This window comes from Bifidobacterium choladohabitans, assembly GCF_016102005.1.
Lineage (GTDB): Bacteria > Actinomycetota > Actinomycetes > Actinomycetales > Bifidobacteriaceae > Bombiscardovia > Bombiscardovia choladohabitans.
In genome coordinates this window covers 173,015-230,685 of the sequence record NZ_JACFPL010000003.1, presented here as the reverse complement: position 1 = coordinate 230,685, position 57,671 = coordinate 173,015, and the positions used below count along the sequence as shown (strand labels likewise).

The 57,671-nt window shown below is 58.3% G+C and carries 48 protein-coding genes and 2 tRNA genes (2 of these 50 running past the window's edge); 11 read left to right on the top strand and 39 right to left on the bottom strand.

What is annotated here, in order from left to right:
• From H3S97_RS06995 to leuC, 10 genes are all read right to left on the bottom strand, one after another.
• Positions 1–2,326, bottom strand: partial view of a DUF4268 domain-containing protein gene (locus tag H3S97_RS06995; RefSeq protein ID WP_198220095.1) — the 5' portion only. Its footprint begins 203 nt before the window's first position; 2,326 of the gene's 2,529 nt are visible here — the first part of the coding sequence; it begins with the start codon at positions 2,324–2,326; the stop codon falls past the left edge of the window.
• Positions 2,327–2,395: 69 nt separating this feature from the next.
• On the bottom strand, positions 2,396–3,544 hold the full coding sequence (locus H3S97_RS06990) for a D-alanine--D-alanine ligase family protein (RefSeq protein ID WP_198220094.1): 1,149 nt from the start codon (positions 3,542–3,544) through the stop codon (positions 2,396–2,398).
• A gap of 310 nt (positions 3,545–3,854) precedes the next feature.
• Complete coding sequence (locus tag H3S97_RS06985; protein WP_198220093.1) at positions 3,855–4,853, bottom strand: NAD(P)H-dependent glycerol-3-phosphate dehydrogenase; 999 nt, start codon at positions 4,851–4,853, stop codon at positions 3,855–3,857.
• Positions 4,854–4,969: 116 nt separating this feature from the next.
• Entirely contained in the window at positions 4,970–5,863 is an 894-nt protein-coding gene (locus tag H3S97_RS06980) for a lysophospholipid acyltransferase family protein (protein ID WP_198183674.1), read from the bottom strand.
• A gap of 14 nt (positions 5,864–5,877) precedes the next feature.
• Positions 5,878–7,209, bottom strand: a complete 1,332-nt coding sequence (gene murA, locus H3S97_RS06975) for a UDP-N-acetylglucosamine 1-carboxyvinyltransferase (RefSeq protein ID WP_029677689.1) — start codon at positions 7,207–7,209, stop codon at positions 5,878–5,880.
• A gap of 139 nt (positions 7,210–7,348) precedes the next feature.
• Entirely contained in the window at positions 7,349–8,401 is a 1,053-nt protein-coding gene (locus tag H3S97_RS06970; RefSeq protein WP_198220092.1) for a CPBP family intramembrane glutamic endopeptidase, read from the bottom strand.
• A 103-nt stretch (positions 8,402–8,504) separates the two neighbouring features.
• On the bottom strand, positions 8,505–11,135 hold the full coding sequence (locus H3S97_RS06965) for a CPBP family glutamic-type intramembrane protease (RefSeq protein ID WP_198220091.1): 2,631 nt from the start codon (positions 11,133–11,135) through the stop codon (positions 8,505–8,507).
• Between the two features lie 167 nt (positions 11,136–11,302).
• A complete protein-coding gene (locus tag H3S97_RS06960; RefSeq protein WP_198220090.1) occupies positions 11,303–12,262 on the bottom strand; it encodes a CPBP family intramembrane glutamic endopeptidase in 960 nt (319 codons plus the stop codon).
• 114 nt (positions 12,263–12,376) lie between these two features.
• Complete coding sequence (gene leuD / locus H3S97_RS06955) at positions 12,377–13,063, bottom strand: 3-isopropylmalate dehydratase small subunit (RefSeq protein WP_198220089.1); 687 nt, start codon at positions 13,061–13,063, stop codon at positions 12,377–12,379.
• A 52-nt stretch (positions 13,064–13,115) separates the two neighbouring features.
• Positions 13,116–14,519, bottom strand: coding sequence for a 3-isopropylmalate dehydratase large subunit (gene leuC, locus H3S97_RS06950; protein WP_198220088.1), 1,404 nt, complete (start codon positions 14,517–14,519; stop codon positions 13,116–13,118).
• A gap of 151 nt (positions 14,520–14,670) precedes the next feature.
• On the opposite strand from leuC, the gene H3S97_RS06945 reads away from it, so the two are divergent.
• Positions 14,671–15,459 (top strand): IclR family transcriptional regulator, encoded by a 789-nt coding sequence (locus tag H3S97_RS06945; protein ID WP_269748688.1) that lies wholly within the window; start codon positions 14,671–14,673, stop codon positions 15,457–15,459.
• A 10-nt stretch (positions 15,460–15,469) separates the two neighbouring features.
• Here H3S97_RS06945 and H3S97_RS06940 read toward each other — a convergent pair whose 3' ends face one another.
• Positions 15,470–16,939 (bottom strand): metallophosphoesterase family protein, encoded by a 1,470-nt coding sequence (locus H3S97_RS06940; RefSeq protein ID WP_198178675.1) that lies wholly within the window; start codon positions 16,937–16,939, stop codon positions 15,470–15,472.
• Positions 16,940–17,168: 229 nt separating this feature from the next.
• Between H3S97_RS06940 and H3S97_RS06935 the strand changes: the two genes are divergently transcribed.
• Entirely contained in the window at positions 17,169–18,128 is a 960-nt protein-coding gene (locus H3S97_RS06935) for a polyprenyl synthetase family protein (protein WP_198187556.1), read from the top strand.
• Positions 18,129–18,375: 247 nt separating this feature from the next.
• Here the strand turns inward: H3S97_RS06935 and H3S97_RS06930 are convergent, their stop codons facing one another.
• The 12 genes from H3S97_RS06930 to H3S97_RS06875 all read right to left on the bottom strand — a co-directional run bounded on the left by H3S97_RS06930 (position 18,376) and on the right by H3S97_RS06875 (position 33,246).
• On the bottom strand, positions 18,376–19,869 hold the full coding sequence (locus tag H3S97_RS06930; protein ID WP_198183659.1) for a cytochrome ubiquinol oxidase subunit I: 1,494 nt from the start codon (positions 19,867–19,869) through the stop codon (positions 18,376–18,378).
• A gap of 261 nt (positions 19,870–20,130) precedes the next feature.
• Positions 20,131–21,990 carry a thiol reductant ABC exporter subunit CydC gene (gene cydC, locus H3S97_RS06925; RefSeq protein WP_198220087.1) on the bottom strand — a complete coding sequence of 620 codons (1,860 nt, stop codon included), beginning with the start codon at positions 21,988–21,990 and terminating at the stop codon, positions 20,131–20,133.
• A 25-nt stretch (positions 21,991–22,015) separates the two neighbouring features.
• Positions 22,016–23,980, bottom strand: coding sequence for an ABC transporter ATP-binding protein/permease (locus H3S97_RS06920; protein WP_232340513.1), 1,965 nt, complete (start codon positions 23,978–23,980; stop codon positions 22,016–22,018).
• A gap of 61 nt (positions 23,981–24,041) precedes the next feature.
• Positions 24,042–25,094 carry a cytochrome d ubiquinol oxidase subunit II gene (cydB, locus tag H3S97_RS06915; RefSeq protein ID WP_198176868.1) on the bottom strand — a complete coding sequence of 351 codons (1,053 nt, stop codon included), beginning with the start codon at positions 25,092–25,094 and terminating at the stop codon, positions 24,042–24,044.
• Positions 25,091–25,321, bottom strand: coding sequence for a hypothetical protein (locus tag H3S97_RS06910; RefSeq protein WP_198220086.1), 231 nt, complete (start codon positions 25,319–25,321; stop codon positions 25,091–25,093). Before H3S97_RS06910 ends, cydB begins: the two co-directional genes overlap by 4 nt.
• Positions 25,322–25,375: 54 nt before the next feature.
• Positions 25,376–26,551, bottom strand: a complete 1,176-nt coding sequence (locus H3S97_RS06905) for an NAD(P)/FAD-dependent oxidoreductase (RefSeq protein ID WP_198187559.1) — start codon at positions 26,549–26,551, stop codon at positions 25,376–25,378.
• 315 nt (positions 26,552–26,866) lie between these two features.
• Positions 26,867–26,938: transfer RNA gene (locus tag H3S97_RS06900), tRNA-Gln, on the bottom strand.
• Positions 26,939–26,979: 41 nt separating this feature from the next.
• Positions 26,980–27,052: transfer RNA gene (locus H3S97_RS06895), tRNA-Glu, on the bottom strand.
• A 68-nt stretch (positions 27,053–27,120) separates the two neighbouring features.
• Positions 27,121–28,647, bottom strand: coding sequence for a glutamate--tRNA ligase (gene gltX, locus H3S97_RS06890; protein ID WP_198220085.1), 1,527 nt, complete (start codon positions 28,645–28,647; stop codon positions 27,121–27,123).
• Positions 28,648–28,703: 56 nt separating this feature from the next.
• Positions 28,704–29,426, bottom strand: coding sequence for an anaerobic ribonucleoside-triphosphate reductase activating protein (nrdG, locus tag H3S97_RS06885; RefSeq protein WP_198220084.1), 723 nt, complete (start codon positions 29,424–29,426; stop codon positions 28,704–28,706).
• A gap of 69 nt (positions 29,427–29,495) precedes the next feature.
• Entirely contained in the window at positions 29,496–31,892 is a 2,397-nt protein-coding gene (gene nrdD, locus H3S97_RS06880; protein WP_232356353.1) for an anaerobic ribonucleoside-triphosphate reductase, read from the bottom strand.
• A gap of 349 nt (positions 31,893–32,241) precedes the next feature.
• Entirely contained in the window at positions 32,242–33,246 is a 1,005-nt protein-coding gene (locus tag H3S97_RS06875; RefSeq protein WP_198220082.1) for a LacI family DNA-binding transcriptional regulator, read from the bottom strand.
• A gap of 401 nt (positions 33,247–33,647) precedes the next feature.
• Here H3S97_RS06875 and H3S97_RS06870 point away from each other — a divergent pair, with 401 nt between their 5' ends.
• The 3 genes from H3S97_RS06870 (at position 33,648) to H3S97_RS06860 (ending at position 36,682) form a co-directional block, all read left to right on the top strand.
• Positions 33,648–34,664 (top strand): ABC transporter substrate-binding protein, encoded by a 1,017-nt coding sequence (locus H3S97_RS06870; protein WP_232356352.1) that lies wholly within the window; start codon positions 33,648–33,650, stop codon positions 34,662–34,664.
• The gene (locus H3S97_RS06865) at positions 34,661–35,449 is read left to right on the top strand and encodes an ABC transporter permease (protein ID WP_198220080.1); all 789 of its coding nucleotides are present in this window, start codon (positions 34,661–34,663) and stop codon (positions 35,447–35,449) included. Before H3S97_RS06870 ends, H3S97_RS06865 begins: the two co-directional genes overlap by 4 nt.
• A gap of 180 nt (positions 35,450–35,629) precedes the next feature.
• Positions 35,630–36,682, top strand: a complete 1,053-nt coding sequence (locus tag H3S97_RS06860; protein WP_198220079.1) for a DUF805 domain-containing protein — start codon at positions 35,630–35,632, stop codon at positions 36,680–36,682.
• A gap of 51 nt (positions 36,683–36,733) precedes the next feature.
• On the opposite strand, the gene H3S97_RS06855 is transcribed toward H3S97_RS06860, so the two are convergent.
• A complete protein-coding gene (locus tag H3S97_RS06855; RefSeq protein WP_232356351.1) occupies positions 36,734–37,594 on the bottom strand; it encodes a hypothetical protein in 861 nt (286 codons plus the stop codon).
• An 81-nt stretch (positions 37,595–37,675) separates the two neighbouring features.
• Positions 37,676–38,332: a histidine phosphatase family protein gene (locus tag H3S97_RS06850; RefSeq protein ID WP_198220077.1), complete on the bottom strand. Its 657-nt coding sequence runs from the start codon at positions 38,330–38,332 to the stop codon at positions 37,676–37,678.
• A 213-nt stretch (positions 38,333–38,545) separates the two neighbouring features.
• Here H3S97_RS06850 and H3S97_RS06845 point away from each other — a divergent pair, with 213 nt between their 5' ends.
• From H3S97_RS06845 to H3S97_RS06835, 3 genes are all read left to right on the top strand, one after another.
• Positions 38,546–39,883 carry an MFS transporter gene (locus H3S97_RS06845; protein ID WP_198220076.1) on the top strand — a complete coding sequence of 446 codons (1,338 nt, stop codon included), beginning with the start codon at positions 38,546–38,548 and terminating at the stop codon, positions 39,881–39,883.
• A gap of 78 nt (positions 39,884–39,961) precedes the next feature.
• Positions 39,962–40,468 carry a GtrA family protein gene (locus H3S97_RS06840; protein WP_198220123.1) on the top strand — a complete coding sequence of 169 codons (507 nt, stop codon included), beginning with the start codon at positions 39,962–39,964 and terminating at the stop codon, positions 40,466–40,468.
• 108 nt (positions 40,469–40,576) lie between these two features.
• Positions 40,577–40,924 carry a phenylpyruvate tautomerase MIF-related protein gene (locus H3S97_RS06835; protein ID WP_045934997.1) on the top strand — a complete coding sequence of 116 codons (348 nt, stop codon included), beginning with the start codon at positions 40,577–40,579 and terminating at the stop codon, positions 40,922–40,924.
• Positions 40,925–41,042: 118 nt separating this feature from the next.
• Here the strand turns inward: H3S97_RS06835 and rplI are convergent, their stop codons facing one another.
• The 10 genes from rplI to H3S97_RS06785 all read right to left on the bottom strand — a co-directional run bounded on the left by rplI (position 41,043) and on the right by H3S97_RS06785 (position 49,175).
• Positions 41,043–41,492, bottom strand: coding sequence for a 50S ribosomal protein L9 (gene rplI / locus H3S97_RS06830; RefSeq protein ID WP_045934996.1), 450 nt, complete (start codon positions 41,490–41,492; stop codon positions 41,043–41,045).
• 14 nt (positions 41,493–41,506) lie between these two features.
• Positions 41,507–41,755: a 30S ribosomal protein S18 gene (rpsR, locus tag H3S97_RS06825; RefSeq protein ID WP_015021310.1), complete on the bottom strand. Its 249-nt coding sequence runs from the start codon at positions 41,753–41,755 to the stop codon at positions 41,507–41,509.
• A 36-nt stretch (positions 41,756–41,791) separates the two neighbouring features.
• Positions 41,792–42,409, bottom strand: coding sequence for a single-stranded DNA-binding protein (locus H3S97_RS06820; protein WP_029677658.1), 618 nt, complete (start codon positions 42,407–42,409; stop codon positions 41,792–41,794).
• Between the two features lie 88 nt (positions 42,410–42,497).
• Complete coding sequence (gene rpsF, locus H3S97_RS06815; protein WP_015021308.1) at positions 42,498–42,794, bottom strand: 30S ribosomal protein S6; 297 nt, start codon at positions 42,792–42,794, stop codon at positions 42,498–42,500.
• A 139-nt stretch (positions 42,795–42,933) separates the two neighbouring features.
• The gene (gene rfbB, locus H3S97_RS06810; RefSeq protein WP_198220122.1) at positions 42,934–43,965 is read right to left on the bottom strand and encodes a dTDP-glucose 4,6-dehydratase; all 1,032 of its coding nucleotides are present in this window, start codon (positions 43,963–43,965) and stop codon (positions 42,934–42,936) included.
• A 25-nt stretch (positions 43,966–43,990) separates the two neighbouring features.
• Positions 43,991–45,031, bottom strand: a complete 1,041-nt coding sequence (locus H3S97_RS06805; protein ID WP_198220075.1) for a LicD family protein — start codon at positions 45,029–45,031, stop codon at positions 43,991–43,993.
• Between the two features lie 100 nt (positions 45,032–45,131).
• Complete coding sequence (locus H3S97_RS06800; RefSeq protein WP_198220074.1) at positions 45,132–46,262, bottom strand: NAD-dependent epimerase/dehydratase family protein; 1,131 nt, start codon at positions 46,260–46,262, stop codon at positions 45,132–45,134.
• Positions 46,262–47,020 carry an IspD/TarI family cytidylyltransferase gene (locus tag H3S97_RS06795; RefSeq protein WP_198220073.1) on the bottom strand — a complete coding sequence of 253 codons (759 nt, stop codon included), beginning with the start codon at positions 47,018–47,020 and terminating at the stop codon, positions 46,262–46,264. The genes H3S97_RS06800 and H3S97_RS06795 overlap by 1 nt, the downstream gene beginning before the upstream one ends.
• 38 nt (positions 47,021–47,058) lie before the next feature.
• Positions 47,059–48,336: an ABC transporter ATP-binding protein gene (locus H3S97_RS06790; protein WP_198183632.1), complete on the bottom strand. Its 1,278-nt coding sequence runs from the start codon at positions 48,334–48,336 to the stop codon at positions 47,059–47,061.
• Positions 48,336–49,175: an ABC transporter permease gene (locus H3S97_RS06785; protein WP_045934991.1), complete on the bottom strand. Its 840-nt coding sequence runs from the start codon at positions 49,173–49,175 to the stop codon at positions 48,336–48,338. The genes H3S97_RS06790 and H3S97_RS06785 overlap by 1 nt, the downstream gene beginning before the upstream one ends.
• Positions 49,176–49,332: 157 nt before the next feature.
• Here H3S97_RS06785 and H3S97_RS06780 point away from each other — a divergent pair, with 157 nt between their 5' ends.
• Positions 49,333–49,926: an acyltransferase family protein gene (locus H3S97_RS06780; protein ID WP_198183630.1), complete on the top strand. Its 594-nt coding sequence runs from the start codon at positions 49,333–49,335 to the stop codon at positions 49,924–49,926.
• Between the two features lie 537 nt (positions 49,927–50,463).
• Here the strand turns inward: H3S97_RS06780 and H3S97_RS06775 are convergent.
• From H3S97_RS06775 to H3S97_RS06765, 3 genes are read right to left on the bottom strand one after another with little or no spacing between them, the layout of a single operon-like run.
• Complete coding sequence (locus H3S97_RS06775) at positions 50,464–52,506, bottom strand: DUF6020 family protein (RefSeq protein WP_198183627.1); 2,043 nt, start codon at positions 52,504–52,506, stop codon at positions 50,464–50,466.
• 18 nt (positions 52,507–52,524) lie between these two features.
• Positions 52,525–53,469, bottom strand: a complete 945-nt coding sequence (locus H3S97_RS06770; protein ID WP_198183625.1) for a glycosyltransferase family 2 protein — start codon at positions 53,467–53,469, stop codon at positions 52,525–52,527.
• Positions 53,457–55,154, bottom strand: a complete 1,698-nt coding sequence (locus H3S97_RS06765) for a glycosyltransferase (RefSeq protein WP_198183623.1) — start codon at positions 55,152–55,154, stop codon at positions 53,457–53,459. The genes H3S97_RS06770 and H3S97_RS06765 overlap by 13 nt, the downstream gene beginning before the upstream one ends.
• Positions 55,155–55,272: 118 nt before the next feature.
• On the opposite strand from H3S97_RS06765, the gene H3S97_RS06760 reads away from it, so the two are divergent.
• Positions 55,273–56,250, top strand: coding sequence for a glycosyltransferase family 2 protein (locus tag H3S97_RS06760; protein WP_198183621.1), 978 nt, complete (start codon positions 55,273–55,275; stop codon positions 56,248–56,250).
• 38 nt (positions 56,251–56,288) lie between these two features.
• Here H3S97_RS06760 and H3S97_RS06755 read toward each other — a convergent pair whose 3' ends face one another.
• Positions 56,289–56,990 carry a metal-dependent transcriptional regulator gene (locus tag H3S97_RS06755; protein WP_198183619.1) on the bottom strand — a complete coding sequence of 234 codons (702 nt, stop codon included), beginning with the start codon at positions 56,988–56,990 and terminating at the stop codon, positions 56,289–56,291.
• 176 nt (positions 56,991–57,166) lie between these two features.
• Here H3S97_RS06755 and H3S97_RS06750 point away from each other — a divergent pair, with 176 nt between their 5' ends.
• Positions 57,167–57,671 carry the start of an Nramp family divalent metal transporter gene (locus H3S97_RS06750; RefSeq protein ID WP_232342605.1) on the top strand. Its footprint extends 938 nt past the window's final position, so 505 of the gene's 1,443 nt are visible here — the first part of the coding sequence; its start codon is at positions 57,167–57,169; the stop codon falls past the right edge of the window.

The following is a 57,671-nucleotide window of genomic DNA, read 5'->3' as shown; positions in this document are numbered from 1 at the left end:
GGAAGTCCGCATATTGCGCAGGATCATGAAAGAGGAATTCAACGGTGGCGTACCCGTCCCTGATGCCGATGAGGCCTGCCAGATTGCATCCGGACACGGGCGAGCCAAAACTCAGCAGGTACCGCGTATGGTCCGCTCTGGTAAAGGCCGAGCCGAAAGCGGCCATGAAGTCATTCCTGGCCTTACAGAAGTCAACGAACCCATCCCAGAACATGGCCCTCACCTTCGAGCGGTCCAAAGACTCCATATCACCTTGCGAAACCTGGTAACGAGAACGAAAATCGTCAAGGCTGATGCCCCCATGTCCCCAAAACGTCCAGCCATTGATTGAGCTGCTGTTCGCCCCAGCCAATTTGAGAACATGCGAAGCCGCTGACGAGGGACTCTCAAATTCACGTCCATCCGAGACCCTAATCATCATCTCTCCAGTAATGAGGGCACTGGCCTCATACTTGCGAGAAAGACTCTCCAGTCGATCGCCAGGCTTCAGCAGGCCACTGGCACCCAACATGTGCAAAGAAACCGTCTTTGTCGGAATCTTCGCCTGCTTATCAGCTTTGTACTTGTCAATAGTCGCACGATCGATCTTCGGCATAGACCAGACTTCCAAAGCCTTGTCAGCTAGTCGACACGTCCTGGCCTCGATGGACTCAGCGTTCCATGTCTCCGCACCACGCAACTCACGTGAAATAGACAGGTATTCATCCTGATACCCACCGACAATTCGATCCCTCTTCTGCTTAAACAGCCCATCCGAGAGTTCCGAGTTATAAGCGGTCAGAGTTAAATTACCCAGCTTGTTGATATGCTCCGCAAAAACCCGTTCGCAATCAGCACCCAACATTTGCCGCCACTGCTCATGAGCGAGCGCATTCTGGGGCAGAATATGCTCAATGGTGTAATTCCTGGAGGAGAAGTCAATCGGGTTCTTAGGATGGTACGCATTCTCCAGTGTCGTCAACATGTAATTACAACGCGAAAAGGGATAGAAGTCGCGCGAAAGAAGGGTCTGACGAAATTCATTGTCATCAGGCATCCGATGGCTTGTTCCAGCCCCGCCCAGCAAGGCTGCCTCAAAAGCCTGCCGATAGCCGGGTGACCCATCTTCCTTTACCTGTCTGAGACGTGCTATGACCGAAAGCGAGAACCGGTTCAGCCCGTTGTTGGACATCTGGCAGGCAATGCGGCGGAAGAGATAACTCTCCAACAGCTTCAACATGGATACAAAATCACTCCGACTGAAGAGGTCATCCCCCTCCTGGTAATCATCCAAAAGGGTCATGAGCAAGGGGTTGATGACAGACATATTCAGAGCACGAATGCGATCAAACAATCGATCTATTTCAGGATCATCCCCCGAGCTCGAAGTAATGCGCGAATAATACCCGGCAAACTTGCTCATCTGATCAAGAAGCCCGACTATTTGACCATGGTTATCGTAGCCATTGTTGGTCACGTAGTCTTTAAAGAACCGGTATACGTCTCGTGTAGGCACTGGTCTGGGGGCGTTGATGATGGCAAGCCAATCATAAAGAAAATCATCAAAAACGTCATTATAGATATCCACGCCAAGCTTTATTTCAATTATTCTCCAATGATCTTCATACAACTGTCCCTGCATCTCCAGGGGCTGCCGCATAAGCACATAATTACGAACCAGATCTGCAGTCGAAAGGTCCTTACCGGTTGAGTTCATGGACTCAAAGATGGCCTGTGGATCATCCTGACCCTGCGTCAAGGAGATCGACACTACTTCCAAGCGCCTGAGCCCAGCCCACACGCTGTTCGGATCCCTCATCTCCTTCAATTGACCACTGAACCATTGGAAGTTATCGATGATTCTATGGGACTCACTTGTAATCGGGGCCCTAGGATCCTCCAAATGGTGAATGACAGACTGGTATTGGTCATGATCACCCTGCGAGAGGCATAAACGATAATGCCCTTCGCCTTCTCGACAGGAATCAATCAGATATTCATCTATGATTTCATTGCGTGAAAACTGCAATTCATCGGCCTGGTTTGGGTGGCTATCTGCATAGGCAGCAAGTGCTGCTAAGAGAAGATTTACGGTCGTGATTCTCTGCTGACCGTCGATAATGAGAGCCTGTGTTACCCCATCGGCGCCCATGGTGCCCTCTTGAACCCATACCACTGAACCCATGAAATGGGCGCTTTCGTGTAAATGCCCGATGTGAAGCACATCGTCCCAAAGCTGCTCGCATTGTTCCTCATCCCAAGAATAAGGGCGCTGATACACAGGAACGATAAAACGCTTGCCCTTATCGGCAATCAGACTCAGCAGCTTAACGGGACCAGCATCCATAGGGAACCTTGCCTTACCAGCGAGTACAAGAGCGGACGCTTCTATTATAGGAAGCACTCGCTGCCGCAGTCAGGCCGATACACCCTCAATCAGATCGGTAATCAGATCGGTGTAGGTGATCCCAGTGGCCTCCCAGGCCTTGGCATACATGGAGATGGGCGTAAAGCCAGGCATGGTGTTGATCTCGTTGACGATGACCCTGCCCTCGGACGTCACAAAGCAGTCGACACGGCTCAGACCGGCGCCGTCCACGGTTCTGAAGGCCTTGGCGGCCAGGTCGCGAACCTTCTGAAGAGTCTCCTCCGGCAGGTTCGCGGGGACCTCCACGTGGGAGGCGGAGGAGTCCACATACTTGCTGTCGAAGTCGTAGAAAGCCTCGTCCTGGTCAGCCTTGTCCAGCACCACCTCGCCAGGCCAGGCTGTGCGGGGCTTTCTGTCCTTGCTGGAGGCGAGCACGGCGCACTCGATCTCCCGCCCCTCAATGCCCTCCTCCATCAGGACCCGCCAGTCGTGCCTTGCAGCCTCGGCGACCGCAGCAGCCAGGGCTTCGCCTTCGGGCTCTTCCACTTTGACCACGCCAAAGCTGGATCCCGCACGGGAGGGCTTGACGAAGAGCGGGTAATGCAGCTCCGCCTTCTGCACAGCGGCCAGCAGGTCGGCCCCGGATTGCTGTTCACGGGAGTCAATGGTGATGCCCGGAGCCACAGGTATACCGGCCTGACTGAGCAGAATCTTGGTGTAGTGCTTGTCCATGCATGCGGCAGAGGCGAAGACCCCGCACCCGACGTAGGGCAGACCCATCATTTCAAGCAGGCCCTGCAGAGTACCGTCCTCACCGTAAGGGCCGTGGAGCACCGGGAAAACCACGTCCACATGCCCCAAAGGCTCCAAGGACCCGACGGACCTGGAAGGCTCGGATCCAGAGACCAGGTCGTCATGGTCGCCGATCAGAAACCCATCCCTGCCACGGGCCATGTCGAGGATGATCGGACGGCTGCCTTCGGTTATCTGCACGGTTGGCAGACTGGCATCGCCCAGACCCCACTGCCTGGGATCCTGGCCGCCGATGGTCCATCGGCCATCCTTGGTGATGCCGATGGGGATGGGCTCATATCGGTCGGTATCGATGGCATTGAGCACGCCGGCCGCCGACACGCAGGATATGGAATGTTCGTCGGCACGCCCGCCATAGAGCACCACAACACGTTTCCTGACCATCATCCCTCGGCTTTCCTCATCCTGGACATGATTTTCAACCTCATGCACCTGCCCAGGCAGATACATCATTCAAGACAGCAGAATATCCCCTTGCCAGGCGGAAAGGCCCGGACACAGTCGCTCATCCACAAGCTTGGCACGAACAGGCATAACAAGGCCGATACAGCAGTCAGACAAGCCAGGCGCACATCCTGATCCGGAAACCATTCATCGCCGATCAATAGGTTGATAGCGCACGCTTCACAGCCTTCGTGCACCCTCTATAGCCCTCAGGATTTTCTGATGGACACCATTCTGATGGTGGTCAGACTCATTCTGCAGTGATATGCCCACCGAACAGCTCGTCAATCATGCCCCGGCAGCTCAGACCCTGATCCAGCACATGGCTCATGGCCGTAGCCAGCGGGGTCGCCACCTGGTAGCGCTTGCCCAGGGCGACGACAGCATCAGTGGTGGGTACGCCCTCGGCGACACCCTTGCTGACGCGGGTGGCCTCCTCAATGCTTTTGCCCTGACCCAGATTGAAGCCGAAAGTATAGTTCCTGCTCAGGGACGACCCACAGGTGGCCACCAGGTCGCCCACCCCGGCAAGACCCGCGAAGGTCTTGGACTTGGCACCGCAGGCCTCCCCCAAGGCAGTGAGTTCAGCCAGCCCCCTGGCCTGGATCATGGCGGCTGTGTTCTCCCCGAATCCAGCCCCCCGTGACATCCCCACAGCCAGTGCAGTGACGTTCTTCAGCGACCCGCACATTTCCAGGCCGATCACATCGTCAGAGACGAAGGCCTTGAAATAGTCGGTCGTGCAGGCACGGGCTACTCTCATGGCGGTATCGGCATCCGCGCTGGCGACCACGGTGGCGCTCGGTTCGCGGGCGGCCACCTCCTTGCTCAGATTGGGACCGGATACGGCCGCAAACCTGGTTGGGACCAGATCCAGCGTCTGGCAGACCACCTGATCCATCCGCCTGTCGGTAGCCCGTTCAATCCCCTTCATCAGGGAAACCGCAATGGCATCATGACCCAGCAGACCCTTGAATTGCGTCAAGGCCTCACAGGCGTGCTGAGCGGCTATGGCCACGACCACGATTTCTGCACCCGAGACTGCCTCGGCCCGGTCGCTCTCAGCGATGATGGCGTCTGGCAACCTCTTCACGTTCGGCAGACGGCGAGTATTCGAATGTTGACTGTTGATTTCGCCCACGACATCCGGGTCGATGTCCCACATGACCACCTGATTGCCTGCATCAGCCAATACCTGGGCAAAAGCGGTTCCCCATGCGCCTGCTCCCAATACCGCGATCTTCGTCATCATTCTCCTTTGCATAATGCCGTGCGCACGGGAACGCCGACCAGCAGCCTCATTCTTGTCTCTACCATCCTATGACACCACCGCCAGGCAGCAAGAATTAGGGGCGGGTTCCGGCCTTATTGCTCGCTTCTGGGCCGACGGGTCATGGTCACATAATCGAAATATCCAGCCTTCGGGGGCTCCTCGCCACGGATCTCGGCCATGACCTCTTCCATCCGATTGCGCAGGCGGACGCAGAGGGCATGTACGGATTGCTTGGGAGGTTCCGCACCCCACTGATCCATATCTTCCAGTAGGTCGGAATAGTCAAGGAGCCTGTCATAACACATGACCACGTTCTTGCGAGGCCAGGGCCACTTGTGGTTGATCGAAGCAGCCCCCCAGGTGATGCTGGGATAGAGTGGGACCATACGACCCAGCTGCCGCGACGCCTCCAAGGCGATGAATCCGACCCCGGGCTTGAGCGACATGGGCCACTTCAGCGGGTCACGGGTCACGGTCCCCTCGGGCCAGATGGTCAGCGGCCTGCCCGAGGTGATGATGCTGATCGACTCCTCCTCAATTGACCTGGCCTTGCCGGACTTGCGTTCAACCGGCTGCATGCCCACCATGCGGAACCAGCTGCCGATAAGGGGCCAATGGGCCATCTCGGCCTTGGCCATATAGCGGGGCCGACGACCCAGGTGGAAGAGGGCCATCATGGGAATGAAAACGTCGAACTGGGTCACATGGGTGGCTGCGGTGATAAAGGGCCCGGTCTCCGGAACCCGCTCCAACCCCCAGGCATAGACCCGGCAGGAGTCACGCACCACCTGGGAGACCCCGCGCAATAGGCGGGTGGTCCCCACGGGGTGCTGGCCGTCTATCTCGTCCAGTTCCGGTGTGCGATGTCCAGTGGGATAGTAGCGCGTTGGATCCACCAACCTGTGCCGTTGGGCCAGCAGGGCCACCTGCCGGTCGGACAGGGCGGGCACCGCAGACCGGGGGGAGGGTTTGCCTTTGGAAGCCATCTATGTCCGCCGGATCAGTCGATCTGCGCGTCCAGGGCCAGCAGCTTGTCGCGGAAGTCCTCGTAGCCGCGGTCGATCAGGGATATGCCATGGACGGTGGAGGGGCCGGAGGCCGTCAGTGCGGCGATCAGGTGGCTGAAGCCGCCACGCAGGTCGGGCACATCGATGTCCTGGCCGGTCAGCGGGGTGGGCCCGAAGATGACCGCCGAGTGGTTGAAGTTGCGCTGCTGGAAGCGGCAGGGCAGGGATCCCAGGCACTCCTTGTAGAGCTGGATGGTGGCGCCCATCTGAATAAGCGGCTTGGTGAAGCCAAAGCGATTCTCATAGACGGTCTCGTGAACGATGGAAAGACCCTTGGCCTGGGTGAGGGCCACCACCAGGGGCTGCTGCCAGTCTGTCATGAATCCGGGGTGCACGTCGGTCTCGATGGCCACGGGCCGCAGGTCGCCGCCCGGATGCCAGAAGCGGATGCCGTCGTCGCGCACGTCGAACTGGCCGCCGATCTTGCGGAAGACGTTCAGGTAGGTCATCATGTCGGGCTGGTGGGCGCCCTTGACCATGATGTCGCCATGGGTGGCCAGGGCGGCGGAGGCCCAGGAGGCGGCTTCGATCCGGTCGGGCAGGGAGGTATGGGTGAACCCCTTCAGGGAGGGCACACCCTCGATGCGGATGGTCCTGTCCACGTCCACGGAGATTTGCGCACCCATCTTCTGCAGAACCGCCACCAAGTCCATGATTTCGGGCTCGGTAGCCGCGCCTGACAGCTCGGTACGCCCCTCGGCCAGGACTGCCGCCAACAGGGTCTGCTCCGTTGCGCCCACCGAGGGGTAGGGCAGGTGGATCTTGGCCCCATGCAGGCCGTCCGGCGCTGTGATGTGGATGCCAGCCTCATGCTCCTTGTCGACATTGGCCCCCAGCTTGCGCAGGGTCTCCAGATGGAAGTCGATGGGTCTGCTGCCGATGCGGCAGCCGCCCAGAACGGGGATGAACGCCTCCCCCATCCGGTGCAGGAGCGGCCCGGAGAAGAGGATGGGTATGCGGGAAGAGCCCGACAGGGTGTCCACATCGGCCACATCAGCCAGCTCCACATGGCTGGCATCGATGGTGACCACGCCCTCCTGAGGACGAACGTCCACCTTGACACCGTGAAGCCTCAGCAGATCCGAAACCACCTGGACATCGCGGATTACAGGCACATTCTTGAGTACCGAGACACCCGGAGCCAGAAGGGCGGCCACCATGGCCTTGCTGACGAAGTTCTTGGCCCCACGGACCTGTATGGTGCCATGCAGGGGCCTGCCGCCCACCACATGCAGCACATCATCCTGAGTATTCACCTTGGGCATTTATCGGCTTCTTTCTCGTATCCGCTCAGAGCCGGGCTTTGGCACATCATCGGCCCTTATTGCAAGTCTGCCACAGGGGGTGTGGGGACACCGTGAATTGTCGCCTCAGGCATAGAGCGTCCACCCTGTCAGATACTGGTCAGGCGCCGGCTGAAACGAAGGGGGTCAGCATGGTGAAGCCCATGATCAGCAGCAGCATGATGAAGAATGGGCAGGCCCAGGCGCCATAGACGTTCGTGTAGGTGCGGTTTTCATGCAGAAAAGCGGCAATCCGATGACGGCCCAGGTAAAGCACCAGAACGGCCGCCATCATGCCTGCCAGCATCATGAGCACGTTTATGTAGGAGGACATGTTGTCGCTCATGAACCCGAGAAGGACTTCCAACCCGTCGCTGACGACCAGGTTGTTGAACACGTGCAGGGCCATGGACCAGAAGATGGAGTATTCGCAGGCCAGATAGCCCAGGAGCAGACCCATGATGAAAGCAAAGAACCCCTGGCCAAGGTCGCCATGGAAGAAGCCGAACATAACGGCGGAGGTGACGATGGCGAAGACGTGCCCATAGGGTTTCAACGCGTTCAGGATGGCCCCTCTGAAGACCAGCTCCTCGATGACGGGGGCCAGCAGGCTGACGTATATAAACATGGGAATGGTACCCGAGGCCTGCTGGATCTGCTGGGTCGTAGTCCAGGACTGCTGCACTCCCAACCGCGCCGCAGTCCAGTCCATGCCCGACTGATACCAGTCAGCCACGGTCTGCCCGGTCAGCGTCAGCGCAAAGCATCCCAGCAGAACCTGCCAGGTCATGGGGTGCAGATCAGTGTGGAAAATGCCCGAGGGACCGGAGTCGCAGATCTGCCGGCGTCGTGTGAAAACCAGGAAGCAGAGGCCTGTGCAGGCGGCGATCAGATTGATGATGCCCCCATACTCCTTGTCGGCATGGCTCATCACATATATAAATCCCGAGTGAGCAGGCACCGGATCGAACACGGCATTCCACTCCATCTGAGCCAGAACACCGAACAGAAGGCCGACGCTGTTGATGATAAGCAGGTAGACCAGCAACAGGGCGGCCTGGCGGTTGAGCATGCCCCTGGCCGCACTCATCCATGCGCGATCCGCCGTGCCTCGTCTGGGCTTCTGAGTCTGCCCAGTCCCTGACGCATCGGCTTCCGTCGCTGTCTGCCCCATGTCACCATGCCCTTTCATGATCCTCTGCAGGTTTGGCCGTTCAGCACCGACCTCCAGCTGGTCCAAGTCTACGCCAACACCGGCGGCACCCATACGTCATGCTCTAGAGCAGGCCGGGCACGAACTTGAAGATTGCCAGCAGCAGGCAGAGCAGCAAATAGAGCAGAAACCAGGGCTGCCTCCAGGACACATAGGTTCCCTTAGGCGCTCGATAGCGCCGCCGGTAATCCAAGAGGCTGGCGCGGTGCAGGAAGAACATGAGCAACCCAGCCAGAACCAAGACCAGAGCCACTGCCAAAACCGACAGACGGGCGGTTCGCGGAGCGTTCATCAGATAGCGGTTGGGCAGGCCGGTGAAGAGCAGATCGCCGACCACACGGGCTCCGATGGCCCAGATCAGACCATACTCCAGGGAGCAGTATCCCAATGCCAGCCCCAGCAGGAAAATCCAAAGCCCAGAGACCGGATCACACTGGAGCAGGGCGCAGAGCAGGGATGCGGTAAGGATGGCAAAAACTCGGCCAAACCGACGCAGTCCGTTGAGGATGATGCCACGGAACACCAGCTCCTCAGCCAGGGGAACCGCCAGGAGGGCGTACAGGGCCATCATCGGCGAGGAAGCGCCTGTGACCAGCAGGCTGCGCGAGGCCAGGGAGGGGATGTGCAGAAGCAGGCAGAAGTGGTTGAGGAACTTGTTCAGTTCATGGACCATCCCCTGGCCCAGCAGGAGCACCGCTACAAGGGCCAGCAGAGCCGCCAGCGTCATTCTTCTGTCTGTGCGCCAATGAACGGCGTCCTGTCCTCGCTGATCCTCACCTCGAATAACGCTCCACTCTGAAGTGCAGGCATAAGTCAGCGCCAGCAGGACCGACAGGAGGGTAATCCCATCGGATAGGAAGGCGATGGATCTGGGGTCCTTGACCTGCTCCATGATGACAGGCAGGATCATCCCCGAACCGACCATGAGCACCAGAACGGATATGGCCAGGTAGACGAAAGCGAAGGCGGCCTGGCCGTTGACGGCGTGGAGAACCCCCGAACTGGCCGTGTAGGCGATGGACTTTTTGGCAGCGGGCTGGGCCGCAACTGCAGCGGCTGGCGTGGCAGTATCAAGTTCACTTGGAACGACAATCGGCCACGAACTGACCGGTGCCGGTCGGCTTGCTCCCGGGACGGATTCTGCCGAAACATTGGAAACGACCCTGGGGGCTGCCGACTCGGCTGAAGGACGGGTGCGGTTACGAGCAGATCGCCGCTTGGACGACCGACGTGCTCCTCCACTCCTTTTACGACCTCTGGTGGAAAGGCCCAGATGAGGACCATGCGAAGAGCCGGACGGCTTGGTTGCATCCGTCGCGGTATCCTCGGTTCCGGCGGACTCAGCCTTGGCAGCCACAGCAGCTGCAGCAGCCTCGGCAGCCTTGGCGGCGAGAGCCACCGAAGCACCTGGAGAGGATACGGATGTCGGCGAAGACGCAAACTGAACGACCGACTGCCTGCCTGGAGCTGCATTCCCAGACACGGAAGATTCAGAGGGGGCAGGCTGAACGGCAATGCCTCCTTGGCCGGTCTGCACGGGCTGACCGACATGATCCCTTTGCGCGAGCGCCGTCCCCTGTCCGTCGACAGCCTTTGACGAAACGACCCGACCACCGGTGCCGTCACCGGCGACTGCGGCAGGCTGAGCGACTAACCGTGGAGTCGAACAGACCCGACGCCCCTGATGATCGGCTCCGCTGGCCACGGATCGTGCAGCAGCACCGTTCTCCGCTGGAGCCGGGGAACCAGTGACCAGGGAATCCCAGTCCGCAACCGAACGACGGACAACGACCGGTCGGTCGGCGAATACCACGGGTGTCGCAGGCGCACCAGCAGAAGCTGCGGGCGCAGAGACCTCCGGATTCGTTTTCGCGGACATCGGATCCCCAGATCCGGAAGCCGAGGGCGCCCCGGCCGTAGTCATCGACTTGGGTTCGGCTGTTTCGACTGCGGAAGGAACGGGAGCGGAAGCTTTTGATGACTCCTGCTCGACCTTGGAAGGTACCGGGACAGCGGAGTCGACAGCATTGGCAGACGGTGCGGAAGCTGCAGGTTTGCCTGCACGGGTGCTTGTGGACGGCTTACGACGCTTGGGCATATTCCAGGAGAAGACCGGGCCTTTGTTCGTCTCGGGCTTGGTCCAGGACCAGACGACCTTGACTGCAGGCTTCTCAGGCTGTGCCGAAATCTCTGTGGCCGTCCCGGTGGCCTTGGAAGCCTCCAGCTCTCGGCGCACCACCACACGCCGCGGGGATGACTCTTGGCCGGAATCCTTTCCGCTCTGCCCGTCAACTGGCAGGTCTTCCGGGGGAAATGTGGGAACCTCCGGTTGACTGGCCATGGTGACCGAGTTCAAAAAATCATAGGACCCGGGAAGCACCGAGGGTCGTTCACCGACTGGCATGGCACCCTTGTGCCCTTTGCCACCAGCTCCGTCATCACCTAGAAGAGCAGTCTTCCTATGGGCTATCCGCCCCGGGTAGGCCAAGCCATCATCCACGGCCTCCCCCGGCAGGCTCAAGGGTGGCAGGCTGATGGACCCTTCCTCATAGTCCCAGTGGCGTGCGTAGTCCTTGCTGGCACTGTGGCTTGCAGTCATGAGGGCAATAGAGGAGCGAGACACCTTCAAGCGCCCCTGATCGCTTTGGGCATCGGCAGACTCACTGCCGCTGTCGCGATCCTCATCATCCCTCATCCGTCGATGATCCTTCCCCTTCATGCACTACCGTACGACCGTCAAGGGCGTCCAGCGACACGAACCTTTCCCCATGTTCATATCAACACTACATACCCGAGTCTAGCCCGACCCCGCCCTTCCCTCGACGGAATCCCGACAATGGGCCAGCGCCATCGACCGTCTGCTCAGGCCAGCCCCGGCACGAATTCGCTCAGGGCCATCAGCAGGCATGCCAGGCAGAAGAGCAGGAACCAAGGCGCCCTCCAGGAAGCGTATATCCCCTTGGGAGCGCGATTGCTCCGGCAGTAATCACGGAGAGTCCTCAGCTTGAACAGCAGTCCGACGACTCCGGTCAGCAGCACCAGGATCATGAGCAGACCCAGGCCGATGCGAACCACCTCGGGTGCCAGGGGCATGTACTTGGCCAGCAGACCTGAAGAGAAGGCATTGTTGAGCATGTGCACCAACAGGGACCAGACCAACCCGTATTCCATGGCCAGGTAGCCCAGAACCAGGCCGGAAATGAAACCGAACAGGCCCTGGACCAAGGAGCCATGCATGAAACCGAAAAGCAGAGAAGAGGTAATGATGGCGAAGACCCGGCCAAAGCGGCGCAAGCCGTTCATGATGACCCCTCGGAAGACCAGCTCCTCGGCAAAGGGCCCCAGAAGAATGCCATAGAAGAGCATGATCGGCGTTTCCATGCCGCCGTCGCCGGATGCGGTCGGCGGATGCAGACCAGTACCGGACAGAATGGCGCTCAGTCCAGAGTTGGCCGCGCCGGCCACCAGCTGACTGAGGAAGAAGCAGGCCAGGGCGATGATCAACGCCAGCAGGCTGAATCTGCGCGCAGTGACCCAACGCACCTGGTCCTGGCCATGCCGTTCATGGCCGACGATGACCGGCCATTGACTGATCAAGGCAAACAGCAGGGCCAGCACCACGGAGATAACCACTGTCCAGTCACCTAAAGGACCGTTGTATTGCTCCTTGGAGGCGTGTGGGAAGAGCGCAGGCAAAACCACCTTGCTTCCCAAAAGACCTGCCAATGTCTCAATGGCCACATAGATGAAAGCAAAAGCACTTAGGGCATTCACTGCCTGTCGAACGCCCCAGTTGTGCACATCGCCGCTGCTGTGCCTCATGATAATCGCCCCTCTTTGCTTGCCAACCGGTCACAGTCGACCAATGACTGTCACATTCCATGGTAGGCGAAGAAGGGGCGAATGACTTTCATATAAGGGCACACGGCCCGTCGGTCAGATGATGCCGCGGTCAGCCAGGGGCCCAGGCCAGTCGATTTGACCCTCCCTGGCTGAAGTGACCGGCTCTTCGGGCATGTGCTGAGCCGGCAGGGTACGCGGCTTGAAGGGGAAGCGCTCGGCCCTTATGCGCTCATAGGCACGGATGTCATCCTCATGCTGCAAGGTCAGATCAATATCGTCGTAGCCGTTCATGAGCCGCCATCGCACGTAATCGTCCACTTGGAAGGGCAGGGTCACATCCGCGCAGGTGACCGTGCGAGCGCCCAGGTCCACGGTCATCTCGGTGCCGGGGTCCTCCTCCAGGATCTTCCAGAGCAACTCCACTGATTCCTGGGGCATGATGGCGGCCAGGACCCCATTCTTGGCGGTATTCCCATAGAAGATGTCGGCAAATCGGGGGGCGATGACCACGCGGAAGCCATAGTCCCGCAGAGCCCAGACCGCATGCTCGCGCGAGGAGCCGATGCCGAAGTCCGGTCCGGCCACCAGGATGCGGGCACCCGAATATTCGGGCCGGTTGAGTACGAAATTCGGATCCCTTCGCCAGGCGTAGAAGAGCGCATCCTCGAAGCCTGTCTTCTTCACCCGCTTCAGGAATACGGCGGGGATGATTTGGTCAGTGTCTACGTTGGAGCGGTGCAAGGGCACCCCGACCCCGGTTACAACGGAAAGTGGCTCCATGATGACCTCCTGCCTGCTGGATGGCGATGATGATGACGAATGATTGATGGGCTTACAGATCGGCAGGGGAGCAGATGGTTCCCTTGATGGCCGTCGCAGCAGCCACCTCTGGCGAGGCCAGATGCGTCCTGCCGCCCTTGCCCTGACGACCCTGGAAGTTGCGGTTGGATGTGGAGATGGAACGCTCTCCCGGCACCAGCTGGTCGGGGTTCATTCCCAGGCACATGGAGCAGCCGGCGTTGCGCCATTCGGCTCCGAAGTCCTCGAAGATGCGGTCCAGCCCCTCCTTTTCGGCCTGAATGCGAACGCGCGAAGAAGCCGGAACCACCAGGACGCGATGCAGGTTCTTGGCCTTGTGATGCCCCTTCATGATGGCCGCTGCCGCGCGCAGATCCTCGATGCGCCCATTGGTGCAGGAGCCGATGAACACGGTGTCCACGGCGATGTCGCGGATGGGCATCCCCGGCTTCAGACCCATATAGTCGATGGCCTCCTGGGCTGCCTGGCGCTTGGCCGGATCGGCGATCTTTTCGGGCACAGGCACATCAGCAGCTATGGGCAGGCCCTGTCCGGGATTGGTGCCCCAGGTCACGTAGGGGGTCAGCTGGTCGGCATTTAGGATGACCTCCTTGTCGAAGACCGCATCCGGATCGGTGGGGAGGGTCCGCCAGTAGTCCAGCGCCTGATCCCACATGGCTCCCTTGGGGGCGTGCGGCCGGCCCTCCAGGTAGGCGAAGGTGGTTTCGTCCGGCGCGATCATCCCGGCCCTGGCCCCTGCCTCGATGGACATGTTGCAGATGGTCATGCGTGCGTCCATGGACATCCGCCGAATGGCCTCGCCCCGGTACTCCAGAACGTGCCCTTGGCCGCCGCCCGTGCCGATTTTGGCGATGACAGCCAGGATGACGTCCTTGGCGCCTACGCCCGGCTTGAGCTGCCCGCGGACGGTGATGGCCATGGTCTTGAAAGGCTTCAGGCTCAGAGTCTGGGTGGCCAGGACATGCTCCACCTCGGAGGTGCCGATGCCGAAAGCCAGGGCCCCGAAGGCCCCGTGGGTCGAGGTATGCGAATCGCCGCAGACGATGGTCATGCCGGGCTGGGTCAGCCCCAGGACGGGTGCAAAAGCATGCACGATGCCCTGGTCGGCATTCCCCAATGGAAGCAGACGGACGCCGAACTCACGGCAGTTGCGCTCCAGGGTGGAGATCTGCAGGGCCGAAACCTTGTCGGCGATGGGCCGATCGATGTCGATGGTGGGGGTGTTGTGATCCTCGGTGGCGATGACCTGGTCCACGTGACGAATCTTCCGGCCTGCCAGGCGCAGACCCTCGAAAGCCTGTGGACTGGTCACCTCGTGCATGAGCTGCAGATCGATGTAGATCAGATCGGGCTCGCCGCCTTGGCCCTTTCTGACCAAATGATCGGTCCAGACCTTTTCCGCCATTGTGCGTCCCATATCGCCTCCTGAAAGCCTACGACCGGCCGGGGCGCCAACCTCATCGGCACCCCGCCGGCCTCTTACCACCGAGTATGGAACTGCCCAACCGTTATGAACTTTTGCATTTCATATACTGAGATGGCATAATTCAACCATGGACACACCTTCTATGAACGACGACGACAGATATCCCTCCGTAAACGATCCAAACATGCATCAGGAGGAGATTCATTCGGGCGTCGGCGTTCTGGACAAGACGGTGCGAATTCTGGACACCCTGGAGACCGGACCCATGACCCTGGGCCAGCTGGTCAACGCCACCGGGTTGGCCCGACCCACAGCCCACCGGTTGGCCATCGCCTTGGAGCGCCACCGCTTCGTGCTGCGGGACGCGCATGGCCGCTTCGTCCTGGGTTCCCGCTTCGCCGAACTGGCCGCCGCCGCCGGCGAGGATCGACTGCTGACCGCCTCGGGGCCCATCCTGCATACACTGCTCAACCGTTCGGGCGAGTCGGCCCAGATTTTCCGCCGCCAGGGCGAGGTCCGGGTCTGCATCGCCGCGGTGGAACGCGCCTCGGGCCTGCGTGACTCCATCCCCGTAGGCGCTCTGCTGTCCATGGAGGCCGGGTCAGCGGCACAGATTCTGCTGGCCTGGGAGGAACCTGAGCGCCTCCATCAGGGTCTGCGACACGCCAAGTTCAATGCAGCGACCCTGGCTACGGTCCGCAAGCGCGGCTGGGCCGAGTCCATCAACGAGCGGGAAGAGGGTGTCTGTTCCATCTCGGCCCCCATCCGCAACGGATCCGGGCAGGTCATGGCCGCCATATCCATCTCCGGACCGGTCAACCGCATGTCCACCACGCCGGGAAGGCGCTACGCCCCCCTGGTCATGGCCGCCGGCAAATACCTGACCGAAGCCCTGCTACGAGCCTCTTCTCCCGCCCGTCGTAGGGCCTGAGCGGGAATTCCTAACCCCTTGGTCCTGATCGCCGCTTGGTGGAACCCCAGGAGGCGATCAGCCCTGCCAGGGCCGTCAGGCCGCCCGCCAGAAATCCGGGCCGACGCAAGAGGTTGACAGCGTCCCCGGTAGAGGTGGGCACATGGCTCATGGCGAAGGTGTAGACCTTATGGGATCCCGGCCGCCCCACCAATTGCCCGAACTCCAGGAGCTGGGTACGCGGATGATGCGGATGGCGGATGTCGAACTCGAAGAGCCGTGCCGCCCGCTTGCTGGGCACCGGACCGTAGGAGCCGAATCCGCACGTGGGCGTGGCCCCCAACGTCAGATCCCCGCTGCGTCCGACGAAGCCATTGCGATGGTCATGCCCTGCGAAGAGGGCGAAGTAGCCCCGGTTCCGGGTCAGCAGATCATACTCGCCGCTGTCCTCGTCAGGACAGGAGACGCCCTCGCCCAGGTATGAGCCCGGGCAGGTGCGCGATTCGTCCAGGATGTAGCAACGGGAGTCGAAGCTTCGATAGCCCTGGACCGCATAGGCTGTGGTGGCTGGCACCGGCTTGAGCAGATCATAGAACTGGGGGATGGGCATGTGCTGGAAGATTATGGACCGGTTGCCCAGAAGGTCGGGAGCAGCCGCCAGAAAGTCCAGGGCCTGGTCCGAAGGTGAACCGTAGCCGCCTGCTCGGGCATAGTCACCAGAGTCCAGAAGGACCAGTCCCATGACCACCCCGTTTCCGTCGCAATCCGCCACAGGCAGGGCGAAAGTACCCGGGGCGCAGACAAAGGCCGTCTGGGAGGGCAGGGCCGACCCGATCAGCGCATGGACCCGATCAGGATGGGCGACCGTAGCCTCCGGGTTCAGACAGCCAGGCACCTCCCGATAGATGGCATCCATCTGATCGGTATCCAGACCGCACTGAAAATCGTGGTTGCCATAGGTGGCGACGAAGGGAATCCCGCGTTCGACCAACGGGCCGGTGATCAGACCAACGGTTCTGCGGACCAGATCCTCGGTGTGCTTGATGTTCTGCTGACGTACACGCTCGGCATCCCTGCGGTCCGGTTCCCGACGGTCCGCGGCTGCTTGATCCTCCCGGGGCTTGGAGGATCGTTTCAGAGAGGCTCCCCCAAGTCCCAGTGCGCCGCCCATGCTCAGACCAGCCGAATAGATGCCGTCCAGAGGGGTGCTCCAACGTCTCTTACGGAAGGTGTGCTCGTATGCCGTGTCGTAACCGGCCACCTGGTTGCCCGAGAAGACCACCAGATCGGGCTTTGCCGCATCGCAAGCCGCGCCTATCAGCCTGATTGTGTCCGGAGAGACCTTGGGGCCCTCCTGGACGTCGGCCAGCTGCAGAAGTCTGAACTTGCCCGAGTAATGGAACTGAAGTCGCCCCAGCCGGGCCGAAACGGACAGCGGTCGATCGTGCTCTCCCTCGCCGCCTTGTGGGGAGACCTGATCCGCTTGGTAATGCTGACTCATACACCTAGCCTACTTCACCCGGCTTCGCTCCCAGGCCGATCTATGCAGCCCCCTTACGAATCGGGTTCAGGCCTCGGCGTCACAGCAGCAGGCTGGCACGTTGGATGTTAGCTTGACCACAGTGATTGCGACGACAGCCAGGACCGGGCCGACAATCTTCAGGGCTGGCCCCGGTCTTGGTATATTGGATACGTTGCGGTTCTTAACGAGATAGAGGGAGCGTACCTCCATGGCAGAAGGACAAGAGCTCCTGTTGCGCAAGGATCTTGAGCGGGTCGTTGACCGCCTGCACCAGGAACGTACCCATGTGGCCCCCTATCAGGAGGATTACCGTCGACTGCTGGACAACCACGGCAAGATGATTCGCGCCGCCATGGTGGTCCTCTTTGCCCGGTCCGGATCAGGGACCGGAGGGCAGCTGAACGACACCGTCATCACCGGCGCCGCCGCCATCGAGATGCTTCATCTGGCTACCTTGGTCCACGACGACGTTCTGGACAACGCCCCCATCCGCCGCAACAAGCCCACGGTCCACACCATGCGGGGCAACAAGGCCGCCATCTATCTGGGAGACCTGATCCTCTCCCGCTACATGGAGATCATGGCCTCCATCGCCCCTGACACAGCCTTTATCCGTGAGCAGGCCGGTACGGTCTGCGAGATTGTCGGCGGCGAGCTCTACCAAGAGTCCGACCGTCACCACACCCACATCACCATCGACGATTACAACCGAGCCATCTCGGGAAAAACCGCAGCCCTCTTCCGCCTGGCCTGCCTGACCGGGATCCGCCTTGATGGCCAGCCAACTGACCCGGCCTTGGAACGGACCGCCAGAGACTTCGGCGGCAATCTTGGCATGGCCTTCCAGATCATCGACGACATCAACGATTTCGATCTGAATCGTGACACAGGCAAGCCCAAGCTGGAGGACATTCGCGACGGAATCTACACTCTGCCGGTTCTACTGGGATTCCAGGAGGATGAGAACTTCAGAACTTTGGTCCAACAGGATGATCCCGACCTGGTGGTCGACTACCTCAGAGCCCACCCCCAGTTGATGGAGAGCAGTCGGCGAATCGCCAAGGACTATCTGCAACGAGCTGCGGGCGGTCTCGACGATTCCCCCATGTCTGAGGGCGTACGCAACTTGCTGCAGCGAATTGTGGCCAGGCTGTCCGCCCAGGTCTGAACGAATCGACGCGTCGGAACCAGCGCAACTTAACGAAAGCGAGTGATGCCAGCCTGGTATCAGCCACGAACCGAACATCCGTCACATCTGCCACTTCATGCTCGTCATTACTCTCTGTTCTTAAACCTCACCGCCGCTGGCTGCCTATGATGGCAAAACTAAGACAGCAAATCCCCCGTTCCGAACCATGCGGTCCGAAGCGGGGGATTTACCGAAGGGGAAGGAAGGGTTTGAAATCAGTCGACCATCAGGCCAAGGCTACCCTAGCCGGTGCGCCATGAACCTTGGCAGGCTGCGGCCCGTTGCCGTCATCCGGCTTGTAGAAGGGTCCTTGGTGCAGGGTCCTCCTGGTGTAGAAGACCATGACTCCGCCCAGGACCAGGAAGAGCAGGAAGTAGACAATGCAAGTGAAGAGCAGGTTCGGCACTGTACTGGTGGGTGAAACTCCATCGGCGATGGTCTGGAAACCATAGACCAGCCACGGATAGCGCCCAAGCTCAGTCACCAGCCAGCCGCTGGTCGTCGCAGCGAAGGGGGCGAAGGTGAAGATGCCCATGATCCAGAGCTTCCAACGTGTCGTGAAGAGCGTATTCTTCTTCTTGCGTGTGAACCAGAGCACCAATGCCGATATCAGGGCAAAGGCAAACCCGATCCCGACCATCAGGCGGAAGACCCAGAACAGGGTGGTGACTGGCACGTAGTAGTTCATGTCCTTGCCGTACTTGGCATCGTACTTCTCGTGCAGCTCCTTGTTGACGGTGTTCATGCCCTTGACAGCGCCGGTTTTCTTGCCGTAAGCCAGCTGCGACATGGCGCCGGGAATCTCGACGGAGCCCTCAAGCTTATGGTCCTTCTCATTGATCAGAGCCACGGCGTTCCAAGGGGCGGGATCGCCGGTATCCTCGTAGATGCCCTCGGTGGCGGCCAGCTTCATAGGCTGATCAGTCACGATGTACTTGCCCTGCAAATCACCGTAGGTGATCACGCAGATGGAGCCGATAAGCCCAAGCAGAGCAGCCAGACGGATGGACTTGGTGAACAGGTTGACCTTGGCCTGCTTCTCGGAGTCGGCCTCGACAGCGGCCACGGCCTTGTCCTTGTTCCCCATATGCATCCTCAGCAGGCTGAAAGCACTGCAGCCCATGACCACGAAGGCACCTGTGCAGACGGCGGCGAAGAAGACGTGGGGGAACTCGATCCACAGCTGAGGATTGGACATAACGTCGCCAAAGCTGCGCAGTCGCACATGGCCGGTGGCCTGGTTGATCTCGAAGCCGACCGGATGCTGCATGAAGCTGTTGGCAGCCAGAATCCAGATTGCCGACATGGAGGAACCCAGGAAGGTCAGCCAGATGAAGACCGCATGCACGGCCGGCTTGAACCTATTCCAGGTGAACATCCACACGCCGATGAAAGTTGATTCCAGGAAGAATGCCAGCAGGGCCTCGATGGCCAGGGGGGCGCCGAAGATGTCACCCATGAACCTGGAGTAATTGGACCAGTTCATGCCGAACTGGAACTCCTGGATGATGCCGGTGACCACGCCGACCGCGAAGGAGAGCAGGAAGATCTTGGACCAGAACATGGTCATCTTCTTGTAGACATCCTTCTTGGTCACCACATAGGTGGTCTCCATGATGGCGACCGCCAGGGCCAGACCGATGGTCATAGGGACATAGAAGAAGTGGAATATCGTCGTCATGGCGAACTGGAATCTAGACAATCCCAATACAGTGAACATCGTTCCTCCCAATCTCTGCAGGGTTCGTCGGGCGCGGGTACACGGGTCGAATCCGGACGGATTCAGATATGACCAGGCTTGTGCCCACAAGAACCTTTCAGCTCTCCCCGACTTCGCGGCCCGGTCGCTTCCACGGGCTCCGGTTTCCTTACCGTCCAGTCCATGAACCGACGGTGCACGGTGACCGGCCGGGAAGCCATCCGCCAGGATCGGCGACCCGACAACCGTGCAAAATTCATTGCTCGGGAAACAGCCTGATGGTCATTCAACAGGGTTCCGTCCATCTGAATCTGACTGCTTCTTTAAGTATATCCCTTGACCGGCACCCTTGTCCACGTCAGAGACGTCCATGCGATAAAGTTCACGGAAACGGGCGTTTTCATGGTACAGGTCAACAGGCCGACCCTGCATGGCTATATGACCATCCTGCATGAAAATGACCTGATCGGCCTCCTCCAGCCCCTGCAGGTGGTGGGTCACCCAAAGAAGGGTGCGATCCTGGCTGACCTTGAAGATCATGGCCATGAGCCGCCGCTCGGTTATGGGATCCAGACCGATGGTGGGTTCGTCCAGAAGGATGATCGGAGTGCGCTTGAGCACGATCCTGGCCAGGGCCAGACGCTGACGCTGTCCGCCTGAGAGACGGCCGCCGGCCTCATCCACCGGCGTGTCGATTCCCTGGGGCATGTCATCCACCACCTGATCCAGCTGTACAGCCTTCAAGGCCTGGCGAACCTGATCGTCATCGGCCTGGGGAGCGCCCAGTCGCACGTTGGAGGCGATGGTGGTGTTGAAGAGGAAGGCCTGCTGGTTCAGATAGCCAAAGAGTTGGGGACGCTGATCCTGTAAGGCATCGACCGGTATTCCATTGATCAGGATGCGGCCACTGGTAGGACGCAGGTCGCCCAGGAGCAGCTGAAGGACCGTCGTCTTGCCCTCGCCGCTGGGACCGAGCAGGGCCACCCGCTGCCCGCCTTCGATTCGCAGGCTGAAGTCGTCCAGCAGCAGGGGGTCATCGGGGCCGTAGGAGAAGCTGACATGGTCGAAGACGATTGACTTGATCGGCCCCTCCAACCTGGTCTGTGCACTCGGTTCGATTCGCCGGGACTCGACGCGCTCGGTCAGACCGTTCAGATGGTCCAGCGAGTCCGTGTAGAGGGGGACCTCAGCCACAGCCTGGGAGACCACGATGAAGCAATCGACCAGGGGGAAAACCGCCAGGACCACGGCTGCCGCAAAGTCAGCAATGGAGGTGGAGCTGGTCATACGCAAATCCGCCCCAACAATCAGAGCCACCACCATGAGGGCGAAAATCATCTGGATGCCGCAGTTGCGCCAGCGTTCGAAGCGCTTCTGCTCTCTACGGCCGGAGGCAATGTCGTTGAAATCACCGGAGGCTGTATCGACGAAACGCCGCCGACGGCGGGTGATCACCCAATCCCCCAGGCCCATGTAGCTCTCGGTCACTGCGGTGTACTGGTCCTGCCGCCGTGCCTTCTCCATGTCGTAACGCCCGTCTGAATAAGCCAGCGAGACCAGCGGGACCAGAATCAGAATCAGGGCGAAAAGCAGGAAGAGCAGGAGCGAGGTCAGCCAGGAGAAGACACCCACGGCGATGGTGACCACCACCCACATCATGTAGGCCACGACCGTGGGGAAGATGGTGCGCAGGTAGAAGTTCTCCAAATGGTCCAGGTCGTCCGAGAGCATGCCCAGGACCGTGCCTGTACGCTCATGCTCGTTCAGGAAGGCCGCATCCTGCGAGAGGGTGCGGTAGAGCTGAACACGCAACTTGGAAACCACTCGGAGCACCCAGTCATGGCTCTTGATGCGCTCCAGGTACTTGAATGTGGGCCGTCCAATACCGAAAGCCCTGGTCAGGACCACCGGCACATAAACGGCGAAGATGTTGAAGGGGTGGCGGGCCGACCTACTGATCAGGAAGCCCGAGGTGAACATCAGCCCGGCCGCGCATACGAAGGTGATGGTCCCCAGGAAGAAGATAAGAGTAAGCAGACCCTTGTCCTGACGCAGATAGGGCCAGAACCAATGGTCGCGGTGCCAGATATGCATATAGCCCGACAGTCCGCGGCCGCGGCGGGAGGCTTTGGACGATCCCATGCCGTCTCTTTCGGCGGTTTCAGTCCTACTGGTAGTCGGCAATCTGGTTCCCTCCCATCTCATCGATCAGCGCATCCAAGGGACCGCCCTGTCCAATCAGCTCATGCGGATCGCCCTGGGCCACAATTCGTCCATGTTCCAACATGATCACCCAGTCCATATTGGCCAGCCAGTGCAGCCGGTGGGTGGCCAGGACGACCAGATGTCCATCCATGATGGGCAGCAGGGTCTGTTTCAGGTCATATTCGGTCTCGATGTCCAGGTGAGCGGTGGGCTCGTCAAAGAACAGAATCTCGCGCGAAGGGTCCAGGATGCCCCTGGCCAGGGCGATTCGTTGGGCCTGACCGCCGCTGATGCCGCGGTTGCCCTCTCCGATTTGGGTGCCCAGACCGTCGGGCAATGTTTTCAGCCAGTCGGTCAGTCCAGCCCGATCGGCTGCACGGGCCACTTGGGCATCGTCTGCATCTTGGTTATAAAAACGGATGTTGTCGGATACGGTGCCATGGAAGATGAAGGGGTTCTGGGGAATGTAGCTGATGTGCCGCTGCCAGGCAGCCACATTGCAGTGCTCCAGCCGATGACCATCCAGGTCGATCGTGCCTGCCCTGGGCTGGTCAAAACCGGCCAGTAGATCCATCAGCGTGGACTTGCCGGCTCCCGAGCGACCGACAATGGCCACCTTGGAAAAACCGTGCAGGTTGAAGTCCAGACCACTCAGAGCCAGAGGCTGCTCCTCCGTAGTACCGTCGGACCCACTGATCTGTGAATCTACAGCAGCACCAACTACAGTCCCTTGCGACGTTTTGGAACCGGACTCAGCCGAAACCGATTTCTCATTGCCGTCATGAGCCTCGGATGCCTTGGACTTGCGGCTCTTCTTGCTGGTCTTTTGGCTCTCGGACTTGGCCATGGCATCCATCTGCGCCCCGGCTGAAGCATTGCTCTCCACCGGCTTGGGGCCAGGATAGGCGAAGTCGATTCCTTCCAGGCGCAGGTGACTGTCTTCCTTCCACCCGGACCAGTCCAGTTCCTCCAAGCGCTTGGGCTCTGGCTGGGCCAGCATGTCCGCGATGTCATCGAGGGCGTTCTTGCCGTTCAGCGTGGCGTGGAAATCATCGCCGAACTGGCGGATGGGCATGAAGTACTCAGGAGCAAGAATCAGGGCCAAGAGGGCTGGGAAGAGCTCCACCTTGGCATTGATCAGATTGTTGCCCAAAAAGACGGCCATGATGGCGATGGCCAAGGTGGCGAAGAAGTCCAAAGCAAAGGTGGAGGTCATGGCCACCCTGATAACGCTCATGGTCCTCTTGCGGAAGCGGTCCGAGACCGAATAGATCTCGTCCTCGTATTCCTTGTCAATGCCCAGCATCTTTAGGGTCGGAAGGCCCAGGACCGTATCCATGAACCTGGTGTTGAGCTTACGGAACTGAGCGTACTGCCGACTGGAGCGATCCCTGGCCGCCAGACCCAGAATGACCATGAAGAAGATGAGCAGGGGCAACATGAGCAGGAGGATGAGCCCGGAACCTGCATCCTGGGTCCAGACCACTACCAGGACAATCAGGGGAATGAAGATGAGGTCCATCATCTTTGGCAGGACCGTCAGCACGTAGGTGCGTACCTGATCAAGTCCATCCACCAACATGGTGACGGCAGAGCCCGTGCCACGCCGAGCCAGAGCCGAGGGCCCCAATGAGAAGACCTTGTCCTGAATACTGGGCCGCAGCTCAGCCACGATGGCATCGGCACGATCGGTAGCAATACGATCCTTGGCCACGTCGCAGAGCTGCCGGCAGGTGTAGGCGGCCAGAAAGATCAGCACCGGCACCACCAGCACCCCGAGGTGCTTAAGGCGCCAGATGCGCACCAGGGCCAGGGTCAACCCATAGGCCTGAACCACCACGCCTATTCCCTGGACCAGGGACAGTGCAGCCAGCAGGCCCAAGGTGGACCGGACTCCGTCGAAACGGAAGAGATTTTTGTCAATCAATGCATTATCCTCCGGATGCGCTCCGGTCCTGTCAGCACTGCCCCCCTGCCTCCTTGAATTTTCAGACGGTCTCAGCCACGGTGACCGAAGGTGCCACAGGCGAGGTCAGGTGGGCACCATCGGTGTCCAGCCGCTTACGCTGGATGAAGTAGCTCCAGATGAAGTAGGCCAGCATGATGGGCAGGAAGATGCAAAGCACCACGGTCATGATCTTCATGGTCAGCGGTGATGCCGAGGCATCCTGGATCAGCAGGTTGTGTGCCGGATCATCAGCGATCATCACCCGCGGGAAGAGCCCGTTGAAGATAAAGGCGATGATAGCCATCAGGGTGATGCCCGAGCAGGTGAAGGCGTAGCCGCCGCGCTTCTTGAAGACGGCAACGTGGCCTCCGATGACCGACGCCAGGATGATTACGGTAATCAGCCAGGTGGACAGCGGACGTGCCTTGTAGAAGTCGGTGTTGAAGATGGCCAGGAGCACGAAGACGATCAGGGCCGGATAGGCGATCCAGTAGGCCTTCTCGCTGACGTTGAGCATCCGACGGGAATCCATGACACCCATTTTCAGGCTCAGGAAGTGCAGGCCATGAACGAAGCTGAAGAAGACGACAGCAATGCCGCCGACCACGGACAGCCAGTTGAACACGTCGAAGAACCCGGGCCAGGCATCGCCGTTCTTATCCATGGGGATGCCCTGGATCAGGCTGGTCAGCATCATGCCCAGGAAGAATGGCGCAAAGAGGGAACCGATGAAGTTGGCCCACTGCCAGACACCGCGCTCACGGCTGGTCAGCGCGTGGGAGGCGAACTCGAATGAGACGCCACGCAGAATCAGGGAAACCAGTACCAGGAAGAGCAGGAGGTAATACCCCGAGAAGAGGGAGGCGTACCAGAGCGGGAAAGCGGCGAACATAGCGCCGCCGGCAGTGATCAGCCAGACCTCGTTGCCATCCCAGTGGGGGCCGATGGCCCTCATGAAAGTGGCGCGCTCATCACCGTCGCGGGCCACGAACCTGGTAGCCATGCCAACGCCGAAGTCGAACCCTTCAAGTAGAAGGAATCCCGCAAAAAGCAGGCCGATGACAAAGAACCACAAACCTTGTAGAAAACTCATGCTAATGCCACTCTCCTCTCGCTCCTGCCGATCCGCGCACGGGCACGGGGGCCTCCACCATCCCGGCGGAAGCCGCAGTCGATCACGGTTTCCGCCGGAATGAGGAGGAGCAGGAGGTAGTCAATGATGTCGATGAACGCAGGGCCGATGGCCACCGTGGCCCAGAACAATCCGATCCGATGCAGGAAGGGGACGAACATGTGCCGCATCCTCATGACCTGAAACATGTTCGTCCTCCTCTCCCTCGTCGTCTAGCCCCTTGCGTCCCTTGAGACGCTGGTTCAGTTGCTCTCCAACATGGTACGCACGTCGGCCAATTCCAGGACCGACCGCTCGTTTACGATCCACTTCAGGACCGAGACCGCCTTGCCCTTGAGCTTCAGCGTGCCCATACGGTCGATTTCGGCAACCCCGGCATGAGGACCGAGAGAGCACACGGTCCCTAGGCTTCGGAAGGTGAACCGCTGGGGCTCCTGCCCCCGCATTCTGGCGAGGACATTCGCGGCCGCGGTATCAGCCTGGGCCATCGAAATCTGCGCAGTGGTCGGGTAGAGCCGACCCGATTGGGGGTCGGGAACGGCACTGACATCACCCACCAGGAACTCCTCTGGATGCTGCTCGACCGACAGGTCATCCCTGACCACTACACGGTTACGCTTCTGATTATACCCGGAATCGGCAATAACATGGCTACCACGCACACCCGTTGTCCAAATGATCGTATGGGCCTTGAACTCCTGATCATTGGAGACCACGGCATCCTGCCTGACTTCGGTAATGGGGGTGGAGGTGTGGAAGTTGACTCCGCGCTTGCGCAGGTAATCCACAGCCCAGTCGACCAGGTCCTTGCTGAACATGGGCAGGATCTTGGGCGAGGCCTCAATGCAATCCACCTTGACCTGATCCATGGGGAAGCCCAGGCGCTTCGAGAGCTGAGGCAGACGGTAGACCAGTTCGCCCAGGTACTCGATGCTGGTGAAGCCAGCGCCGCAGACAACGATGCTCAGATCCAAGGGATCATGGCTGGTCTTGTAGCGGGCCAGCGTCTCTTCCAGCTTCTTACGTGCCGCCAAGGCGGTGTCCACGTCGACGAGCGGCCATCCATACTCATCGGCACCCTTGATGCCGAAGGTTTCGGACTCGAAGCCAAGGGCGTTGATCAGGTAATCATAGGACAGAGGATCGTGATGCTCCAGGCTGACCCGGCGGTTGTCCTGATCGATGCCGACCACCTTGTCGACAATCAGCTCCACCGAATCGGGCAGGGACTTGCGCAGGTCGAAGACCACGTCCGCCGGCTCCTTGGTTCCCGCCGCCACCTGGTGCAGCTGAGTGGACTCATAGTGGTACTCGTTCTTATTGACAAGGACTATATGGGCATCAGTCTTTGCATGAGCCAGCTTCTTGACCACGCGAAGACCCGCGTAACCAGCTCCCAACACCATGATTGTCGTCATAATCACACACCTTTACCGAAAAAATCGTACAATGATTCATATACCGGGTGATGTTGCCCGATCAGCCGATGATTGGGTTCATCACTCAAGCTTCTATGCTCAACGTATCAGATTCCATCATCGGAAACTCTGACATAACAGTCTGCCGGGCCTCCTCTTTTTGTTTGCTTGCTCACACCGTGAACAACTCTCGTGGACACCTCCGTCCGCCGCTTTGCAGGACAGAAGCATTCCTGTAATCCATGGTAATGCGTAAACAAGAAGAGCGGAACACCGTGTCGGCATTCCGCTCCTTGAGACCTTACGTCCCTACCGCTGGGGTACCTGGACTCGAACCAAGAATGGATGAACCAGAATCACCTGTGTTGCCAATTACACCATACCCCAATTGGCTGTGCGACAACCGCTTGGACAGTTGCCACATGTCGTACCCCCGACCGGATTTGGACCGGTGTTGGCGCCGTGAGAGGGCGTAGTCCTAGACCGCTAGACGACGGGGGCTTCACTTTTCGCCGCGTACGAACCCGGTTCAGCAGGTCAGTAGCACAACAAAAAAGAAATATACCCGCTTAGAGGTTTTGGCGCAAGTTGGCCATCCTTCGGAGTGTTGTGCCCTTGCCCAGAATCTCCAAGGACTCGAACAGGGGCGGCGAGACGCGCCTTCCCGAGACCGCCACCCTGACCGGCCCGAAGGCCAGTCGGGGCTTATAGCCTCCCTCATCCACCAGCGCCTGAGTGAGCAGGTCGTGCAGGTGATCGGTCCTCCAGTCCTGGTCTGACACATCCTGCAGGGCGGCAATAGCCAGGTCCAGGACCTGCCCGGCCGAGTCCTTGAGCTGTTTGCGGGCGTCCGACTCGGGTTCCAGGTACTCATCCTGGCTGAGCAGACTCCCCACCATGCCGGAGACCTCGCCCAGCAGGCGCACGCGAGGCTGGACCAGGGGGGCGGCAGCGCTCAGAATCCGCTGCTCCCTATCGCTCAGGTCCTGCCAGCGCTCGGCACTCACCAGCCCGTCGCGCTTGAGGTAGGGCAGGGAGCGATTCAGGAAGTCCTGCGGTTCCAGCATGCGGATGTGCTCGGCGTTGATGGCCACGGCCTTGTCGATGTCGAAGTGGGCGGGATTGGCCTTGACGTCGCGGATGTCGAAGTGCTCAACCATCTCATCCATGGAGAAGACATCCCGATCCGGGCCGATGGACCAGCCCAGCAGGGCCAGATAGTTGAGCAGGCCCTCGGGAATAAAGCCGTGCTCCCGGTGCAGGAAGAGGTTGGACTCCGGGTCACGTTTGGACAGCTTCTTCTTGCCCTGGCCCATGACGTAGGGCAGGTGCCCGAACAGGGGCATGGCTCGGGCTATGCCCAGCTTCATCAGGTACCGGTAGAGGACGATCTGCCGGGGGGTGGAGCTGAGCAGATCCTCGCCGCGCAGGACCACGTTGATGCGCATCAGGGCGTCATCCACCGGGTTGGTCAGAGTATAAAGGGGATCGCCGTTGGGGCGCACGATCACATAGTCGGGCACGGACCCGGCCTTGAACTCGATATGCCCGCGAATCAGGTCGTCAAAGGCGATGTCCTCGTCGGGCATGCGGATGCGCAGGGCTGGACGGCGGCCCTGATCACGGAAGGCCTGACGCTGTTCGTCACTCAGGTCGCGGTCGTAGCCGTCATAGCCGAAAGCGGCAGGACGGCCGGCGGCCAGGTTGCGCTCCTTGATCTCCTCAGCGGTGGAGTAGGACTCATAGGCGTAGCCGGCATCCAGAAGCTGCCGGGCCACATCGCGGTAGATATCGCCGCGCTCGGACTGCCGGTAGGGGCCGTCAGGGCCGCCGACCTCCACACCCTCATCCCAGTCCAGCCCCAGCCACTTGAGGGCCTCCAGAATCTGCTGGTAGCTCTCCTCGCTGTCGCGCTGGGCATCGGTGTCCTCGATGCGGAAGACGAAGGTACCATGCGAGTGCCGGGCCTGGGCCCAGTTGAAGAGTGCGGTTCGGACCATGCCCACATGCGGGGTGCCGGTCGGCGAAGGGCAGAAGCGGACCCTCAGGTTCTTGGGCAGGTCGGGTTTGGCGTCGTGATCATGCTCATCAGTCATGGTTCCCATTGTGCCCCGGCAAGGCGACGTAGACCAATTCAGAGCTGGAGCTGGTATCAGCCCCGCTGCTGCTCCTGCTGCCGGTCCTTGCTGTAGGTCTCCGGAATGAACCTGGTCTGGTCGTGCAGTTTGGACCAGATGACCACCCGGCCCTGCTCCAGGGAACGCGGCACGTCGATGATCCGCTGGTTGTCCGAGCCCCGGAACTGGAGCAGGCTGTTCTTCCGATTCTCCAAGTAGCGTCCATCCACCAGCACGTCAAGGTAGGAGATCAGCTGGGCCTTGTCCGGGGTCTCCCCCGGCCGGTTCAGCTCCTCCCAGGTGTAGCCGGTCCAGCACCAGATGTCCTTCTCATGACCAAACTCGCGCCGGATTCGCTCTGAAAGGCCGAGCAGCATGGGGGTGTTGAGCAGAGGCTCCCCGCCCAGGTAGGTGATGCCCTGCACGTAGGACAGCGACAGGTCCTTGATGATTTGGTCCTCAAGCTCCCGAGTATAGGGATGCCCGGCGCCGAAGTCCCAGATGGAAGCGTTGTAGCACCCCTGGCAGCGGAAGGGGCAGCCACTGACGTAGAGGGAGCAGCGGATCCCCTCGCCGTCGGTCATGACCAGACGCTTGTAGTCCGCCACGATTCCCCGACTGAGCCGGCGACCGTCCCACTGGCCGGCCTTGGGATTGTTGGTCAGCGCAGAGGGAACCCCCGGACCACGCCCCTGCTCATGAGCAGCGAAGTCACGGTGGCCACCCGTCTTCCTCATGGATCCCTGTTTGTCCGTCATCTGGTCCTCCTCATGACAATGGCGGGCCGCAAACTACCCGGCCCGCCATTAACTGCGTCTTGTCAGAGCCTATTCGGCCTTGTCGTCGAACCACTCCTTGGTGGATCCGTCCTTGAGGACCACGTGGCCGGTCTCACCCTCCATGTGCTTGACACGGTGGGCGATCTCCTCGTGCCTGCCGTGGACCATAGGCCGCTGGACGGGGTTGCCCAGGTAACCGCAGGTGCGCTTGGTCACGTTGCACTTATCAGGATCGTCGTTGCCGCACTCGGGGCACTTGAAGCCCTCCTCGGTGGGCTCGAAGTCACCCTCGTAGCCACAGACGAAGCAGTGATCGATGGGGGTGTTGGTGCCCAGGTAACCGATGCCGATGTCGTAGGCGTAGTCCCATACAGCCTCCAGGGCCTTGGGGTTCTGCTGCATGGAGGGGAACTCGCAGTAGTTGATGAATCCGCCCGAGGCCAGGTAGGGGAAGTCCCGCTCGTAGCTGAGCTTCTCCATGGGCGTGGGCCGCAGCCAGACGGGGTAGTGGAAGCTGTTGGTGTAGAAGTCGTGGTCGGTCACGCCGTCGACTACGCCGAACTTCTCCTTGTCCATCCGGGCGAAGCGGTCAGTCAAGGACTCGGCCGGGGTGGAGTAGACCGAGTAGTGGTATCCCTCAGCCTTCTCCCACTGCTTGCAGAGCTGATTCATCCGACGCACGATGCTCAGGGCGAATTCCTTGCCCTCCGGATCCCAGGAATGGTCCTTCATCCAGTCCTTGCCGTAGAAGACGCTGGTGGTCTCGTAGAGGCCGATGTAGCCAAGCGAAACAGTGGCGCGGCTGTTGCGGAAGAGAGTATCCACGCTGTCGGTCGGCTTCAGCCTGCCGAAGGCGCCGTACTGGTAGAGGGTGGGAGCGTTGATGGGCGTGGCCTGCTTGCAGCGCATGATGCGGAACTGCAGGGCGTGGTGGGCCACCTCCATGCGCTGGTCGAATATCTTCCAGAAGCGATCCTTGTCGCCGCGGGACTCAAGAGCGATGCGGGGGATGTTGACGGTGACGACACCCAGGTTCATGCGGCCGTCCTCCTCGTCCTCGCCCGTCTCGGGGTTGGTCCAGGCCTGCAGGAAGGAACGGCAGCCCATGGGGGCCTTGAAGGAGCCGGTGATCTTGATCAGGTTCTCGTAGAAGACCACGTCAGGGTACATACGCTTGGTCGAGCACTCCAGGGCCAGCTGCTTCATGTCGTAGTTGGGATCGCCCTCGTCCGCATTCAGACCGTGCTTGATGGTGAAGACCAGCTTGGGGAAGATGGCGGTGTGGCGGTCCTTGCCCAGTCCGCGGATACGAATCAGGAAGATGGCCCGCTGGATCTCCCGGGCGAACCAGGAGGTGCCCAGCCCGAAGCCCACGGTGACAAAGGGGGTCTGGCCGTTGGAGACACGGTTGGAGTTGATCTGGTACTCCATGGTCTGCATGGCATCGTAGATGTTCTTGCGGGTCAGGATCTTGGCATAGACCTGGCGCAGCCGAACAATCTGCGGAGCGTCCAGGTCGAAGGGGGCGTCCTCACCGATGGGAGCACGATCATCCAGGTGGAGCCAGTCAGCCTCCCGAGCCTTGAGGCCGCGGACGACATCCTTGGCCACGTCGATGGGCTCTTCGTCCGGCAGGACAGCCTCAGCCATGGAATAGTTCTTCTTGTAGTCCAGACGCGCGTACTTGTCCAGCATCTCGTCGCAACGGTTGACCGTCTGGCCGCCGTACTGAGAGCCGGCGATGTCCTTGATGATCTGGGTTATCTGCGTGGCGGCCGTGCCGATGGACTTGGGCGAGTCCATCATGGCGTTGCCCAGCTCGAAACCGTGGGCCAGCATGTCGCCGAAGTCAGGCAGGGAGCAGTTGGTCTCGGCCGTAAAAGGCGAGTAGTCCGCGTCGTGGAAGTGAATGTCACCCTTCATATGGGCATTGGAGACATCCTTGGGCAGCATGGCGAAGGCCGAAGCCTTGGATACCGCGCCGGCCAGCAGGTCGCGCTGAGTGGCGTAGACGTTGGCGTCCTTGTTGGCGTTCTCGCGCACCAGGGTCTCGTCCTTGCTGGTCAGACGGTGAACAGCCTCGTTGACATCCGTGGCCTTGGCCCGCTGAATGTCACGGTCGAGACGGTAGGAGGTATAGGAGCGAGCGATCTCGTAGAGGTGGGCATTGACCAGCGCGTGCTCGACCAGGGTCTGGATGTCCTCGATCTTGACCGGGTTGGTGTAGCGATCGGTAATCTCGGACTGAACGGTCAGAGCCATGCCCCGGATCTGCTGACGATCCTCAGGACTGACCTCGTGCTTGACGTCCTTGAAGGCAGCTTCGATGGCGTTCATGATGTTGACGGGATCAAAATCGACGATCCGGCCGTCGCGCTTCTCGACCAGAATGCCGTCGACAGCATCGCGATCCGAAATGCCACGCTCCTTCACGCTATCGGTCATGACCTCAGTATCCATCGTCACTCCTCATACGGTCGTCATACGGTTGCTCATGTGCTCTTGCTTTGGCGTTCCCGAATTCCATGCCGGGAACGGCGAATCACATGGATGTCATTCTTGATGACAAGACTCACTCTATCACGTCGTGACCACCATATGTAGTGCCTGAGGATGATTCGTTTCCTACATTTAGTTATTCCCGTGTTTTGTGAGCTGAGTCACAAATAGCGGGGTATGGACAAGGGCGGCAAATGGCCGAAAGGCCATTGAAAATCATTTACAGGGACAACACAGCCGCCCGACACGCACATAATTTGTCGAGCCCCAACCCCTGCATCAAACAGGAACAGACCTAAGCCAGCAAACCCCTTGGCACGAAGAGGGTTTGGGTGCGCAGACGGCGATCCACGCCCATGCCCTCCGGAGCCTGCCGCCCCGGCTCGATCATGGACAGGAGCATGTCAACGCCCTGGCGGCCCATGCGATCCACCTGTTGGGAGATGACCGACACCTGAGGACTGATCAGCTGAAAGACCTCCAGGTCGTCGAAGGAGACCAGGGGCACGCGTGAACGCAGATCGCCCTCCCACTCCATGGCGACGGCCTTGATGGCATCGGCCGAGTAGCCGAAGATGACGGCATCAACCTCCTGGCCGAGCAGATGGCGCATGGTCGCGGCCGCCCGGGGACGGTCCTCGAACCCCTGGCGGACCACCAACCCCGTCAACCCCTGACGGGCATCCACGCCGTCCAGGAAAGCCTGCTCGCGCTCGCGGAAGGTATAGGAGCGGTTCTCTGGGCCCGGGACGAAGGCCACTCGTCTGCTTCCCCTGGCTGCCAACGCGTCCAGGGCCGCCTCCATGCCGGGCACCGGGTCGGAATCCACCAGAGGGACGCCGGGCAGGGTCCGGTCGGGACGGTCCACGAAGACCACGGGGAATTCCCTTGCCAGCATGGTGCGCAGCATGGGCGACGTGGGCCCGTCAGGCACGACCAAAACGCCGTCCATATGTCGGGACAGAAGGATGCGGTAATAGTCCTCCTGCCTGCTGGCCTGGCAAGAGGACACTCCGATCAGTGGCGCATAGCCTGCCGAGTAGAGCTGGTCCTGAACCGCGTAGACCAGCTCGGAGAAGTAGGGGTTGCGGATGTCGGGGACCAGCAGGCCTACGGCATGCGAGCGCGAGGATCGCATGGAACGGGCCCGGCTGTCTGGGATGTAGCCCAGCTCCATGGCCGCCCTGCGGACCCTGTCCTTGGTGGGCGGGGAGATGCGCCCCTTGTCGTTGAGCGCCTGGGAGACCGTGGATACGGACATGCCCGCCTGCTTGGCCACATCACTGATGGTCACCGACATGGGAACCCTCCGTCGTACCCTACCGAAATCGGATGTCTTGCTCCGGACGAGACCGACAGCGGTCGGCCCGCACAGACCTCTCGTGAGTTTCCAGTATAAGGGCAAATGATGCAACCTTTCATCACGGCGAGGCAGGACCGTCTGGGTTGGACTAGAGTGGTCTTGTTCGCGCGGCTGGTGGCAGCAGCCGTGGCACACATCGCAGAATTCCATCGGTCAAGACCGTATCGGATCGTCGCGCGGGCTCCTCACCTTCCCGTAACGGCCCCGATGCGGATGGGCACCAGGGGTGCCGGAGAGGCAAGGTGACAGTGATGAGCATGTCGGAGAAAAGCGGCTTCAGGAGGATTCCCGGCCACAGACTGATCGTACGGGCGCTCGCTCTGACAGCGGCGCTCTGTATGGCAGCCACGAGCGTAGCCTGCGGGGCCAAGGGGGCAGGGAACAAGACCGGTGACGGCTCCAAGCTCTCCTTCATGCTGGACTGGACGCCCAACACCAATCATGTGGGCATCTACGTGGCCCGACATCTGGGCTACTTCGACAAGGCCGGCCTGAAGCTGACCATCCTGCCCACGGCCCAGGTAGGAGCCGAGACCTCCGTTCAGAACGGGGTCGCCGACGTAGGTTTCTCCAAGCTGAGCAACCTGGCCACCTTCAACTCCCAGGGGGCCGACCTGCGGCAGGTCTTCAACATAGGCCAGCATTCCGTGGCACGTTGGTGCTCGCTGGCCTCGCGCACCGACATCCAGACCCCCAAGGACTTCGACGGCAAGACCTTCGTCAGCTTCGGCTCGGCCGAACAGACGGCCGTGGTCAAGCAGATGATTCGCTATGCGGGCGGCAAGGGCGACTTCAAGCGGGTGACCAGCGGCACCAACACCTTCGCCACTTTGACCAGCGGCAAGGGCGACTTTGCTGGCTTCTACGCCAATTGGGAGGGCGTGGAGAGCGAGCTCAAGGGCCCGGCACTGCACTGCTTCACCCAGGCCGACTGGGGAGTGCCCGGCAACCCCGACCAGCTGGGCTTCGTGGTCAAGAATTCCTGGCTGCAGCAGGCCGGTCACCGCCGCGCCCTGACGGCATTCGTCAAGGCCTGCCTGAAGGGATACGACTACGCCCTGAATCATCCCGACCAGGCGGCGGACATCCTGGTCAAGGAGACCAAGGGATCGGCCATCGACCCGACCCTGGCCAAGCGCTCCATGGAGAGCATCGTCAAGGAGGGGTACTGGGTCGACAGTCCAGAGCAAAAGAGCATCAGCGGACTGATCAACGTCAAGGATGCCCAGGACTATCTGGACTTCCAGTTCAAGGCGGGCACCTACCGGGACGCCAAGAAGGGAGACCCCAACAAGGCCCCTCAGGCCAAGGACCTGTGGACCGATCGCTACGTTCGGGAAGCAGCCGGTCGATGAGGGTGCGGAAGCAGAGCGGAACCCGGGCGCTGCCTCCGACCATCACCCTGCTGGCGCTCCTGATCATCTGGGAGCTGGCTGCCCGCCTGGGCGGAGTCAGCGAACAGGTTCTGCCGGCGCCCAGCCGAATCCTGGCTGCCACTGTGCAATCCCGGGAGGACCTGCTGCCTGCCACCGCCATCACCGCCCTTGAGGGCCTTCTGGGCTTCCTCCTGGCCTCGGTCCTGGGAATAGTGATCGGCCTGGCCCTCTACAGTTGGCGCACCCTGCACGACGCCCTCTACCCCCTGATCGCAGGTGCACAGATGATACCGCTGATCACGATCGCTCCTCTGTTTGTGATCTGGTTCGGATTCGAGCCCCTGGGCAAGGTGGTCATCGTAGCCGTCTTCGCCCTCTTCCCTATAGTGGTCCAGACCTACCGGGGGCTCAAATCCGTGCCCCGCTTCTACCAGGATGTAGCGCTGAACTGCGGAGCGACTGAAACCTGGACGCTCTGGCATGTCAAACTGCGAGTGGCCGCCGGGCAGATCTTCGGCGGTCTGCGCATCAGCGCCGCCTATGTCTTCGCCACCGCGGCCACCTCGGAGTATCTGGGCGCCAGGAACGGTCTGGGCATATGGCTGCAATCGGCCTTCAACTCCTTTAGGACCCCGCTGATCTTCTCGGCCACCCTGGTCATCATCCTGCTGACCGCCCTTCTGCTGGGCCTGATCACCCTGACTGAACGGCTACTGCTGGGCGATGCCGGCGATAATCATATGGTCAATCCGGACGACGAGTGAAGAGTCCTGCAACAGCAATCAAATACCGAATCTGACAGACTGATCCGAGTAAGTGTGACGAGTCCCCCCATCCCCTGCACTATCAATGACTAGCAGATAGAAGAACCGGCCTGCCATAATAGGAATATACGGCAAAGTCAGATTCAGGATTATCAACAGAAGATGAGAGGGACGATATCCATGAGCCATCCAAATGATATGAACAACGGGAACCAGACCCCCAATGACCAAGGTTCGGCCGATCAGGGTTCGGCCAACGACTGGTCCCCGAAGGACCCCGGTGACGGAACCGGCTCAGGAACCACAGCCTACCTGAATCAGCCTCAACCAGGGCAATCCGGCTATGCACAGCCGGCTTCGGACCAGAGCGACATTTACCATCCGATCAGCGAAGCCCAAAGCCCTGCCGGCGATTACCACCGGGAACAGCCATACCAAGGGCAGCCATACGGTCAACAGCCACAGGGTCAACAGCCAGGCTACAGCCAGCAACAGCCCTATGGTCAACAGCCCAATGAACAGCAGTACTACGGACAGCAGCAGGCGCCTTACGGTCAGGGTCCGAATCCCGGCCAGTCCAACGGCCAGCCCAACGGTACAACCCCGCCGTCTGGCTATGCATCGGACAACTCTTATCAACCGCCTGAAGGTTGGTCGCAGGCAGGCTACCAATCGGGGTATCAGGCAGGCTACCAGCCCGGACCTCAGGTCCCGCAGTATCCGGCCTACCCCTATGCGGATGCCGGGTACAATGGCGAGCCGCCACTGAACGCACCCTGGTACGGCATTGACTTCGTAAATGCCTGCAAGCGTTTCTTCGTCAAATACACCGTCTTCTCCGGGAGGGCCTCCCGTGGGGAATTCTGGTGGGCTTTTCTGATGATCTTCCTCATCAACTGTGCGATCTCGATCATCACCTCAGGATCCACCTTTGTGGGACGGATCCTGTCCCTCCTGGTCACCATAGGACTTTTCATACCCAATCTGGCCGTGAGCGTACGGCGACTTCATGACACCAATATGTCCGGCTTCTGGATACTCCTGCCCTCCGTAAGCGAACTGGTGGGCAGCATCCCTGTGATTTTCGCCATCGTGGCTATTGCAGACGGACATCCAGGATCCTCGCTCTCCCTGCTCGGCTTGGGCGCATTGATCATGCTCGCCGGAACCGTCGCCGGAATCATTCTGCTGGCCAGGCCCAGCGATCCACGAGGAGCACGCTTCGATCGCTGAGTCCAATCTGCCCTTCGCCTTGACCGATGCCAAGGCGAAGGGCAGAAGGTCTTAAAGCTCCACAGGAGGCTTGTCGGGGTCTTCGGGCACATGGGCGAACTTGGCCTGCAGGGCTTCGCGGCTCTTGCGTTCGTCATCCTCCTTGGCCTTGCGCTTGGCTTCCTCGGGGTCCCAGAGCACCTCCTGACGATGGTGGTCCCACTCAGCACCCACCAGAGGAGCCAGCAGGTCGGCGAAAGCCTCAGGATCATCCAGTAATCCCAAGGCATGAACGACATCCGCGTCAGACAGGAAGGCCTGGGGAATGCCCAGCCGTTCGTTGAGCTCATTGACATAGACCAGAATTGGCGCGGCGGCCGCAACATGGTCAGAGTCGGCGCCTGCGCGTTGAAGCAGATCTCTGCAAATCTCCAGACTCGTAGCCAGGGCCTGGGCCACCCCCTCTTTGCTCAGTGGTGATTCGGGGGATTTGTTCTGCTCACCCAGGGACTGCTCGACCTCGGCCACGGCGGCAACCACATCCTGCTGCCGGGCCTGGTCCCAGCCGCTGCCCAAGGTTTCGGCCAAATCCGCAGGCGTCCTGGACTGGTCGCCCTGCGCCTGTGCAGCCGCCTCGATGGCATCGTTGGCCGCCATGAGTGCGTCCACCAAATCCTGGGGACGGCCAGGGATGTCCTCAGCACCCTCATAGACGTATTCAGCGTCGGGAATGGTCACATCCTCGCCCGTCATCAGTTGCGCCAGCACCATGCTGATGCGCACCTGCAGGTCCTCCGCATATTTGGCATCGTTGGCCATATGCTCGGCATTCGTCAAGGGCCAAAGGTCTACCAGCCTGGCCCCTTGTTCAGCTGCCTCAGCCACGGCGGGCCGTCCGGCTATCACCTTCGCGCTTGCCTGTACATCCACCATGATCATCACGCTCCTTCATCGGGTTCTCGGACAGTCATCCACGACAGTATCCTCAGTCATCCTAGGCCGTGCGAGCGGTCTTTACACGCCTGCCGCCGGGTCCGCGTAGGTGATTCCCAGCACTTTGCCGGTTTCACAATCCAAGGTAATGGAGGTCACCGAGGCCAGGGCGGTGGCCCGAAGGAGCATATTGTGCTCGGGGTGGCCGGTCTCCAAGAGATGACGATACGACCAGATGGGCGACTCATGCGAGACGGCCAGGACCTGTGCATCAGGATGGCTGCGAACCACCTGCCGGACGAAATCCCCCACTCGCCGGGCAATCTGCCGATAGGACTCCCCCCAGCTGGGACGGCGCAGGTCCAGGATCAGCCGCAGGTTGGAGGGTCGCCAGAGGGCCCCCTGCCCGTGACCGATGCGCTTACCGCGAAATTCGTTACCGGCCTCGATCAGACGACGATCGTAAATAGGCTCCAATGGTTTCAAGCCATGATGGACACGAGCGGGGTTGATCTGCTCAAGCAGGATGGCCGTGGTCTCCCGGGTTCTGTCCAGCGGAGAGGAGTAAACGGCTTCCAGATCGCGCATGCCGGGAGCCTCGGCCATAAAGCGGGCCGTGGCCTCGACCATGGCCCTGCCTCTGTCGGACAGATGGAATCCAGGCAATCGCTCATAGAGAATATGATCGGGATTATCAACCTGGCCATGACGGACGAAATGAATGGTCGTCGCAGGCACGACCCACCTCCCAAACTCCCCGACGGGCCCCATAAGTGACCATGGCGGAGGGTAGAATTATCAGTATCCGAATGGCACCCATCGGGTGCCGATATGGTTACCACTGTAGCAGTTCCCCCAGCAGCCCCACATCCCTTCATGGCCCTGGAAGGTCCGGCGGAAAACATGCTTCGGGACCGTGAAAACACCCAAGGAAAGCGAGACGAACAGCCCATGCCACGGCAATTGAAGGCGGCTTTGATCGAAGCCGGTCACAGGGTCTTCGGAGGTTACTCGGCGCTCCTGCGGCTGCCGCACACGGCGCGGTTCGCCGTGGGGTCGGTCATCGCCTCCATGCCCTTCCCCATGGTGGGCATGACCATCACCATCTCGGTGCAGCACTACTACGGCAGCTATTCCCTGGCCGGCGCCCTGACCGCCATCCAGGCCGTGGCCCTGGCCCTGGTCAGCCCCATGCTGGGCAAGTTGGTCGACAAGTTCGGCCAGAGGCAGGTCTCCATCCCCACGGTTCTGGTCTGGATTGTGGCCGCCACGGTCCTGATTACGGCCATCACCGCCCACGCTCCCACCTGGGTGCTCTACCTGGTCACCCCCTTCATGGCGGCCATTCCCCCCTGGGGAGCCATGAGCCGGAGCCGGTGGACGCATCTGCTGCGCGGTGACCACCGAGCCACCAACCAGGCCCTGTCCCTGTCAGGGGTCTTCGACGAGGCCATGTGGGTGATCGGCAACCCACTGGCTTCCATCCTGGCGGTCATTTCTGGGGTGTTGGCCTTCTCCTTCACCGGAATCTGCGTGGTGGTGGGAGCCTTGATGTTCCTCTCCTGCCGAGAGACCGAGCCGCCCTCGCAGACGGACATGGCCCGCGCCCAGGGCATCACCCGCAAAGAGTACCGGGAGCGTCAGGCTCAGCAGGTGGCACGTCTGCGGGACCAAGAGGGCGGGAACGGCCGTAGCGGCGCCTTCTGGAGTGCCGGCATGATTGCCGTCTGCGCCACCTGGTTCGGCCTGGGAGCCTTCCAGAGCGCGGCGTCCATTTCCATCATCGCCTTCGCCACCGAGCAAGGAATGAAACAGATGACCGGGTTCGTCTTCGCCTGCTTCTCCTTCAGCTCCCTGGTCGGCGCCCTGCTCTACGGGGCCAAGAACTGGACCATTCCACTCTGGAAGCGCTTCTACTTCTGCCTTCTGGTGGTCAACCTGGGCATCGGAACCTTCATGTTCGCCAGGAATCTGTGGACCATCATGGTCATCTACCTGATCATCGGCGTCTGCCAGGCACCTACCTGGATCAACGGCAACCAGCTCATGCTCCACCTGGTGCCGCCCATCCGCTTCACCGAAGGCATGGCTTGGCTGAGCGCCATGAATTCAATCGGGTCTTCGGCCGGTTCAGCTGTGGCCGGGCAGTTCATCGACCGTTACGGATCCCAGGGCGGATTCGGGGTGGTCACTACTCTGGCTCTGGCTTCGCTGGCCATCGCCTTTGTAGGCTTCCGCCAGATCCGCAACAGCACCGAGGAGCCCATTCTGACCGAGCTGTCCGCCTAAGACCGTAACGTAAGGCTTTTGCGCACAAGCGGCTCCCGGTACCCCGACAGCGCAGGAGGAATGGTTGAATGGGCTACCGTGCGTAGATTAATCGGACAGCTGCTCAAGTTCGGCATCGTGGGCATCATCGCCTTCCTGATCGACATCGGCATCATGAACCTGCTGATCATGGGGCCGCACCTGAACAATGTCCTGGCAGGAGCCATCTCCTTCCTGATCTCACTGGTCTTCAACTACCTGGCCAGCATGCGCTACGTCTTCAAGCACCGGGAGGACATGGCCCGGTGGATGGAGATGACAGTTTTCCTGGTCTCCTCAGTCATCGGTCTGGGAATCAACGAGGTGATCCTATGGATGGGCACTGCGATGCTGCCACCGGATGCCATCACCACCATGCATGCCCGATACCTGCTCTACGCCAACATCGCCAAGATCACAGCCACCGTGGTGGTGGCCATCTGGAACTTCCTGATCCGTAAGTGGCTGCTGGACGCACCAACCCCCGGCAAGCCGGTCAACCCGCGTTCGGTTGCCCACCGTTTGGGTGCCTGGTCCCTAAGTCATCGCCCCTTCGGCTGGCGCTGAACCAGCCCGTCCGGTCGAGGCTACTATGGGACGGGAATAGTCAGCCATCCGCCGGGCGGACCGAATCATCCTGATTGGTCATGCCGGACGGACCGGAAAGGAAGCACCATGCCCGTTATCCACACTCACGTAAGCACACCCCTTACCGCCGAACAGCGCGAGCGGATCAAAACCGCCTACGGCAAGGCCATCACCGCTGTCCCCGGCAAGTCCGAGGGCTGGCTCATGTGCCCCTTCGAGTCGGACATGCCCATCTACTTCGGTGGTGATGACAGCAAGCCCGCAGCCTATGTCGAAGTCAACGTCTTCGGCAGCGACGTCCCCAAGTCCGCCTGGGAAAGCCTGACCAAGACCATCATGGACACGCTGGAATCTGAACTGTCCATCCCTAAGGACCGCACCTATATTCGCTACACGGCCACTACTGACTGGGGTTGGAACGGCGGAAACTTCTAAGCGAGCAATCCCCAAGGACACAAAGGAAGCCTTCCCGCGCATATATTCGCTGCGGGAAGGCCTCCTGCTTAAGCCCAGATCCTTATTTCAAAGAATCCTCATGGAATAGGTCGTATTGCTACTCGGCGACGACCTTGACCGTGAAAGCGGCCGAGATCTCGGGGTGCAGGGCCACGGTGGCCGGGAACTCGCCAGTGGTCTTGATGGTCTCCACGGAGATGGCGCGGGGATCCACGTCGGCCAGGGGGCGAAGGGCCTGGGCGATGGCATCATTGGAGATGCCGCCGAAGAGCTTGCCCGAATCGGACACCTTGGCTGCGATCTCGACGGTCTGCCCATCAATGGCGGTCTTGGCGGCCACGGCATCCTCACGGGTGGCCATGGACTTGGCGCGACGGGCCCGCTGCAGGGACTCGATCTGCGCGGCGGCGCCCTTGGACCAGGCGAAAGCCAGTCCCTGGGGAATCAGGAAGTTGCGCGCATAGCCGGGCTTGACTGCGACGACGTCGCCCTTGTGACCCAGATCGGTCACGGTATCGGTCAGAATAACCTTGGTTTCCTTTGCCATAATCCTGACCTCCCTCAGCGACCGTTGGTGGCGTAGGGCAGCAGGGCCATCTCACGGGCGTTCTTGATCGCCTTGGAGATCTCGCGCTGCTCCTGGACGGTGACGCCGGTGATGCGGCGGGAACGGATCTTGCCGCGGTCAGAGATGAACTTGCGCAGCAGAGCCACGTCCTTGTAATCGATGGTATGAATCTTGGCGGCCCTCAGAGGATTCGGCTTCTTCTTGAAGGGCTTGACCGGCGGTTGCGGCCTTTTACGTGACATTGGTACTCCTTAAATGAATGATGACGCTATGAAACTTCAGAATTCGGGTTCGTCCCCGGAACCACCGAACTCACCGGTGGACCCGAAGGATCCGAAGGAATCGCCGGACCCGGTCGATGACCAGGGATCCTGAGCAGGGGCTTGCTGGCTCTGCGCTGGCTGCTGACGACCCATGGGGGCTGATGCCGCGCCGGCGCCGCCCTGGTAGGAAGCCCCGCCCTGGTATCCGCCGTTGTTGGAGCCGGCGAAACCACCACGGGATCCTCCGCCACCAGTGTTGGCATTCCTGGTGACCTGGGCGGTGTTCCGTGTCAGTGCGGGTCCAATCTCGTCCAGACGCAGCTCCACGACCGTGCGGTTGTTGCCCTCACGATCCTGATAGGAGCGCTGCACCAGACGACCCTGAGCGATAACCCTCATGCCCTTGGTCAGGCTAGCCTGAATGTTGGAGGCCATTGGACTGTAAGTGGAATCCCAGGCCGAGCAACGCATGAAGAGCGAATCGCCGTCCTCCCACTGCCCCGAGTTCCTGTTGAACTGCCTAGGCGTGGACGCGATGGTCAGGTTGGCCACCGTGCCTCCGTTGGAGGTCGTACGCACCTCCGGATCCGCAGTGAGATTACCCACCACGGTGATGTATGTATCTCCCGCCATGTCACGACCTTTCCTCGGAATGAGGACTTGGGAATGGGCCTGCTGGGGCGAATGTCAGCCGACGCTCCGACGTCCTTTTGCTGTTTGCTTACTTGTCATCCTTGCGAAGAATCTTGGTGCGGATGACGGACTCGTTCAGGTTGAGCACACGATCGAGCTCAGCGCTGGCGGAGGGCTCGCAGGTGTACTCGACCACCACGTAGTTGCCTTCCTTGTGCTTGTCGATCTCGTAGGCCAGCTTGCGACGGCCCCAGACATCGATGTTGTCGACAGAGCCGCCTTCCTTGGTGACCACCTCGAGATACTGGTCGGTCAACTTCTTCAGCGAGCGCTCATCCATGGCCGGATCGGCAATGAACATCAATTCATACTTATGCGCAGACATCACCCACCTCCTTTGGACTTACAGGTCACGGACCTTCCGTGACAGGAGGGTGTATTGCACGCCAATCGTGGCTGAACAATCCTCTGGCCACGACGGGAACCAGACTAGTTTACATCCAAGGGTGGTACAGCTACAAATATCAGTGTCCCTGCTCCCGATAGCGAGCCTCGACTGCCTGCTTATCACCTGCCCACCACCTGCGGTGACGGCGATACCAGTCGATTGTCTCTGCCAGACCCTGCTCGAAGTCTCGGTGCAGAGGCCGCCAACCGAGATCCCGTCGTATCTTTCCGGCATCGATGGCATATCTACGATCCCCTCCAGGCCGATCTGCAACCAAATCGAATTCGTCAGGCCCGCGCCCCATGAGGCGCAGGATCATCCTGAGCACCTCCATGTTGCTCAACTCGCCATCCGCACCGATGAGGTAGGTTGATCCAGGCGCTCCATGAACCAGGATGCTCCAAATAGCCCGGCAGTCATCCTCCACATGGATCCAATCCCGGACCGCACGTCCTTGGCCATAGATTCGTGGACGGATTCCGGACAGGATGTTGGTGATCTGCCGAGGAATGAATTTTTCAATGTGCTGGTAGGGACCGTAGTTGTTGGAGCAATTGGAGATGGTCACGCGGGTCCCATAGGTGCGCCACCAGGCACGCGCTAAATGATCCGCTCCTGCCTTGGTGGCCGAATACGGACTCGAGGGCCGGTAGGGGCTGGCCTCGGTGAAACGGTGCGGATCATCGAAGCCGAGATCGCCGAAAACCTCATCAGTAGACACCTGATGGAAGCGAAGGCCGTGGCGACGGGCCGCCTCCAGCAGAACATAGGTGCCATAGAGATTGGTCCTGATGAAGGGCGCTGGATCCTGGATGGAGTTGTCGTTGTGCGACTCAGCCGCAAAATGGACGATGGCATCGACATGAAACCGGCGAATGGCCTGTTCCACAGATTCCGCGTCGCAGATATCGGCATGGACCATATCGATCCGATCGGGAATAAGGCCATGGAGGTTATCGATCTTGGCTGCATAGGTGAGCAGATCGTAAACCACGATGTGCGTGTCGGGATGGTGGGCCAGCACATAACGCACAAAATTCGTGCCGATGAACCCGGCACCCCCCGTCACCATCAGGCATGAGGGCCCCGATGACTCATGGCCTTCCATGCTGCCCGAACGAAGCCCAGACGTCTCACTTCCGTTCTTCATCGCCAGGAGTCCGTTCCCAATCCTCCGAAAGCATCCTGCGCATGGCTCGTACCGATTCCGGCGAGGTAATGTACTCATCGGCGACATGCTCATGGGAATGCATGTCGCGCGGCAAAGCCATGTAGTCGCCATAGGCCTTACCCAGGTACTCGCGATAATTCCTGGGCACTGGAACAGAGATCCCACGGAAGGGCAAAGTCGTCGAACCGGTCCAGTCACCGGTCAAGTAGGGACCGGATGAGCGCACCTCGTCGATGTTTTCAATGCCCCTAATCAATCCTGCAGCGCCATCAGCTGTGGGCAGGATGGATACGCGAGTCGCCAGATCTGCCAGGTGTGCCTGCAGGTCGGATTCCAGGGCGGGTATCAGAGGATCTGCCCCGGAAATGTAAATATCCCGACTCCAAGCGGAGCTCGCGTATTGTTTGCGGATTTCCTGGACAAACTGTAAACGTTCCTGCGTGCAGATTTGCCAAGCATCTTCCGGATCGCCAGATACCCAATCCAGGGGGAAAAGATCAACAAAACAGGGGTTGGCCTCATCTATTGACCGGAATCTGATCTGCTTGCAAGGCACATACCAGTCCCAGACGACCGTGACACGGAAACGTCCATCCTCGTGCACGGCTTTTTCCAACCTGCTCAACTGTTCGCGAGTGATGTAGACGTCAATATCGTCATCCCAGGGGATGAAATCCTGCTGACGGAAGGCGCCCAGCACTGTGCCGCCGGTCCCCCAGTAGGAGATCTCATGATCCCGGCAAAACTGATCAAAGAGTTCGAACAGCCTGGCCTCCGCATCCTGGAAGAGCGCATGGATGCCTTCGGCCTTGGGCAACCCTCTAAAGAATCTGAGTTGAGCCTGCTCAGTCGTCTCGTTATCTCCCCGGAACAGCTGCCAGTACATGACGCTATTCGAATCATGGACATATTCCAAGGTTTCATTCAGCGCACGGCATTGCTTCTCCAGGCGATCGAGACTCTCCTGAGCCTTATCCAGGGCCTTCCGCTGATCATCAATCACCTGAAGGAGTTGGGCGTATCTGGCATCATCCTGCGCCCGGAAGTCCCGCAAAGACCGTGAGGAGATGGGCAGGCGCCCCTTGATGCCGGCGATCAGACGGCTATTCATTGTCCATGCCTTTCCCTGCGACATTGCCGGTCTGCCATGTTGACGGCCGCATGCCAAAATACCGGCCGGTGCGTTCCAGTCCTTGCGCCAGTCCGACCTCTGCCTCAAATCCCAGAGCCCGTATTTTGGAAGTATCAAGAATATTGTCCTCCGAAGGAGAGAAGCGCGCAAGCTCATCCTGATCAGGCTGTTCATACCGAACCAGACCGCCCGGACGTCCAAAAAGCCGAGTCAGTTTCCGGGCCACCCCGGCTATGGTGACTTCTTCCTTGCCCTTGGCGATGTTGTAAGTCGAATCCTGGCCGCGCAGCAGAAGCAGCATGATGCCATAGACCGCGTCTTTGATATAGCAGTAGCTACGTCGCTGCAGACCCGGGCTGTGCATTTCGATGTCCCTGCCCTCTTGAAGCATCCGCAGAAAAAGCGTAATGATCTTGGGATCGTCCAGCCGGTCACCCGGGCCATACAGGTAGGCCATACGTGCCACAGTCACAGGAAGGCCCAGCTGCAGACGTGCCCCTGCGCAAAGGTTTTCAGCAGCTAGCTTGCTGATTGGGTAGCAGTTGCGGACCACTGCCGGGTCAAAGCTTCCCCTGTCCCCCTCCTTGAGGATCCCCTCCTGGCTATGACCTCCATAGGCTTCAACGCTGGACAGATAAACCACTCGGAAGGGCTTGGTGTCCAGATCCGCCAGATATTGCAGAATCTGCTCAGTCCCAGCCACATTGGTCATCATGGTTCCCAGGGGATCGGATTGGTAGGCCACGGGGTCGGCATTGCTGGCGGCGTGGATGCAATACTCTATCGGACCTTCGTTTTGCAGCGAGAGGGGGGCACGAAGATCCTGTTCCACGACCTGCAGCCATGAGTCCTCCCAGTCGTCGCCCAAAACATCTCGCAGACGTTTCCGACTCCTGACCACAGCAAGAACATCGATATGCAGGCCATGGCGACGACGCAAAGCAGCTATCAGATGCAGAATGAAGGAACCCACAAAGCCTGTTCCGCCGGTAATCAGTATCCTGCAGCCATCCAGCTCCCGCCACAAGTCCAGATGGGCGTCGGCCAGACCATTCACATCCTGTTGCAGAATGTCTGCATCGACTCGTCCTCTCCCCGTCATCAGGACATTCCCTTGGCATCGAGATAGGCCTCGAAGAGCGCCACATCCTCGGGACTGGTGAGCTTGAAGTTGGAATTGTCACCGGCTACCGCATGAACCACATGACCAGTCTCGATCAGCAGCGTGCAGGTAGCTACCGAATCATGAATGCCCATCTCATCTGCCTGGCGATGGATTAGTGAAAGATCGCGCAGACGCAGGCTCTGTGGGGTCTGGGTTCGCATGACGTGAGAACGTTCAACCACCCTGCTGCTGGACTGGCCGTCATCGGTATGAAGCAAAGCCTCGGTTGCCGGCACTACAGTGACGGCATTGCCGTATTTCTCCACACCTGCGATGTTGGCGTTGATCACTTCTTCAGTCAACAAGGGGCGAACCCCGTCATGGATCAGAATGATGTCCTCAGGCGAATACTGTTTCTCAAGATAACGCAAACCACAACGTATGGATTCGAAACCGCTGGCACCTCCAGGTAAAACAGATCGGACCTTGGTCAGTCCACAATCTTTGACATATTGCTCAACAATCCCTGTCCACTCGGGCAGGGATACGACAATGATGTCCTCGACGGCCACTGCTCGTTGAAAAGCCTCCAGGGTATAGACCAGTACCGGCTTGTTCCGAACTACCAGAAACTGTTTGGGCACTGGTCCGCGCATACGGGCGCCAACCCCACCGGCCAGCACCAAGGCTACGACCCTGACGGTGGGCTTATCTGGGGAATCCATGCTCCTCTTTCCCCAACTCTCGTCACTCATGTTCCGATTCTATCGAAAGTGCCACAAGAGCGGAAAGGTTAGAGTGATTCCTCGCCCAAGAGACTGATCTGCAGCCCACGGTCGCTCAACAAAGCGTATTCCCTATTTCGCTTGTCTCTGATGGCAAAGACACAGGAGTTCTCGTCATTGGTGAAGGCAATCATTTTGGTGGGGGCATTTTTGTCCGCTTGCGCGGCATCCCGCACTCGCAGGGATACGACGAGACGAAATTCGCCATTGTTGAAAATGTTCAAGGGCACCGAACAATGCACCACCTGATGCCCACAGGCTTTTAGACGGATGGCATCGGAACCTGTGTCATAGGCTATGCCGCCGCGTCGAGTGTCGTGCATGGCGATGGCCATATAGAGATTGTCATACTCAGCGCAGTCGTATTCCACGTCAAAACGGAAAGTATCCGAGCTCTTGCAGACCGAGGATGATATCGGATAGGCGCGCAGGAGGGGTACCTGGGCGCTGAGACCGGTCGGATATTCGTCCCCTTGCTTCTTGCCATCGGATTGCTTGTCGGGGGCCTTGAGATTCTCCAAGGTGTACCGGTTGGCGACATCATCCTTGTCGCCATTAATCACCACATGGCCGTCCTTGATCAGAATCGCCCGGTCGCAGTACTTCTTCACGGCACCCATGTCATGGGTGACGAGGATGACCGTCTTGTTGGGATCCTTCTTGACCTCGGTGAAGTAATCATCGCACTTGCGTTGGAAGGCCTCATCGCCGACAGCCAGTACCTCGTCCAGGATCAGTATGTCGCCTTGGGCCTTGATGGCCACGGAAAAAGCCAGGCGCACCTGCATGCCGCTGGAGTAGTTCTTCAGCTTCTGATCCATGAACTCGCCCAGTTCAGCGAAGTCCACGATGTCATCGTACATGGCATCGACCTCGCTGCGGGTGAATCCCAGTAGGGCTCCGTTCAAGTAGACGTTCTCACGGCCTGTCAGCTCCGGGTTGAAGCCGACGCCCAATTCGATAAAAGGCACCAGCTTGCCCGTATAGGAGATGCGACCGCGTTCAGGATAGTAGATGCCCGAAATCAGCTTGAGCAGGGTTGATTTGCCGCTACCGTTGCGTCCAACGATGCCGAAAAAGTCACCCCGATGCACCTGGAAGGACACATCCTGCAGCACCTGCTGCTCCTTGTATCCCTTGATTCCTCGTGTCCAGTTGATAAAGGCCTGCTTGAGTCCTGTGGCTTGTTCGGTAGGCAGACGAAAGACCTTATCCACATGCTCCACAGACAGGACCACGGGCCGATCGTCTTTTTTCTGACGGATTGGTTCCCCAGCCTTGCTCATCACATCACCTCGGCGAATTTGTGATTGTACTTGCGGAATACGCATACACCCAGCACCACCATGATCACAGTGAGCAGGATAGGGATCATGGTCACGAAGGGATTGCTGATCTGATTCCATACCGTGGGGGTGGTTTCCGGAGCGATGAATGAATGCCGGATATCCTGGATGGACTGCGCTATAGGGTTGAGCAGAAGCAGCTTGGCAACGACGGGACCCCACCAATGATGGATTCCCGATACCGCCGTCAGAGGATAGATGACAGGGATGGAATAGAAAATCACCTGCTGCAACACATCCCAGATATGCGAGACGTCACGGAAGTAGACGTACATGGTAGCCATGATCAGCGTGAAGCCCAAGGCCAGAATATACAGCTGGAATACGCTGATGGGCAGCAACAGGACTCTCCAAGTGAAATGCACCCGGCAGAAGATGGCAAAGATGAGAACCACGATCAGGTTGATACCGTAGCTGATCAGCGCCCCCATGGTAGCAGATACAACCACGATGTAATTGGGGAAATGCACCTTACGCAGGAGGTCGCCACGATCCACAATGGAACGCAGGCCTATGGAAGTTGACTCGTTGAAGAACTGCCAGGAGCTTATGCCCAAAAGCAACACGACGGGATAGGTCGGCGTGCCATCGGTCATCCTGAGGAATTTGGCGAAAACCAGATACATAACCACGAAGAGCATCAGCGGCTGCAGAACGGACCAGGCAACCCCAAGGAAGGATCCCTGATACCTGAGCTTGAAATCGGTCTTGACAAGCTCACGCAGGATAACCAATGAATAGTGGTATCGCTGGCGTAATCTATCTACGATGCTTCTCACAAGCGTACAGACTACCAAACAGCCGTGAAAGATATCCTTCCATCTCTGCATTCTCACAAATAACAACGGGTTGTTGATACTTTACAGCCACTGCTTCAGGTAGGCCCAGGCATTGTCCTTTGACGTATTCATGTCATCTCGATGGGAGATCAGAGTGATGTCTCAACCGGAGAAGGCAACAGGCCAATCAGCTCGCAGCCTCAATATCGAACTCCTACGCATATTGGCAATGCTGATGGTCGTCTATTGTCATATGATCATCCACGTTGATTTCACTAACGGGGTCTCGCGCATCGTATTGCCCATGTACCCAGGCTGGAAATCTGCGATCAGCTTCACTATTGTGCAATACGGCCAGGTTGGCGTTTCAATCTTCTTTATGATCTCAGGATACTTCCTCGTTAAGAAACAGTTTTCGTGGAGACGAATTTTCTCGACCTGGTTCCAGATGTTTCTCTATGCAGTTTTATGCTTAGTGATTGCAATTGTTGCCAAGCAATTCCGACCTCTGCCGTTCGGCACCAACGAGCTGCTATCTGGTTCCCAGACCCTGGATACAGTCCTCTGGAGTTTGTGCCCATTTTTGTACAACAGCTACTGGTTCATAGATGCGTACATTCTCATGCTGCTTCTTAGCCTATTTATCAATACTGTATATGCGCACATGTCCCAGAAGCAGATTCTTGCGCTGATCGCTCTTCTTATGTTCATCGGTACCTGGCCCTTATTTTTCGGCAGAGCAAATCATTGAAACAACATAGCATATGCCATTCTCGGATATATCATCGGCGCTTGTATCCGGACCTACCACGATTCATTGCAGGGCATATCAAATGGTGCGCTGGCCATCTGCACAGTCTGATGCACAGCACTCATGCTGGGGTTCAATCATTCTGTCTTGTCAGAATCCTACTGGGCACAGAGACTGACATGGACGGCACAAATCCATCAAGGCCTGCAAATACTGCCTATATGCATTGCTTTTTGCCTTTTCGTGGCAGTTTGTCGGCTACCACAGCTCCACCTCCCACACATATGGAGCAATTTCCTACTGCAGGTATCAGCAGGGACCTTCGGCGTCTACCTCCTGCATGAGAACACATTCGGTTTCCGATTCATCTGGGGCACTGTCGCTTCGTGGCTACCAAGCATATCCAGCAAGACTGGTTTCGTTTTAACTTATATAGTTACTGGACTACTCATCTTTGCATTTCTTGACATAATTGCTATGCTGATCGACCGATGGCTTATCTATCCGTTGCGTAATCTCATCATTAGTAAAGTTGAGCTATTCCAATGAACGACTAGATAAGCTAAATTCAGCGTGCTTCGCAGGGGTCGTTTGGCTACATTTTCCCTTGTTGCTATTGACTATGACGAACGGTATAGCGATTGTCAATACAAAACAGAAAAGAAAGCTAAGTGTATACCGAACCTGGTGAGTGGGTACAAACAATAGGCTGCACCAATTGACAAAGGTCGGAATCAAATAATATAGGTTTCTATAACGCTTAACCGCTACCGTAAGTCCAAGTGCAAGCAAAGGTACCCAAAGCACATACAAAGCCTCGGCGCCCAGGAAAGAGAACGGCGGAATTTTATTCAGTGCATTCTTCAAGGGGACCGCAATCTTTTCCTGAGTGTAACTAGGTTTGCATTCAGGATAACCTCTAAATATTTTTAATCCTCCTGCTTCCCACCAGCCGCAACGCACAGGTCCAGTGCGGTAGTACGTTTCACCATAGAAGAACGGTTCCAACAAGTATGGCGCTGCAGTAATATAATCCTTTGGATAACGGAAAAATAGTCGAATCCATGTCTTAACAAATTTTAATCTGTCTTTTGAGCTCGAGTCAACCTTATATCCATAATGCTTAGCATTATCAGCCGAGCTGGCCTTCCAATTTGGTTTTATACGGTCAATATCCAGAACTTTGTCTATTGCCTTCAGATCCGACTTGGTTAATTCATCTCGATGCAATATTGCCACTTTTGACAGCTGTTGTATAGGAACAGAAAGTGCCTCCTGAGGCCCTCCAGGTGCTATATCAAGTGCAGGAAGAACAGCCACTGGCACAAGTACAATCACCAAAGCAGCTGGAATCAACACAGAAATCAATAAAGCAACAATCCGCTTTCTAAGGAAAATCAACAACAAGAGAAGCGATAAGGTCGTAATGTATATGCTGGTTTTTTTCGTGAGTCCGGAAAGCACACCAAGAATGATGAGACACGTCACCAGTTTCCAACCAACAGCGCAGCCCTTATTACACCGGTATATAACTTCGAAAAAGGCCACCATCCATAGCAGAAAGATTGGAACCCATGTGGAGTCTTTCAGTACGGTACTTGTATTCATAGGAAAGACCGGCAACGCTGCTGCTAAGCACCAGCATGCACTAATATAGGGGTCAGTAAAACTCGTCCGCTTCCTGACCCAAATTAACGATGCCACAATAGAAAATGCAGCAACACAACTTTGTAATATTATGAGAATTTGAAATCCTAGGATCTCATTTCCAAGCAAAAGTCCTAGTTTATCAAATATTGCGTATAGGTACCCATCTACAAATGGATGGTGATCTTGCCCTACGAATCCTGGCAACTCGACCATCGTCATAGGATCCCAGACATGGCCGGTACGGAATTGAACTAACTGCAATACAGTATCGATATCAATAATCGCAGGTCCTTGAATTATCAGCATGGGCATCCAGCAAAGGACCATAGCCATAGTCGCCAAAGCCGTATGACCAAATGAGCCATCAAAAAGCTGTGCCCATTTTTCCAAGATACCATGACGCTTCAGAGAAGAATCGGTCTTTGTGTTCGTGCGACCATACTCATTAATGTTGGTTGTTTTCTCCATCAACCAGCAGATTCCTACAGTGAGCGCGAGACTAATTATCGATAATTGAATAATAAATACTGCCCAAAAGATTGGCTCATGCCACCTCGGGACCCCACCCACATAATTTGGGTAGCTGTCGATAGACGCATTAGAATTTTTCATCAAGCGAGGTATAACGATTGAAAGTGCCATAAAGAAAGCAACAATCGCTGAAATTACTCGACTCGGCGTTCTAGCATCTTCAAATTTAGGATAAAGCCTGTAGAATAATACTCCAACTCCCAAAGCAAGGATTGCAGAACCCACCGGACCGACCTGAGCAATGGAATCCAAACCCTTGTCTGCCAAGTTGGAGAAATTATCAAATACTCCAGAATCTAGGTTTCTGAATAATAAAGATTGGGCACCAAGGATCCCGACGAGCGCTGACAGAAAATAGCGCGATTTGTCTACAGATGATTGCTTTTTTCTTTTAGCCATTCAGCACCTCACAACCACTTATAGTTGCGGATAATCGATTGATGGGTTAAATCTCATAGCTTCAATCATCTTGCAGTACATCTGCCGACGCAGTTTCTTATCGACTCCACCGGACCGCATGGCATACCAAACCTGGGCGCAAAAAAGCAGATAATGAGCCAGGCTCTTATGATGCAATCTATAGGATCCCTGATTGCGGATGCCGTAGGCGAACTTCCAGGCATTCTTCTCGTTTATCATCGAGAAATTAACCCCCTTATTCTCACCCATATCGTGCACAACTACGCTATCGAGAACCTGGACTCCGGGACAGTCTCCGGAAATTCGAAGAGTGTACTCGGCATCGTCAAACCAGATGAAGTACTCCTTGTATGGCAGACCATATGCTTCCATGACCCAGCGTGGAATGAGTACAGACACGAAAGATGCCTGATTAATCAGCACCAGATCCCTGAGCCCCATGGCCCGCAACCTGCCCCAATCCCAGGTAGGCACAGGATTGTTCATTTCTGAAATGGTTCCGTCGATGTACTTGATCAGAGAGCATGCAAAGGGAATATCAGGACTCAGGGCCTTGGTGGCTTGCTCATAACCTCCGATCAATTTTTCCAAGGCATCCGGCTTAGGATATCCGTCATCATCAAAGATCCACACGTAGTCAACGCCCATTCGGTAGCCCTCGCGCATGCCAGCAGAGAAGCCGCCGGCTCCGCCGACATTCTTGGGCAGGGTCACAATGCGAAGCTCCACCTTCCCTTCCAAGGGGAATACGCCCTTATATTCATGCAGGTAATCCGCAGTCCCATCAGTCGAAGCGTTGTCGACGATGATCAGAGCCTCGGGCAGAAAGGTCTGAGACTCCAGGGAGGCCAGAACCTTCTTCAGCTTTTCCAGACGGTTGAAGGTGACAACGACAGCGGCCACATTCCTCCGGTTATCTACAGCATTCATCACTGCGCCCATTCTCCCAACATCCGGGTGAAGAAGGAGTCGGCCGATTCCTTCCTTGAAAACTCTTGAAGCCGTTCCAGCTCCACGGTCCACAACCGCCTGCGATCCTCTTCATGACCATCCATCCTCAGCAAGGAACGGACCGATTGGCGGACCAGCCCCAGCGATTCTCGAGGCAGCAGCCCCTGGGCAGGAACCAGCGTCGATTGGGAACCGACATCAGCGCTCAACACCGGCATGCCCCGACTGATAGCCTCGATGGTCGTAAGAGTGATGCCCTCATTGATCGAGGTAATCAACAGAGCGTCCGCCCAATCATATGTTGCAGAAACCGGCTGAGAGACATCACGACGTTCCACTACATGACCCAAGCCATATTTCGCAAGGAGTTTGCGTACCTCCAAGTCCATATCGCCGCTGCCATGCATGATAAAGCGAAAACGACCCGGGAAACGACGCTCCATCTCCTTGGCGACATTGATAAATGCCTCCGGGCGCTTCTGCCTGGTCATCCTTCCTACAAAGGCGACATGGAACACATCCTGCTGTACCCGGTCCTTGTACTGTGGATTCATCTGATTGGCAGTCAGACCAACCAAGGGCGCCATAACCACCTTTTTTGCCGCTATGCCATGACGATTTACCAGCCAATCCTGCAGTTGGGGTGAAATGACATGGTGTAGATCGATGTAAGGGTCACGGCTCACGCTCTGGTTGGGATAGCCACCACGGTCGTGGTATTCAAGAATGTGCAGGGAGTCGATAATGAACGTATGCGGGTAATATCGCTTGATCCACCAGAGCCGGTCGTACATCCACTGATTGTGATGAATCATGACACCACGAATGTTGTACTGCTCAAATAGAGCCCTGAGCAGGGGCACGTCGCCGATGCCCTCCTGCGCAGGAAAGGTCAGATTGATGACGAGGGCATCATCCAAGTCCTTGCTGACAATCCATGGCTGATGACTGTCATTGTTGGTGATGACGATGGGCAATAGCCCCGCTTTTCGAGCCAGAGCGACTGTTTCCATGGCCCAACGCTCGGCTCCCCCGGGCTGCAGCCAATGCATGGCAATAATGACAGCTTTGGAAGCCGAAGAGTCCGGTTGCTCAGGTTCGATTGAACTGCCTGGATGATGCACAGCCCCACGAGCGAACAGGTCGCTGGTCGAATCGGGACGATAAGTCTCAATAGCCTGGTATCCCGCTTTCTCGCGCTTACGCCTGAGCAATTCACGTACTTGATCGAACAGAAGTGGAAAATGCAGCTCACAGTAGTTATAAATTTGGTTGCGCATAGGTAACCGAGAAGACAGACTCCTGGCCTTAACCGTCATGTCAGTGGCATCATCTGGTGTTAATAACACATAGCGTTCATTCCAGTCGACCAGCTGATGATGCAGGTCGAAATAGTGAGGCGTAAAAGCAGTCTTAGATTTAGATACAGACCGGGCTTTGAATTCGATCACAGGTTTAAGTCCGGCACCCTTGGTTAGAGAACCATTGAGAGTCGAGGTATCCGTCAAGCGGGGATACTGCCAGTCTTCACCCATATAGATCTTGTAGAGCAGTTCTCGACCAGGCTGCATCAACGAATGATAGTTGACAGTTGAAATAACCAATCGGCGTTGCCGTTCGCTCAAGCCACCAAGTTGCTTCCAGGCATCAGATCCAGTTTCAAATAGCTGCTGCATGAGGTCTATGCTAACCTGAGCGCGGTACGTGAATTGGGCATATCTCTGCTATTGCCCGCAAATTTCATAATCCTATATCGACCTCAATCTGAGAATCCCTATATGTATAGTGTTAATCATGAAGCCTGCCTTGGAAGAAGCCACCATTGCCGTTCTCCTGCCCTGCTATAACGAGGAGCAGACGATAGGAAAAGTCGTTGACGATTTCCATAAAGCACTCCCAACGGCGACCATTTACGTTTATGACAATAACTCTACAGATAAAACAGCTTCCATAGCACAATCCAAGGGTGCAGTAGTCCGACCGGAACCGCGCCAAGGTAAGGGCAACGTCATACGAGCTATGTTCGAAGATATTGATGCCGACGTATATGTCATGGCCGATGGCGACGACACCTATCCAGCGGAAAGTGCTCCCGCCATGGTCGACAAAATCCTCGAGGGCTATGACATGGTGATAGGCGACAGACTGAGCTCCACCTACTTCCAAGAAAACAAAAGACCCTTCCACAACGTCGGTAACAGATTGGTTCGCTCGGCAATCAACGGCATCTTCCATGCGCAAATCAAGGATATTATGACGGGATACCGAGCTTTTTCGTTTACCTATGTTAAATGCTACCCGATCCTGTCCCATGGATTCGAAGTGGAAACAGAAATGACCATACACAGCCTGGACAGGAATCTACGGCTGTACGAAATGCCCGTTCAGTACCGCGATCGCCCTAAGGGCTCCCACAGCAAACTCAACACTGTGGGCGATGGGATTCGCGTACTTTCCACCATTTTTAGAATGATCAGGGAGTACAAACCTCTACCCTTCTTTGGAGGATGCGGACTGCTGATAGACCTGGTCGGTTTCGGTTTTCTCTTGTCGGTAATGATTGAGTTCTGGCACACCGGATCGGTCCCGCGTATTCCTACCCTTATCGGATCAGTCTTGTTGATCCTTGTCGGTCTGTTATCCATCATCGCCGGTATCGTTCTCGATGTTCTAGCGAAAAACGACAGAAGAGCCTACATTCATACTTCAAACTTATTTGCGTATCTTCACCGCCATCAGCGAGAGCACGAGACCAACCGCAGTGAACACTAATGCGATTCAATACGACAAATCGCCGAATAGCTTTCTGATCAGATAAAACTGACCTGAATCAGTGCCGCCTGTTCTTTAGACAGCACAAGAATGTCGCCCGAATCCGAGCCGGATCTGGATTGCATTTCCGTCGGGCTTACGGCTAATTCATCATCAGTCTGCTTACTTTTCACCCGCACCAGACTGCCAGGTCCTATGTGGTAACTGCTGAGTACACGAAGTATTTGTGAATCCTCGTCGCTGACTCGTTGCACCCTTACCGTCGTCCCTGCAGATACTTCCGAAAGAGGCCTTATGGTTGTAGGTATTGGCGGAAGGTCCCCCTCGGGTGAGGGTATGGCATCTCCATGCGGATCAGCTGTGGGGTGCCCCAGATACTCGTCGATGCGATCCACCATCTTGTCGGAGACGGCGTGCTCAAGGCTGTCCGCCTCCTCATGCACCTCATCCCAACCGTAACCGAGGACCTGCACCAGGAAGGTCTCCAGCAGCCTGTGGCGCCGGACCATGGTCACCGCGTAGCGACGACCGGTTTCAGTCAGCTCGACCTTGCCGTAAGGCCTGTGGGTGACCAGACCGGCATCGACCAGACGGCCCAGTGCACCCGAGACCGTCGACTGTTTCATACCCGTCCTGTCGGCCACCGCAGTGGGCTGGACAGGGCCCTTGTCCCATTCCTGAAGATCCCAGATGACCTTGAGATAATCCTGGGCGCTGGAGGACAGTTCGGCAATTCCCATGTTCCACAGTCTATAGCACAGCTCCACGGCACGACCCGCGAGCAACCCCTGCAGGCATATTTTGAGATTGTCGCAGATCACCTCTGGTATTCTTCATCGAGCGCCACTAGACTTCGAAGGGTCGAAGTCTATAGCCAGCCCCACGACCGCCACGGTCCAGAATCAAGGAAGGTGACATGCCGAACACTCAGACCCGACCCACCCCAGGGTCCACCAGTCCAGCCGGATCCGAAGTCAGGACTCCGCCGTCCAGTCGGCAGCACCAATCCCATCCCATCATTGAGACGGCCAATGGGCGCTCCCTGGAGGAGATCAACGCCACGGTCTCCGTACCCAACTCAACCTCCTCCTTCTGGAAGAACCTGGCAGCCTTCTCCGGCCCGGGCGCTCTGGTGGCAGTCGGTTACATGGACCCGGGCAACTGGATCACCTCCATCGGCGGCGGCGCCCAGTATGGCTACCTGCTCATGAGCGTCATCCTCATCTCCAGCCTGATCGCCATGATGCTGCAGTACATGTCGGCCAAGCTGGGAATCGTGACCGGTCTGGACCTCGCCCAGGCTACACGCCAGCACACCAGCCGCCGGCTCAGCTTCGCCCTCTGGATCTGCACGGAGCTGGCTGTGATGGCCACCGACATCGCCGAGGTGATCGGCGGAGCGATCGCCCTGAAGCTGCTCT

Excerpts from the sequence above, each read along its gene's own strand:
- H3S97_RS06935 (WP_198187556.1), top strand. The coding sequence starts at position 17,169 with ATGGCAGAAGGACAAGAGCTCCTGTTGCGCAAGGATCTTGAGCGGGTC.
- nrdD (WP_232356353.1), bottom strand. The coding sequence starts at position 31,892 with ATGACCGATAGCGTGAAGGAGCGTGGCATTTCGGATCGCGATGCTGTC.
- cydB (WP_198176868.1), bottom strand. The coding sequence starts at position 25,094 with ATGAGTTTTCTACAAGGTTTGTGGTTCTTTGTCATCGGCCTGCTTTTT.
- H3S97_RS06845 (WP_198220076.1), top strand. The coding sequence starts at position 38,546 with ATGCCACGGCAATTGAAGGCGGCTTTGATCGAAGCCGGTCACAGGGTC.
- H3S97_RS06855 (WP_232356351.1), bottom strand. The coding sequence starts at position 37,594 with ATGGTGGATGTACAGGCAAGCGCGAAGGTGATAGCCGGACGGCCCGCC.
- nrdG (WP_198220084.1), bottom strand. The coding sequence starts at position 29,426 with ATGACGGACAAACAGGGATCCATGAGGAAGACGGGTGGCCACCGTGAC.
- rfbB (WP_198220122.1), bottom strand. The coding sequence starts at position 43,965 with ATGGAAGGCCATGAGTCATCGGGGCCCTCATGCCTGATGGTGACGGGG.
- H3S97_RS06910 (WP_198220086.1), bottom strand. The coding sequence starts at position 25,321 with ATGTTTCAGGTCATGAGGATGCGGCACATGTTCGTCCCCTTCCTGCAT.
- H3S97_RS06800 (WP_198220074.1), bottom strand. The coding sequence starts at position 46,262 with ATGACGGGGAGAGGACGAGTCGATGCAGACATTCTGCAACAGGATGTG.
- H3S97_RS06905 (WP_198187559.1), bottom strand. The coding sequence starts at position 26,551 with ATGACGACAATCATGGTGTTGGGAGCTGGTTACGCGGGTCTTCGCGTG.
- H3S97_RS06970 (WP_198220092.1), bottom strand. The coding sequence starts at position 8,401 with ATGGGGCAGACAGCGACGGAAGCCGATGCGTCAGGGACTGGGCAGACT.
- H3S97_RS06940 (WP_198178675.1), bottom strand. The coding sequence starts at position 16,939 with ATGAGTCAGCATTACCAAGCGGATCAGGTCTCCCCACAAGGCGGCGAG.
- H3S97_RS06795 (WP_198220073.1), bottom strand. The coding sequence starts at position 47,020 with ATGAGTGACGAGAGTTGGGGAAAGAGGAGCATGGATTCCCCAGATAAG.
- H3S97_RS06980 (WP_198183674.1), bottom strand. The coding sequence starts at position 5,863 with ATGGCTTCCAAAGGCAAACCCTCCCCCCGGTCTGCGGTGCCCGCCCTG.
- H3S97_RS06865 (WP_198220080.1), top strand. The coding sequence starts at position 34,661 with ATGAGGGTGCGGAAGCAGAGCGGAACCCGGGCGCTGCCTCCGACCATC.
- H3S97_RS06760 (WP_198183621.1), top strand. The coding sequence starts at position 55,273 with ATGAAGCCTGCCTTGGAAGAAGCCACCATTGCCGTTCTCCTGCCCTGC.
- H3S97_RS06860 (WP_198220079.1), top strand. The coding sequence starts at position 35,630 with ATGAGCCATCCAAATGATATGAACAACGGGAACCAGACCCCCAATGAC.
- H3S97_RS06965 (WP_198220091.1), bottom strand. The coding sequence starts at position 11,135 with ATGAGGGATGATGAGGATCGCGACAGCGGCAGTGAGTCTGCCGATGCC.
- leuC (WP_198220088.1), bottom strand. The coding sequence starts at position 14,519 with ATGGGACGCACAATGGCGGAAAAGGTCTGGACCGATCATTTGGTCAGA.
- H3S97_RS06960 (WP_198220090.1), bottom strand. The coding sequence starts at position 12,262 with ATGAGGCACAGCAGCGGCGATGTGCACAACTGGGGCGTTCGACAGGCA.
- H3S97_RS06755 (WP_198183619.1), bottom strand. The coding sequence starts at position 56,990 with ATGGGAATTGCCGAACTGTCCTCCAGCGCCCAGGATTATCTCAAGGTC.
- H3S97_RS06780 (WP_198183630.1), top strand. The coding sequence starts at position 49,333 with ATGTCTCAACCGGAGAAGGCAACAGGCCAATCAGCTCGCAGCCTCAAT.
- H3S97_RS06820 (WP_029677658.1), bottom strand. The coding sequence starts at position 42,409 with ATGGCGGGAGATACATACATCACCGTGGTGGGTAATCTCACTGCGGAT.
- cydC (WP_198220087.1), bottom strand. The coding sequence starts at position 21,990 with ATGGGATCGTCCAAAGCCTCCCGCCGCGGCCGCGGACTGTCGGGCTAT.
- H3S97_RS06985 (WP_198220093.1), bottom strand. The coding sequence starts at position 4,853 with ATGACGAAGATCGCGGTATTGGGAGCAGGCGCATGGGGAACCGCTTTT.
- H3S97_RS06770 (WP_198183625.1), bottom strand. The coding sequence starts at position 53,469 with ATGGGCGCAGTGATGAATGCTGTAGATAACCGGAGGAATGTGGCCGCT.
- H3S97_RS06835 (WP_045934997.1), top strand. The coding sequence starts at position 40,577 with ATGCCCGTTATCCACACTCACGTAAGCACACCCCTTACCGCCGAACAG.
- H3S97_RS06790 (WP_198183632.1), bottom strand. The coding sequence starts at position 48,336 with ATGAGCAAGGCTGGGGAACCAATCCGTCAGAAAAAAGACGATCGGCCC.
- leuD (WP_198220089.1), bottom strand. The coding sequence starts at position 13,063 with ATGGAGCCACTTTCCGTTGTAACCGGGGTCGGGGTGCCCTTGCACCGC.
- H3S97_RS06870 (WP_232356352.1), top strand. The coding sequence starts at position 33,648 with ATGGCAGCCACGAGCGTAGCCTGCGGGGCCAAGGGGGCAGGGAACAAG.
- rplI (WP_045934996.1), bottom strand. The coding sequence starts at position 41,492 with ATGGCAAAGGAAACCAAGGTTATTCTGACCGATACCGTGACCGATCTG.
- H3S97_RS06990 (WP_198220094.1), bottom strand. The coding sequence starts at position 3,544 with ATGGTCAGGAAACGTGTTGTGGTGCTCTATGGCGGGCGTGCCGACGAA.
- H3S97_RS06765 (WP_198183623.1), bottom strand. The coding sequence starts at position 55,154 with ATGCAGCAGCTATTTGAAACTGGATCTGATGCCTGGAAGCAACTTGGT.
- H3S97_RS06945 (WP_269748688.1), top strand. The coding sequence starts at position 14,671 with ATGAACGACGACGACAGATATCCCTCCGTAAACGATCCAAACATGCAT.
- gltX (WP_198220085.1), bottom strand. The coding sequence starts at position 28,647 with ATGACTGATGAGCATGATCACGACGCCAAACCCGACCTGCCCAAGAAC.
- H3S97_RS06875 (WP_198220082.1), bottom strand. The coding sequence starts at position 33,246 with ATGTCGGTGACCATCAGTGATGTGGCCAAGCAGGCGGGCATGTCCGTA.
- H3S97_RS06930 (WP_198183659.1), bottom strand. The coding sequence starts at position 19,869 with ATGTTCACTGTATTGGGATTGTCTAGATTCCAGTTCGCCATGACGACG.
- rpsR (WP_015021310.1), bottom strand. The coding sequence starts at position 41,755 with ATGTCACGTAAAAGGCCGCAACCGCCGGTCAAGCCCTTCAAGAAGAAG.
- murA (WP_029677689.1), bottom strand. The coding sequence starts at position 7,209 with ATGCCCAAGGTGAATACTCAGGATGATGTGCTGCATGTGGTGGGCGGC.
- H3S97_RS06775 (WP_198183627.1), bottom strand. The coding sequence starts at position 52,506 with ATGGCTAAAAGAAAAAAGCAATCATCTGTAGACAAATCGCGCTATTTT.
- rpsF (WP_015021308.1), bottom strand. The coding sequence starts at position 42,794 with ATGTCTGCGCATAAGTATGAATTGATGTTCATTGCCGATCCGGCCATG.